Raw genomic sequence first — 56,173 nt, 5'->3', positions numbered from 1 at the left:
AGGACTGCAGCGAAACCCTGCTCAACGGCCGCTGAGCGTACAAAAAGCCCCTGCCGGCGGACCAGGACGGTCCGCCGGCAGGGGCTTTTGTACGGGGCCTGGCCGGTGCAAAACGTCAGCTGTGGCCGGTAAGTGACGCGGTGGCCAGCAACGCGGCAGCGGGACCGCCGGCCCAGGCGCCGGTGAGGGCTGCGCCGAGATGCGTGCCGTCGTCGTCCGCCAGGGACCGGACCACGGCGATGCTGAGGCCACCCGAGCGGATGGTGGTCACCCCGCCAACGGTATGCGCGGTGACGGACTGGACGGCCGGGACGGCTGTCCCCGGGGTTCCGGTGCTGGTGAGCGTGATGGTGGCCGGCAGCGGGATCCGTTCTTCGCCGCGGTGCTCCACCTGGTTGGCCTGCGGGTCCCCGGCCAGCACGGCGCCGGCAAGGGCTGCCGCATAGAGGGGATCCCCGGTGGCGTCGTACACCCAGCGCGTACCCAGCACCGAGTGCAGAGTGGTGCCCAGCAGGAAATCTTCCGCACCTGCCAGCGGTTCGTTCCGGTACGCCAGCGGCACCTGGTACGTGTGCGCACCGGAGCGGATCAGCAGCGTCTCCATCCCCACCTGCCCGGCAGGATCGTCAAAGCGGAAGGATGCCACCCGCTCCAGTGCCAGCGGCTCCGTGCCGGTGAACCAGTCCTGCTGCGGCAGCCACGCCGCCATCATGTCCAGCTTGGACGGGGTAATGGTCGCTTCGTAAATGATTGACATGGGCCAAGCCTAAAGGCGCCGCCTGCCCCTTATCCTGGCGCCGTGCCGGGACTAGACTCCTTGCTGTGGCGCGGAACCGCCGCGCTGGACACATGGAGGGCCAGGTCAGGCGATGGGCGCAGTGGTGCATTTCGAAATTCCGGCGGACGACGGCGAGCGCGCCAGGGCGTTCTACGAGCAGACGCTCGGCTGGAGGATCGATCCGGTTCCCGGGATGGACTACAGCGCAATGGTCACCACGCCCATGGACGAAAAAACGGGCCAGCCCACCGTCCCCGGTGCCATCAACGGCGGCATGATGACCCGGGCCCAGGACCTCCAGCACCCCGTCATCACCGTGGACGTCCCGGACATCGACGCCACCCTCCACAGCGTGGAAGCCGCGGGCGGCTCCGTGGTGCGGGTCAAGGAAACCATCCCCGGAATGGGTAGCTTCGCGTACTTCCGCGACACGGAGGGTAACGTCATGGGCCTCTGGGAGAACCTGCCGGCGGAAGAGTCCGGGCCCGCGGACGGATAGGGCCGTCACAAAGCGGTAGTTTGGTGGTTATGAAGTATGCCCCGTCCATCCTGGACCTCATCGGCAACACGCCGCTTATCAAACTCAACCACGTCACGGGTGACACCAAGGCCACCGTCCTGGTCAAACTCGAGTACCTGAACCCCGGCGGCTCCATCAAGGACCGCATCGCCGCCCAGATGATCGAGGACGCCGAGCGGGACGGCAAACTCCAGCCGGGGGCCACCATCGTGGAACCCACGTCCGGCAACACCGGGGTGGGACTGGCGCTGGTAGCCCAGCAAAAGGGCTACAAATGCGTTTTTGTAGTCCCGGACAAGGTGGGCGAGGACAAGCGCGCCGTGCTGCGCGCCTACGGGGCCGAGGTGGTGGTCACGCCCACCGCCGTGCCGCCCGACAGCCCGCAAAGCTACTACGGCGTCTCGGACCGGATCGTGCGCGAGACCCCCGGCGCCTACAAGCCGGACCAGTTCTCCAACCCCGCAGCCCCGGAGAGCCACTACCGCACCACCGGGCCCGAAATCTGGAACGATACGGACGGCCGCGTCACCCACTGCGTGATCGGCGCCGGCACCGGCGGTACCATCACGGGCACCGGCCGGTACCTCAAGGAAGTCTCGGCGGACCGGGCAGCGGCCGACGGCGGCCGGGTCAGGATCATCGGCGCTGACCCGGAAGGTTCGGTCTACTCGGGCGGTACCGGGCGGCCGTACTTCGTCGAAGGCGTGGGGGAGGACATGTGGCCCGGGAACTACGACAAGTCCATCCCGGACCAGGTGATCGCCGTCAGCGACGCCGACTCGTTCGACATGACCCGCCGGCTGGCACGGGAGGAAGGCCTGCTGGTGGGCGGCTCCTCGGGCATGGCTGTGGTGGCCGCGCTGAAAGCCGCGAAGAACCTGCCCGAGTCCGCCGTCGTCGTCGTGATCCTGCCTGACTCCGGCCGCGGCTACCTGGCGAAAATCTTCAACGACCAATGGATGCGCTCCTACGGCTTCCTCTCCGGCGGTGAGGAAACCTCCGTGGGCGAGGTCATCAAAACCAAAAACGGCGAACTGCCGGATCTGGTGCACATCCATCCCAACGAATCCGTGCGCGATGTCATCAACATCATGAACGAGTTCGGCGTCAGCCACATCCCGGTCCTCTCGCAGGAACCGCCGGTGGTGATGGGCGAGGTGCTCGGTGCCGTGGACGAACGGAGCCTCACCGCCAAGCTGTTCCGCGGCGAAGCGAAGCTCACGGACAAGATCTCCCAGCACATGGGCCCCAAGCTGCCGGTGATCGGGTCCTTGGAAACCATTTCCGCGGCCAGGGAGCTGCTCTCCGACGTGGATACGGTCATGGTCACGTTTGTGGGCGCGCCGGTAGGCATCCTCACCCGGCACGACCTCCTGGCCTACCTCAGCAACTGACCTGCACCCGAAAAGGAGCAACATGTCCCTCCCGGAAAACCAAGGCTTCAACACCCGCGCCGTGCACGCCGGCCAGGCTTTCGAGCCGCGCACCGGCGCCGTGGTCCCGCCCCTGCACTTCAGCTCGACCTATGCGCAGGACGGCATCGGCGGCCTCCGCGCCGGCTACGAATACGGCCGCGGCGGCAACCCCACCCGCGACGCCCTCCAGGAACAGCTCGCTGCCCTGGAACGCGGCACGCACGCGTACAGCTTCAGCTCAGGGCTCGCCGCTGAGGACTCCCTGATCCGTGCCCTCACCCGCCCCGGCGACCATATTGTGCTCGGAAACGACGCCTACGGGGGCACCTACCGGCTCATCAGCCGGGTGTTGGGCGACTGGGGAATCGGAAACACCCCGGTGGACATGGCCAACCTGGACGCCGTCCGGCAGGCCGTCGAAGCCAACAACACCCGGCTCCTCTGGGTGGAGACGCCGTCGAACCCCATGATGAAGATCACGGACATCGCCGCGCTCGCAGAGATCGCCCATGCCGCGGGGATCCTGCTGGTGGTGGACAACACGTTCGCGTCCCCCTACCTGCAGACCCCGCTGGACCTGGGGGCTGACGTGGTGGTCCACTCCACCACCAAGTACATCGGCGGCCACTCGGACGTGGTGGGCGGTGCGCTGGTGGTGAAGGATGCGGAGCTGGCGGAAAAGATCGGTTTTGTGCAGTTTGCCGTGGGCGCGGTGTCCGGACCTATGGATGCCTTCCTCACCACGCGAGGGCTCAAAACCCTGGGCGTCAGGATGGACCGGCACAGCGACAACGGCCAGGCCGTGGCCGAGTGGCTGCTGGGCCGGCCCGAGGTGGAGGCGGTCCTGTACCCGGGCCTGCCGGACCACCCAGGGCACGAGCTGGCCCGGAAACAGATGCGGAAGTTCGGCGGCATGGTCTCGGTGCAGTTCAAGGGCGGCGAGGCGGCGGCGCGGAAAGTGGCCGAGTCCACATCCGTCTTCACCCTCGCCGAGTCCCTGGGTGGCATCGAGTCGCTGATGAACTACCCGTCCGAAATGACGCACGCCTCCGTGAAGGGGACCGAACTTGCCGTCCCGGTCAACCTCCTGCGGCTTTCCTGCGGCATCGAGGACGCCGAGGACCTGATCGCGGACCTGGAACGGGCCTTCGCCACCCTGCGCTGACAACGGGGCCCGCCCGGACCGTCTTGTGATCGACTCTGGCTTTCTTCAAGAAAGTCAGCTACGGTGCCGTCATGGTACTTCGATCCGACCTTTCCGGGCGGGCCTGCAGCATGGCCCGGGGCCTGGACATCCTGGGTGATCCCTGGAGCGTTTTGGTCCTGCGTGAGGTGTTTTTTGGCAACGGCCGCTTCGGCGCCATCAAGGCCAAGGTCCAGGTGGCAGACTCGGTGCTCACCCGGCGCCTGACAGGCCTCGTGGCTGCCGGGCTGCTGGCCAGGCAGGAGTATTCCGACGGCGGCCGCACCAGGACAGAGTACGTCCTCACGCCCATGGGCGAGGACGCCCTCCCGGTGCTGAACGCCGTCGCGATCTGGTCGGAGAAGCACCTTCCGGCGCCGACAGCCGACGCGCACATGTACGTGGTCCATTCCGGTTGCAGGCAGCGCACCGGATCGGCAGACACCTGCACCGCGTGCGGGGAACCGCTCACGGCCGCCACCACCAGCTGGCACAGCCTGTCCCGGTCCGCTCAGCCCACCGGGCTGGCCACTGCGGCCTCCGGTGCACCCGCGTGAGCACGCCGCCGAAAGACAGGTCCCAACCCGGCGCCGCCGTGGGCAGGCGACAGCTCCATCCGGCCTGGATTGTGGCCGCCGTCGCGTTCCTGGCGCTGGTGGGGGCCGCAGGGTTCCGCGCCGCGCCCGGCGTGCTGATGGTTCCCCTGCAGCAGGAGTTCGGCTGGTCCCTGACCGTCCTGTCCGCAGCGGTCAGCATCAACCTCGTCCTGTTCGGGCTCACGGCCCCTTTTGCCGCTGCGCTGATGGAACGCTTTGGCATCCGGGGCGTCACGGCTACGGCCCTGGTGCTGATCGGCCTCGGCAGTGCCCTGACAGTGTTCGTCAACCAGTCCTGGCAGATCCTGCTGACCTGGGGCGTCCTGATCGGGTTGGGGACCGGCTCCATGGCGCTGGTGTTTGCGGCCACCATCGCCAACACGTGGTTCGTCAAAAGCCGGGGCCTGGTGATTGGCATCCTCACGGCCGGCAGCGCCGCGGGCCAGCTGGTGTTCCTGCCGTTCATTGCCATGCTGGCGCAGGATCCCGGCTGGCGGCAGGCCTCCCTGCTGATTGCCGCCGGAGCCCTGGCCGTGGTGCCCCTGGTGCTGAAGTTCCTGAAGAACTCCCCGGCGGACGCGGGGGTGCTGCCTTACGGCCAGGACCCGGCCGCCGTACAGGAGCCGGCGCCGCAGGACGGGCCACGGGTCAACGCCGCAGTCCGGGCACTGCAGGCACTGCGCCGGGCCAGCAGGGTCCGGACATTCTGGGCGCTGGTGGCGGGCTTCGCCATCTGCGGCGCCACCACCAACGGCCTGATCGGCACCCACTTCATCCCCTCAGCCCATGACCACGGCATGCCGGAAACCACCGCGGCGGGCCTGCTCGCCGTCGTCGGCATCTTTGACATTGTGGGGACCATCGCGTCCGGCTGGCTGACCGACCGGTTCAACCCGAGGGTGCTGCTGGCCGTCTACTACCAGTTCCGCGGAATTGGCCTGCTGGTGCTGCCGCTGCTCCTGAACGCGGAAATCCAGCCCAGCATGATCGTGTTTGTGGTGATCTATGGGCTGGACTGGGTGGCCACCGTGCCGCCCACGGCCGCCATCTGCCGCGAAACGTTCGGCGCGGACGGCAGTGTGGTGTTTGGCTGGGTCTTCGCGGCGCACCAGCTGGGTGCCGCGGCCGCGGCGCTCGGTGCCGGGGCCATCCGCGAAGCCACCGGGCAGTACACCTACGCGTGGCTGGGGGCGGCAGCGATGTGCACGGTGGCTGCGGTCATCAGCGCCACCATCAGGAAGCCTGCGCCCAGCCGGGAGCCCGAGCCCGCCCCCACCCCCTAGTTGCGCTATCACTTTTGGTCCCTAAACCGGGGGTTTAGGGACCAAAAGTGATAGCGCAACGGGAGGGGAGGGGGTTACTTGACGGAACCCTCCGTCAGCCCGCCGCGCCAGAACCGCTGCAGGACCACCATGGCGATGCCCAGCGGGATGATGGACAGCAGAACGCCGCCGGTGGTGAGTTCGTAGAACTCGGGCAACCTGTCAACCTGGCTGAGCCAGTTGTTCAGTCCCAGGGTGATGGGATAGAGGCCGGAATCGGAGAGCATCACCAGGGGCAGGAAGTAGTTGTTCCAGATGCCCACCAGCTGGAACAGGAACACGGTGACCAGCGCCGGGGTCAGCACCCGCAGGCCGATGGTGTGGAAGATCCGCAGCTCACTGGCCCCGTCCAGCCGGGCGGCTTCGATGAGGGACGTGTCCACAGTGGCCTGGGAGTAGATCCGGCACAGGAACAGTCCGAATGGCGAGACCAGGGAGGGCAGCAGCACGCTCCAGTAGGTATTGGCGATCCCCATCTGGCTGAACAGCAGGAACAACGGCAGTGCGGTGGCCGTTCCCGGGACGAGGACGCCGCCCAGGATGGTGCCGAACACCAGGTTCCGGCCGCGGAATTCGTACTTGGCCAGGGCGTACCCGCCGGCTGCGGCGAAGTAGGTGGCTACCAGGGCGCCGACGCCGGCATACAGTACCGAGTTCAGGAACCACTGGAGGAAGATGCCGTTGTCGTAGGCCAGGACGCGGGCGATGTTTTCCCACAGGGAGAACGTGGGGGCGAACCAGAAGCCGTTGGTGCCGAACAGGTCCTCAGTGGATTTTGTGGCGGCAACCACCACCCAGTACACCGGGACCAGGAAGTAGAGGGCCACCACCACCAGCAGGGAGGTGACGATGATGGTGGAGGATCGCCGCTTGCCGGCGGAGCGGTCCGGGGAACTGGCTGGCGCGGTCAGCTTGCGCGGGCGGCTGGCGGTGGTGGTCATGATGACTTCCTGTTCGAGAATTTGAGGAAGGCGAAGGAGAGCGTAAAGGCCGCAATGGCAATCAGGACGGCCTGGGCTGCGGCGACGTTGTAGTCGTTGTACGCGAAGGCAGTGGTGTAGGCGCTCAGGTTAGGCGTGTACTGGCTGTCAATGGCCGGTGCCACGGTCTTGAGCACCTGGGCTTCGGCGAAGAGCTGCAGGGTGCCGATGATGGAAAACACGGTGGTCAGGACCAGGGCCGGCCGGATCAGGGGCAGCTGGATGCTCAGCGCCACCCGGAGCGTGGAGGCTCCGTCCACCTTGGCGGCTTCGTAGAGTTCCACGGGGATGGACTTGAGCTGGGCCACGATGATGAGCATGTTGTAGCCCGTGTAGCTCCAGATCACGATGTTGGCGATGGACCACAGGACGGTGTCAGGGCCCAGGAAATCCGGTGTGAGCCCAAAGGTTCCGGCAAGGTCCACCAGCGGGCTCAGGCCCGGCACGTAGAGGAAGGACCACAGGATGGTGGCGATCACGCCTGGGACGCCGTACGGGAGGAAGTAGGCCGCCCGGAAGAATCCGGGCCACTTGGCGGAGGCGGATTCCAGCATGAGTGCCAGCACGGTGCAGAGGACAATCATCACCGGGACCTGCACCACGCCGAAGAGCAGCATGCGCCCGATCGAGGCGACGAAGCTTCCATCGGCCAGGGCCTGGGCGTAGTTGCCGAACCCGGCGAAGCTGGTGGTCACACCGGCCTCGCCGAAGAGTCCGCCGCGGGTCACCTTGGTGAAGCTGGACCCTATTGCCACAACGATGGGCAGCAGGAAGGTAAGGATGAACAGGGCGAGGAACGGTGCCAGGAGGAGCCAGGGTGCCCGCGCTGCTGCGCCATTCCGGCGGCCGCGGCTGGGCACGGGCGAGGGGGTGGCTGCCGGGGATGCCCGGCGCTTCTCGGTCTGCGGCGTCGCGGTCATGACGCCTCCTTTCGGATGCTGAGGCCCTTGTTCCGGAAAACGGTCATGATCTGCTGTTCAGCGCTCACCACGGAATCCACCAGGCTGATGCCTGAGGGTTTCCTGCGGAACCCGTCGCTGAGGATGTTGAAGGACTGTTCGGTGACCGGCCACCAGGACCAGTCCTGATTTTGCCGGGTAGCGGCGGGGAGGAAGACTTCCTCGTTGTAGCGCTGACCGCTGAAGAACGGCGACGGTTCAAGCCGCGGGCTGCCGATGAAGCCGGGGGAGGGGGACCAGCCGATGCCGCTGTTCTTGATCTCGGCGTCGATGCCTTCCTTGGAGGAGGTCATCCAGACGGCGAATTCCAGTGCCTCCCGGGGGTGCTTGCTGTTGGCGAAGACCGCCGCGGTGGAGCCACCCAGGAAGGTGGAGCCGAACCCTGTGGTGCCCCACGTGGGCATGGGCGCCACCCGCCATTTGCCTTCGCCGCCGCTGACGCCCTGGACCAGGGCATCTCCCCAACTGCCGGAGGTGGCCGCAGCGATGGTTCCTTTGGACGCCGCAGCGAACCAGCCGGGAGTGAAGGCGCCGAATCCGGTTTCCACGAGGTCATCCGTGATGGCTTTGTCGAAGAAGCGGGCAGTGTTGAGGGTGGCGTCGTCCGTCATGTTGATGACCCAGCCGTCCTCCTCCGCCCGGAGCCACCTCGCGCCGGCCTGGGTGGCGAATGCGGTGAACACTGACGCGTCGCCCAGCGGGAAGGTTTCCAGGTAGGCGCCGCGGCTGCGCAGTTCACGCGCGACGGCGGCCCACTCGTCCCAGGTGGTGGGCGGCGTGGCACCCACGGTTTCCAGGACGGCCGGCTGGTAAAACGTGGCCATCGGACCGGAGTCCTGCGGGATGCCGAAAACGCCGCCCGCGTAGCTGACCTGGCCCCAAAGGGTGGGGTCGTAGCGGGGAGCGAATTCCTGGGCGCCGTACCGGGAGATGTCCACCAAGCCGTTGACCAGCATGAATTCCGGCAGGGAGCGCAGCTCAACCTGCCCCAGGTCCGGTCCGCCGCCGGCTGCGAGTGCTGAGTACAGCTTCTGGTAGCCGCCCACGTTGCCGCCGGGGATCCATTCCACCTTGACCTGGACGCGGGGGTTGGCGGCATTCCAGATGTCCACAACGTTCTGGATGTCCTTCAACCAGGCCCAGTAGGTCAGGGTGATGGTTTCCCCGGCAGCGGCGGGAATCACCGGCTGGGTGTTCACGGATGCGGTACCCGGTGTTGCGCAGCCAGTGAGGAACGCCATGGTGGCGGTCCCCAGGCCAGCTCCCAGGAGTTGTCGTCGCGATAGTTGTTGCGCCATCTGCCTTCACCTCGTTGTGTCCGAAAAAGGGCCCTCGAGTGTGAAGTGCAGCACCCCCGGTGGCAAGTGGAAGACACGCTAGCACAAATTCGAGTAGCCGCTCGAATTTCGCGGGGCACCTTTTGCTGCGCGCCTGTACACTCGCTTTTTATGAGCACAAAGACGGGCAGCGACCCTGCCCGGCGCGGCCCTTACGCGAAATCCACCCAACGGCGGGAGGCCATCCTCGCCGCCGCCCACTCGGTGTTCGCTGCCCGGGGCTACCGCGGTGGGACCCTGCAGGACGTCGCGGACCGGGCCGGGATGAGCCAGACCAGCCTGCTGCACTACTTTCCGTCAAAGAGCAGCCTGCTGATGGCGGTGCTCACCTGGCGCGACTTCATCAGCGGGGACGGGACGCCGGTAGCCGGCCTCGAGGAGACCATCGTGGATGCGGTGCTCCGGCAGGTCCGGTTCAACGAAGGAGTGCCCGGCGTCCTGGAGCTCTACACGGTCCTGTGCGCGGAGTCCCTGACGGACGCCAACCCGGGCCGGCAGTTTTTTGTGGACCGGTTCGAGCGGCTCCGCAGCAGCTATGCCCGCCAGTTCAACGGACTCGCCGCGGACGGGCGCCTCCGTCCGGGGGTGGACCCGGAGGTTGCGGCAGCGTCCCTGATTGCCCTGTGGGACGGAATCCAGACCCAATGGCTGCTGGCCCCGGGCAGCGTAGATATGTCCGAGTGCCTCAGCGGGTACCTCCGGCTGGTGATGCTGCCGGACTGACGGCCGGGCACCGAACGGCCACGCGCGGTCCTACTAGGCTGGAACCATGGACTCTCCCGCAGAAGGCGCCCTCCGCAAGACTGCCCTGGTCACCGGCGCGGGAAGGCTGGCAGGCATCGGCGCCGGCATCGCCCGGCAGCTCGCGGCTGACGGCTGGGACCTGGTGGTGTCCTACTGGCAGGCGTACGACGCCCGGATGCCGTGGGGCAGCGAACCGGAGGATGTGGTCCGGCTGACGGCGGAGCTGGAGGCCATCGGAGCGCAGGTCCACCTGCTGCCCGTGGACCTGGAGGATCCGGCCGGTCCGGGGCAGCTGATGGCAGCGGCCGTGCAGGCTGCCGGGCCGCTGCAGGGGATGGTGCTCAGCCACACCGAATCGGTGGACTCCGGAATCCTGGACACCAGCATCGAGTCCTTCGACCGGCATTTCGCCGTCAACACCCGCGCCAGCTGGCAGCTCATCGCGGCGTTCGCCCGGCAGGCACCGGACGACGGCGGCGCCATCGTTGCCCTGACCAGCGACCACACAGCGTTCAACCTCCCCTACGGGGCATCGAAGGGTGCCCTGGACCGGATCGTCATCGCCGCCGCCCGCGAACTCGGTGCGCAGGGCATCTCAGCGAATGTCCTCAACCCCGGCCCCGTGGATACCGGCTGGATGGACGACACGGTGCGGGACGCCGTCGTGCGTCAGCAGCCCACCGGCAGGCTGGGCACCCCGGCCGACGTCGCCGGGACCGTGGCGTTCCTGCTGTCGCCGGCGGGCCGGTGGGTGTCGGGCCAGCTGATCAAGTCCGACGGCGGCTTCTCGGCGTAGCCACCCAACTGGCTCGCAGTTGTTGTCGTTTTGAGCCCCCAAAACGACAACAACTGCGAGTTACTTGGGGCGGGCGGACCCCGTGAAGTACCCCCGCGTCGACGGCAGGAACCGGCATACCACGGCCAGCACCACACCCAGGGCCAGCAGCACCACGCCGCTGATGAAGGCGCCGCCGACGCCGAAGATGCTGGTGTCGCCATACGCGGGGTCCCACATCTGCACCGCCGAGATGAAGAACGCGGCGGTCAGGACCAGTGCGCCCAGCAGCGGCAGGATGCCGCGGAACCACAGGTTCCGGGCCGAATCGCGCAGGGTGCCGCGGAAGTACCAGAAGCAGGCGAAGCCGGTGAGCGCGTAGTAGAAGGCGATGAACAGGCTGATGGCGCTGATGGAATCGGCCAGCAGGTTCTCGCTCAGGAAGCTCATGGCCACGTAGTACACCGCCGCCGCGCCGCCCATCACCTGAGTGGAGAACCCGGGCGTCTGGTTCTTCGAATGAACCTCGCCGAATTTCGCCGGCAGCGCCCCGTGCACCCCCATGGACAGGGTGCCGCGCGCGGTGGGCAGGATGGTGGTCTGCGTGGAGGACAGCACCGACGCCAGCACGGCCACCACCATCAGCCAGCCCCACGGCCCCAGCACCACGTCCTTCATGGCAAGGAAAACATCCGCCTGGTTGGCTTCGTTGCCCAGCCCGATGCCGTCCGGGCCCACCGTGGCGTACATCATCACCAGCAGCGCCACGGAGACATAGATGGCCACCAGTACGACGGCGGAAATCACCGCGCCGCGGCCCGGTGTGGTGGCGGGGTTCTCGGTTTCCTCGTTGACGGCCAGGCAGGTATCCCACCCCCAGTAGATGAACAGGGCCAGCAGGGCGCCATGCACCACGGCCCCTGGATCGGCAAAGGCGCCGGCCGGGTTGAACCACTCGAAGTCGAACGCCTGGCCCTCCGGCGGACCGGCCGTGATGCGGATGACGATGGCCAGGGCGAAGATGCCCAGCGCGATGTACTGGACGTAGGTCAGGACCCGCTGGACGTGTTCGCCCAGCCGGATGCCGCGGTAGTTCACCAGGGTCATCAGGACGATGAACAGCAGGCCGGTGCCCGTGACCACCACTTTGTTGCCCGCCAGGGAGCCGTCGCCGATCAGCAGCCACAGGTACTGCCCGGCCACCTGGGCCAGGTTGGCCAGGACCACAATCCCGGCGAGCGCCACACCCCAGCCGCCCAGCCAGCCTGCCCACGGCCCGAAGGCACGCCGGGACCAGGTGAAGGTGGTGCCGCAGTCCGGCATGGCGCTGTTCAGTTCCCGGAACGCGAAGGCGATGAACAGGACGGGGATGAACCCCAGCAGCAGGATCAGCGGCGTGTAGTTGCCGTTGATGGCCACGATGAGGCCCAGGGTTGCGGCCAGGGAGTAGACCGGGGCCGTGGACGCCAGCCCCAGCATGACGGAGTCGCCCAGGTCCAGGATGCCTGCCCGGAGGCCCTTGGCGGGGACGCCGGCGCCGGGCGCACCGCCCGGGCCTCCCGCCGTTGTGGTTTCCGTGCTCATAGTGCGATCCCTGCCTTGCTGGTGTTGGCCTGGGCCGAAAGCGGCGCGGGCGCGTCGATGGTGTTGGGCACAAAGCGGCAGAAGTAGTCGGTGATGGGGCCGTCCGATTCGCGGATGCCGCAGCCCACCGATTCGCCGTCCACCACCCACAGGCCAAGGACCGGGTGGTTGCCGTCAAAATCCGGGAGCTGGTGGTACTGCTGGTAGCACCAGCCCTCACGGCCGTAATCGCCGGGCTGGTCCAGGCTGATGCCGTTGGCCTGGATCCGGATGTTGTCCCCTTCGCGGCCGTGCAGCGGCTTGGCCACCCACTCCTTCAGCGGGCCGGGCCCGTCCAGGTAGGCCGGGAGCAGGTTGGGGTGGTCCGGGTAGAGATGCCAGAGGGCGGCCAGCAGGGCCTTGTTGGAGAGCAGCATCTTCCACGCGGGTTCCACCCAGCGCGGGTTGTGCGAGCGTTCCAGCAGACGGTGCCCGAACGGCTCCTTCATCATGAGCTCCCAGGGGTACAGCTTGAACATGGTGCTGATCATGAAGTTGTCCATGTCCACGAACCGGTTCAGGTTGGGGTCCCAGCCGATGTCCGACATGTTGATGCCGATGGTGGTCCACCCGGCCTGGCTGGCCACGTCCCGCATGTACGCGGCGGTCATCCAGTCCTCACCGGATTCCTCCACCTCGGAATGGGCAATGTGCAGGGTGCTCATGCCCGTGCGGTACTGCACCTTTTTCCACTGCCGGATGAGGGCCTCGTGGATGCCGTTCCACTGGTCCTTGGCAGGGAACACGTCCTGCAGCCAGAACCACTGCGCCACGGATGCCTCGATCAGGCCCGTGGGAGTGTCGGCGTTGTACTCGAGCATTTTGGCCGGTCCGCCGCGGCCGTCATAGATGAAGTCGAAACGGCCGTAGACGTCCACGTCCGCGGCCAGCAGCGATTCGCCGGCAAGCTCGAGGGCCTGTTGGCCGATGCCGATCCCGCCCATGGCACCAGTGGCCAGGTACTTGGCGGCTTCCAGGCACATCCGGTGCATTTCTTCGGCAGTGTTTTCGAGGGTTTCCACCTCGTCCGCGGTGAACTCGTAATACGCGGACTCGTTCCAGTATTCGATCTTCCGCCCGTCGTCCATGGTGGTGGTGGAGAAAACCAGGCCCTGCTCCTCGATCTTCTCTTTCCAGCCGGGTCGGGGCACGGAGGCAATCCGCCGCACGTTCAGCCGCCCACTTTGGTGCCGCCGCTTTTGGCGGAGGTGCCGAATCCGCCCCGGTCAACGGTCCCGCCGCTGGACTTGTAGCCCGTGGCGGCCTTGGCGCCGCTGGGAACGGTGCGCGTGTAGTTGGGGGCGGTGGACCGGTTCTGGCCCACCGACGGGACGGTGGCCCCCCGGGAGTAGAAGTACCAGGCGTAGATCCCGCCGCTGCGGCCGGCGGAGCTGTCGCAGCTCCTGTCCTCCACGCGCTCGCCGGTTTCGTCGTTGAAGCAGACCTGCGCGTATTCGGGATCGTCCTGGTTGCTGGCCACCACGGCGGTGATGGTGCCGGCCAGCAGCGCGGTCACGCCCAGGCCCACCACCACGGTGCGCCGCTGGGACCGCTTCTTGCGGGCGGCGCCCTCCTTGGCTTCCTTCTCCCGGTCCTGCGCAAACGGGTCCACCGTGGCCACGGGTTCGTTCAGCAGGTCGGGGCGAAGCTCAGGCTTGGGGACCTGCCACGGCGGTGGCTTGGGGGAGCTGCCCTTGCCGGCCTGGGCGTCGCCGCCACCAGCCTGGCCGGGTTCCGGATCTTTGTTCGGGTCCAATGGTCCCCCTCTGTAGTCCACGCGAAACGGGCACAGCGCTGCACCCCCAATAGCAATCCTGAAATCAGCGTAGTCCCTGGGGGTTCAGGCGGCGAGCAGGAAACAGGGGAGAACTGCCCATAGTTGCCGGGACCTACACTGGAGCCATGGAAACCCCGTCCCTCCTTGCCGTGTGCCGAGTCCATCAGCTCCTGCCCGACGCTTCAAGTGTGGGCGTGACTGCCATCGACAAGCGGGCGGCGGACGGCCCGGTCAAGGTCCACCGGCTGGGCCTGCAGGGCGACATCCAGGCCAACCGGGTCCACCACGGCGGCCCGGACCAGGCCCTTTACGCCTACTCCCAGGCGGACGCTGACTTCTGGGCAGACGAGCTGCAGCGGGACATGCCGCCCGGAGTTTTCGGCGAGAACCTGCGGGTGGCGGGCCTGGACGCCACCGGAGCCGTGATCGGCGAACGCTGGAAGATCGGCCTGGATGTTGAGGTGGAGGTTACCTCCCCCCGCACGCCCTGCGCCACGTTCCAGCGGCGCCTGGGCGAGGCCCGGCTCGTCAAGCGGTTCACCGAGGCGGGCCGGGTGGGCGCATACCTCCGGGTGCTTCGCACCGGCACCATCCAGGCGGGGGACCACATCCACCGCACTTTCATCCCCACCCACGGCATCACGGTGGGCCAGTGGTTCAGCGCGCCGGACGCCGAGGCCATGGAGGCCTTGAAGGATGCAGACGCCGACGGCGAGATCCGGCTCCAGCAGCCCGAGTTCAGGAAGAAGTTCGAGGCGCTGCAGCGGCAGCTTTCGTCCTGACTCCGCCCCCTCCACTGCGCGAGATGGCACTTAGCGGCAATGTCCGCGCCGGACATTGCCGCGAAGTGCCATCTCGCGGGCGTGAGGCGGGGCGGCGGACTGCACCGGGACCCTGCCGCAGCCGTGTGGCCAAGCTCACCGGCGCCGTCGTGCCCGCTGATTACCATACCTGCGGGTCCGTCCGGTACACTTGAAATATCCCCCACTCCGGAAATCCCTTATTCCTGCCCAATTTTTGAGGCAGGACTGGCAAGTGTTGGGGCCCGCGCAAGCGATGCGGGCATTTTCATAGGGAGAGCCGGCTAAAGAAAACGCTGTACAGACTGCTGGGATAGCAGCCAAGAGATGCAGCGGGAAGTCCTGCCACGGGATTGCGAAAGCGCCGGACTTCCAGTGACCGGCCGGTCAACGTTTGCCCGGCCGCATCGTGTCACACGCACTGCGGCTCCGCTCACCTCGGGTTGTGCCGCCTGGCCCCCTATGGATGAGGAACACTTCCCTATGCCCGAAAATCACAACGAACACGTCGACGCCGCTGCCACCTTCATCGAAGCCGGCGACGCCCCCGCGTTGAACACCCCCGCCGCTGAAGAAGCGCCGGCCGCAGAAGCGCCGGCCGCTGAAGAAGCACCCGCCGCCGAAGAGGCTCCGGCTGCCGAAGAGGCTCCGGCTGCACAGGCACCCGTCGAAGAAGCGCCGGCTGCTGAAGAAGCGCCGGCCGCTCAGGCTCCCGTCGCCGAAGAGGCCCCCGCCGCCGCCCCGGAAGCCGGCGACGACGAGGACGGCATCAAGTTCGCCGACCTCGGCATCGACGGCCGCGTCCTGGCCGCCCTGCAGGATGTTGGCTACGAGAAGCCCTCACCCATCCAGGCCGCCACCATCCCGCTGCTGCTTGAGGGCCGCGACGTTGTGGGCCTGGCGCAGACCGGTACCGGCAAGACTGCAGCATTCGCAGTGCCGGCCCTGTCCCGCCTTGCTGAACTGCACGACCTGAACGGCCCGTCCCGCAAGACCCAGGCCCTGGTCCTGGCACCCACCCGCGAGCTCGCGCTCCAGGTTGCCGAAGCCTTCACCTCCTACGCCAAGCACATCGATGACTTCACGGTCCTCCCCGTGTACGGCGGCTCGGCCTACGGCCCGCAGCTTGCCGGCCTCCGCCGCGGCGCCCAGGTTGTTGTGGGTACCCCCGGCCGCGTCATCGACCACATCTCCAAGGGTTCCCTGGACCTGTCCGAACTCCAGTACCTGGTGCTGGATGAAGCCGACGAAATGCTCCGCATGGGCTTCGCCGAGGACGTTGAGCAGATCTTCCAGCAGACCCCCTCGGACCGCCAGGTGGCTCTGTTCTCCGCCACCATGCCGAGCCAGATCCGCCGGATGTCCAAGCAGTACCTGAACAACCCGGCCGAGATCTCGGTGAAGTCCAAGACCACCACCGGCGCCAACACCCGCCAGCGGTACCTGCAGGTCATGGGCCCGCACAAGCTCGATGCCCTGACCCGCATCCTCGAGGTTGAAGAGTTCGACGGCGTCATCGCCTTCGTCCGCACCAAGATGGCCACCGAGGACCTCGCCGACAAGCTGAAGGCGCGGGGCTTCCAGGCCGCCGCCATCAACGGTGACATCCCGCAGCAGCAGCGCGAGCGCACCGTTGACGCACTCAAGGAAGGCCGCATCGACATCCTCGTGGCCACCGACGTCGCCGCCCGTGGCCTCGACGTGGAGCGCATCAGCCACGTGGTCAACTACGACATCCCGCACGACACCGAGTCCTACGTGCACCGCATCGGCCGCACGGGCCGTGCAGGCCGCTCCGGCGACGCCATCCTGTTCATGACCCCGCGCGAGAAGTACCTGCTGCGGTCCATTGAAAAGGCCACCCGCCAGCCGGTGGAGCAGATGCACCTGCCCACCGCCGAGACGGTCAACACCCTGCGCCTGGGCAAGTTCGCCGAAAAGATCACCGAAACCCTGGCGTCGCAGGACGTCTCGGCCTTCCGCGACCTGATCTCCTCCTACGAGGAAGAGCACAACGTGCCGGCAGCGGAGATCGCCGCTGCACTGGCCGTTATGGCACAGGGCGGCCAGCCGCTCCTGGTCAAGGAACTGCCCGCAGCTCCCGAGTTCCAGAAGCGCGAACGCGCCAAGGACGGCTTCGGCTCCCGCGGCCCCACCCGCACCCTCACCGAGGGCAACGCCACCTACCGGATCGCCGTGGGACGCCGCCAGCGCGTTATGCCCGGTTCGATCGTTGGCGCCATTGCCAACGAAGGCGGCATCTCCTCCGCACAGATCGGCGGCATCGACATCCGCTCGGACCACTCCCTGGTGGAGCTCCCCGCGGATCTCAGCGCCGACCAGCTGAAGGCACTGTCCCGCACCCGGATCGGCGGCGAGCTGATCCACCTCGAACTGGACAACGGACGTAAGCCGTCCGGCGGCGGCGAGCGTGGCGCGTACCAGGGCAACCGTGGCGGCGACCGCGGCGGTTACTCCGGCGGCGGCAGCGGCGGCGGAAACTTCAAGGGCAACGGCGGGTTCAAAAAGGACTTCCGCAAGAACGACGGCGAGCGGTCCTCCGCTGACCGTGGCGGCCGCACGTACAGCGAGCGTTCGCAGAGCTCCTTCGGTTCCGAGTCCGGCGCCAGCCGCGGCCAGGCCAGCGACTCCCGCTTCGGCGGCCACGGCGACGGCTCCCGCAAGCCGCGCGGCGAGGGCGGCCAGCGCGATTTCAACCGCAAGGGCAAGTGGTAAACGTCAGCTAGTCTGACGCTTCCAGGATGGGCCGGCTTTCGAGCCGGCCCATCCTTTTGCGTTAAACCAGGTGCTGGAGCGGCCGACGGCGCCCTGCCGCCCGGGTGCCGGGGCGCCGGCACCCCGCGGCTCGGTGTGTGGCTCGCCACATCCCGCGGCTGGATCGCCGCCTTCGGACGTCTTTTGACGGCGTGGCACGTCGGTGCGGGGCGCCGCCAGCGGTCCCGGATGCCTGTATTGGCGCGGAAAGCGGGCCCAAGGCAGGCCGCCGGCACGGCTGCAGCGGACCCGGGGGACGGGTCCCGGCGCCGATTTGTTGGGAGCTGAAACTTCCGGTAGAGTATTTCTTCGTTGCCCCCCTAGCTCAGTGGTAGAGCGCGTTCTTGGTAAGAACGAGGTCACCGGATCGATTCCGGTGGGGGGCTCTGAATGAGGGCCTGTGTCAAGGCGGTTTTGACCGGCTTGGCGCAGGTTTTTCTCATTCGTGGCGGTGTAGCTCAGTTGGTTAGAGCGCACGACTCATAATCGTGAGGTCGGGAGATCGAGCCTCCCCACCGCTACAGGACAAGACCCCCGGATCCGTCAAGGATGCCGGGGGTTTTTGCTGTCCGGCCGGAGCCGCAGCCGTGACAAGCGCCCGGATCCGCAGTAGCTTGGCAGGAACCGGCGGTTGGGGGACTGGGTGGACTTTGCTGATGCGGTGCTGGCGCCGTTCAGGTGGCTTGTATCCGGCGCGTTGCTGCTTTTTCACGACGGCCTGGCCGCCGTGGGGCTGCCGGCAGAAAGCGGCTGGACGTGGACCCTGGCCATCATCGGTGTGGTGCTGGCGCTCCGGGCGGTTCTGCTTCCCTTGTTCCTGGCCCAGGTCCGGGCGCAGGAGGGGATGCGAGAGCTGCAGCCCCGCCTGAAGGCCCTGCAGGACGGCTATGCCGGCCGCACGGATCCAGCCTCCCGGCAGTCGCTGGCAAAGGAGCAGATGGCGCTCTACAAGGAGCACGGCACCAATCCGTTTGCGGCGTGCCTGCCGTTGCTGCTCCAGGCGCCCTTCTTCCTGGCAGCATTCCAGGTGCTGTCCGGGATCCCCGTTGCAGCACGCAGCGGGGCAGGACTCGCAGCGCTGGACGCCGCGCAAGTGGTCCAGTTCGATGCCGCCGCCATTCTCGGTGCTCCGCTGTCCGCGTCCCTCCTTCATGGTGGCGGTGAGGCAGGCGCCGTTGCCCTGCTTGCTGTGGGCATGATCGTGGTGATGGCCGCCTGCCAGGTGTTGGCGCAGCGTGCTGTCCTCTCCAGGGCGCTGCCTGGCAGTGCCCTGGATCCGGCCGGGCGGCTGCAACGGCGCCTGCTGTTTGTCCTGCCTCTGGTGTTCGCCGTGGGCGGGGTGTACTTCCCTCTCGGAGTGCTGGTGTACTGGACGGCTTCGAACGCCTGGACCCTGGCCCAGCAGCTGGTGATGGCCCGCAGGGCCTGAGGCGGGCACAATTGGCGCATGGGCCAGCTGATCTACTCCACCATCGCCTCCCTGGACGGCTACACCGCGGACCGGCAGGGCAAGTTCGACTGGGGCGCCCCGGACGCCGAGGTTCACTCCTTCATCAACGACCTTGAGCGGGAGGTGGGGACCTACCTCTTTGGCCGCCGCATGTACGCGGTCATGTCGGTCTGGGAGGACATGGGCGGCCCGGCGGATGCACCCCAGATCCAGGACTACGCCCGGATCTGGCAGGCGGCGGACAAAACCGTGTACTCGGCCACGCTGGACGCCGTGACCACCGCCCGGACCCGCCTGGAGCGGGAGTTCCGCCCGGACGACATCCGCAGGCTCAAGGACGCCACGGAGGGGACCATCGGCATCGGCGGGCCCACCCTTGCCGGTGCGGCGCTCTCAGCCGGGCTGGTGGACGAATGCCGGTTCTTCATCGTCCCCGTGGCCGTGGGCGGCGGGCTGCCGTTCCTGCCCGCAGGCCTGGCGGCCTCGTTTGAGCTGCTGGAACAGCGGCGGTTCGCCAGCGGCGTACTTTATCTGCGCTACGCTGTCCGTCCCTGAGGGCAGAATGGGTCAATGACCCGAATCGCAATCATCGGCGGCCACGGCAAAGTGGCCCTCCACCTGTCCACCCTCCTGGCGGCCGAAGGCCACACCGTCACCTCGTTCATCCGCAACCCCGACCATGGCGCCGACGTCGAGGCGACGGGCGCAACGCCGTCGGTCCTTGACGTTGAAAACTCGACGACGGCGGACCTCGCCGCCGCGTTCCAGGGCCTTGACGCCGTGGTCTGGTCCGCCGGGGCCGGCGGGGGCAGCCCGGAACGGACCTATGCGGTGGACCGTGATGCCGCCATCCGGTCCATGGACGCGGCGGCGGAGGCCGGCGTCGACCGCTACGTCATGGTGTCCTACCTGGGCGCCGGCAAGGACCACGGCGTCCCCGAAAGCAACAGCTTCTTCGCTTACGCCGAGGCCAAGGCGGACGCTGACGAATACCTGCGCGGCACGGAGCTGGCCTGGACCATCCTGGGCCCCGGCACCCTGACTGAAGGCCCCGGCACCGGCCGGATCGAGGTGGATCCGGATCCCGAGGGCGGCGGCGACACGTCCCGCACCAACGTGGCCATCGTCGCGGCCGCCGTACTGGACCTGCCCGCAACGGCCAAGCGGACCATCAGCTTCCGTGACGGCTCACTGCCCGTGTCCTCGGCGCTGGAGTCGGTGGACTAACCACCGGCGCCCCGGCCCGGCGGATAGGGTGGACGGGGCGGCCGGAGGTTCCACCGCCTGCAGGCAGCCCCGGCTGCAGGAAGTGGGCACATGGGCCAGCTGGCACTTATCATCGGACTTCTGCTGGCCACGGTGCTCGCCGTGGGACTGGGCGACAGGCTGCGGCTTCCCTACCCGGTCCTGATGCTCCTGCTCGCCGTGGGGCTGACGTTCATCCCGGGGTTCCCGGACCTGGACATTGCGCCGGAACTGATCCTGCCGATCTTTTTGCCGCCCCTGCTGTTCGCCACCGCCCAGCGAAGTTCGTGGGCCGTTTTCCGGGTCCGCTGGCGGACACTCATCATGATGGCGGTGGCCCTGGTGGTCATCAGCACCGCCGTGGTGGCCGGCGCCGCGTGGCTGATGATCCCGGGCATCGGCATCCCCGCCGCGATCGCCCTGGGCGCCATGGTGGCCCCGCCCGACCCGGTCGCCGTTGAATCCGTGGCCGGCCGGGTCCATATGCCACGCCGGCTCATCACCGTCCTGCAGAGCGAAGGCCTCTTCAACGATGCCGCCGCCATCGTCATCTTCCAGGCAGCCGTGGCTGCTGCCGTGGGCGGCACCCGGATATCGCCCGACGTCGTCCTGCAGTTTGTGATCGGTGCGGCACTTGCGGTGGTGGTGGGCGTCGCCATGGGCTGGCTGATTGCCCTGGTCACCAGGCTGGTCACCTCCATGGTGGCCCGCACCGCCGTCACCCTGGTGGTGCCGTTTGCCGCCTACATCCTCGCGGAGGAGGTGCACGCCTCGGGTGTGATCGCCGTGGTGGTCACGGCGCTGGAGATGCAGCGGCATTCCCGGCCGCAGGACGCCGCTGAGCGGGTCACCCGGACCGCGTTCTGGGACGTGGTGGAACTGCTGGTCACGGGCCTGGCGTTCGGGCTGGTGGGGCTGGAGATCCGGCAGGTCATCCACGCCGAAGGGTCCGCCATCTACGGGATGCTGGGGGTGGCCGCCGTGGTCTGCGTCCTGGTGTTTGCTGCCCGTTTCCTGTGGCTGGCCATCCTGGCCATGGGGGCCCGGAAACGGCAGAACCTGCTGCAGCCCACTTCGGCCAAGGAAGTCCTGATCCTCACCTGGTGCGGCATGCGCGGCCTGGCCACCCTGGCACTCGCCCTGGCCCTGCCGCTGACCCTGGCGGACGGGACGCCGTTCCCGGCCCGGGACCACCTGCTGGTGATTGCCTGCGCCGTGCTGCTGGCCACCCTGGTCCTGCCCGGGCTGACGCTGCCGTGGCTGATGCGGGTGCTGAACGCCTCCCAGGACGGATCCGAGGAGCGGGACGCCGCCCGGGTGCTGGCCAAGCGGGCCCAGACGGCCGCCGTCGCTGCCCTGAAGCAGCACAACCTGATGAAGGACCTGCCGCCGGAGAAGGTGGCACTGGTCCGGGAACGGATGAAGCGGCTGCACGCCGAACTGCTGGACGGCAGTTTGCGCAACGAGCCGCTGGCGGACAAACGCGAACGTGGGCGGGAGCTGGCCATCGCCGTGCAGACCATCGCCCTGGACGCGGCCCGGCAGGAAGTGGTGCTGGCCCGGAACGAGCCGGACATGGATCCGGAAGTGGCGGACAGGGTGCTGCGGCAGCTCGACCTGCGCACCATGATCATGCCCGAATAGGACTTGATCGAATGAGGCCCGGGCGGGCTCAGGCCCCGATGTTTGCTGCCAGCTCCAAGTCCAGGGAGTGGCGCTCCACGTAGTCCAGGGCGCAGCGCACAGCACCCACGGTGACGATCGCGTCGCCCAGCGGCGAGACGGCCACCCGTGGGGGAGTGGCGGTGAATTCCGCCAGCCGCTCCGTGATGGGGGCCAGGAGTACACCGGCCGAGCCGGCCACGGCACCGCCGATGACCACCAGCTCGGGGTTCAGGAATGTGCCCACGGCGCCTACCACCCGGGCCATCCGGTCTGCGATCCGGTCCAGGATCCGTACCGCCACGGCGTCTCCAGCCGCAGCGGCGGCGAAAACCTGCTCCGCGCCGGCTTGCCGGCGCAGGCTGGTGCTGGCGCCGGCGGCCAATTCCGCCGCTGCCCAGTCCCTGGCGAGGGCGGCGATGCCGAACGTGTCGCCCACGCCTTCCACCATGTCCAGGAACGCCAGCTCGCCGGCGCCGCCGGACAGGCCGTGCAACAGCCGCCCGCCGTCCACAATGCCAGCGCCCAGCCGCTCGCTGCCCAGGATGACCACCACGTCCTCCACGCCCATGGCTGCCCCGCGCCACCGGTCGCCGAGCGCCGCGAGGTTGGCGTCATTTTCCAGCAGGACCTTCCAGCCGTGCCGGTCGCGCAGGGCGTCGCGGAGCCCGACGTCGAACAATCCCCAGAACCGCTGGCTGAGCAACACCTCACCGTGCCGGTCCACGGGGGCGGCGATGCCGGCGCACACGGCCAAGACCGAGTCCGGGGTGGCGCCCACGGACTCGAGAACCCGCAGGGCGGTGCTGTCAATGACGGTGATGCGTTCCCCGGCGGAGATTTCCGCCCCGGCAAAGGCCGAGGTGGCACGGCCCAGGACCTTACCGCGGAGATCGGCCACCACCACGGTGGCTTTGGAGATACCTACGTCCATCCCCAGTACGCAGCCGGCTTGTTCATCCAGCTCGAAGCGGCGGGCAGGCCGGCCTTTGCGGTAGTCCCCGTGGGCGCGCTGGTTCTCCAGTTCCCGGAGCCAGCCGCGCTGGACCAGCTCGTCGCACACGGAGATGGCCGTGGCCCGGGTCAGGCCGGTGGCGGCCATGATCTCGGTGACGGTCACGGCGGCCGAGGCGCGCATATAACCGAGGACTGCTCCGGAGCTGACGCGCCGCAGCAGCTGGGGCGTCGCCGCTGTGCTGTCCATCATCGTCTTGACCTTCCGATTGCCTGCCCGCCATAATACTTGAACAACTAAATTTAGAATCAAAATAAATCGTTGGCCGCGGGATGGTGCTGACTCTGGCCAGGGCCCGGCCCGCGTCCTTAAGCCGTTTCCCGATGGTTTACAGCCCGCCCGCGGATAGGTACTGTCCGAAGAGACGGCAAAACCACCACAAAACCCCCACTTAAGAAAAGGAACCTCCCTTGCCCACCACCGCCACGCTGGCAACCCTGACCGACTCCGATCGCCTGACTGACGCGAACTGGTGGCGCCAGGCGTCCGTCTACCAGATCTATCCGCGCAGCTTTTCGGATTCGAACGGTGACGGACTGGGCGACATCAAAGGCATCACGGCGAAGGTTCCCTACCTGAAGGAACTGGGCATCGACGCCGTCTGGCTGAGCCCGTTCTATCCCTCCGCCCTCGCTGACGGCGGCTACGATGTGGACGATTACCGCGATGTGGATCCGAAGCTGGGCACCCTGGCGGACTTCGCCGAAATGTCCGCTGCGCTCCACGGCGCCGGCATCAAGCTGATCGCAGACATCGTCCCCAACCACTCGTCCAACCGGCACGTATGGTTCCAGGAGGCGCTTGCCGCTCCCAAGGGTTCAGCCGCCCGCGACCGCTACATCTTCCGCGACGGGTTGGGCGAAAACGGCGACCTCCCGCCGTCGGACTGGGACTCCGTCTTCGGTGGCCCCGCCTGGGAACGCATCACGGAACCGGACGGCACCCCGGGCCAGTGGTACATGCACATCTTCGCCAAGGAGCAGCCCGACCTGAACTGGTCCAACCGCGAAATCCGGGACGACTTCCTGAAGACCCTCCGGTTCTGGTCTGACCGTGGCGTGGACGGCTTCCGCGTGGACGTGGCGCATGCCCTCACCAAGGACCTGACCGAACCGTTGATCGCCAAGGCGGACCTCTCCGAGGCAAACTCGGGCACGGACGGGTTCCCGGATGGCTCGCACCCGTTCTGGGACCGCGACGAAGTCCATGAGATCTACGCCGAATGGCGTGCGGTGTTCAACGAGTACAACCCGCCGCGCACCGCTGTGGCCGAGGCCTGGGTGCACGCCACCCGCAGGGCCCGCTACGCCAGCCCGGAAGGACTGGGGCAGGCCTTCAACTTCGACCTCCTGCAGGCCGACTTCGACGCCGACGAATACCAGGCGATCATCACGCGGAACCTGGCCGAGGCCGAGGCCACCGGCGCATCCTCCACCTGGGTCTTCTCCAACCACGACGTGGTCCGCCACGCCACCCGCTACGGCCTGCCGCAGGTCTCCAAGGGCAAAGACCACGCCAAGGGCCAGGACGGCAAGGGCTGGCTCCTGGCCGGCGGACCGGAAGCAGACCTGGACATGGCCCTCGGTGAGCGCCGGGCCCGTGCCGCGACCCTGCTGATGCTCGCGCTTCCCGGTTCCGCCTACCTGTACCAGGGGGAGGAACTCGGGCTGCAGGAAGTGGCAGGCATTCCGGACGCCGAGCGCCAGGACCCTACGTTCTTCCGCAACAAGGGTGTGGAGATTGGTCGCGACGGCTGCCGCGTCCCGCTGCCGTGGAAGGTGGAGGGGACCTCCTTCGGCTTCGGTGACGGCGGCGCCCACCTGCCGCAGCCGGACTGGTTCAGCTCCTACGCCGTGGAGGCCCAGGACGGCACCCCCGGCTCCACGCTGGAGCTCTACCGGACCGCCCTGAAGCTCCGCCGCGAACTCCAGGGTGCCGAGGAACTCACCTGGCACAAAACCGGCAACCCGGAGGTGCTGCACTTCAGCCGTCCCGGCGGCTGGCAGTCGGTCACCAACTTCGGGGATACCGCCGTGGACCTTCCCGCCGGTACCGTGCTGGTGGCCAGCGGACCGCTCGAGGACGGCAAGCTGCCCGCCAGCACCACCGCCTGGCTGCGCTGATGCCTGCTGTGCGCCGGCGGCGGGGAGCCTGATGCAGGAACTGATCTACGGCTGCATGGGCCTGGGCGGCAGCTGGTCCGATGACCCGTACGGCCCGGAGCAGGTAGCGGAGGCCTCCGCTGCCGTCCAGGCCGCGCTGGCTGCCGGCATCACGCTGTTCGACCATGCCGACATTTACCGCAACGGCAAGTCCGAGCAGGTGTTCGGCGAGGTCCTGGCCGCCACGCCGGGCCTGCGGGACCGGATCCGGCTGCAGACCAAGTGCGGCATCAGGCTGAACGAACGCGGCCTGGAAACGCACTACGACCTGAGCCGGGACGCCATCCTGGAACGGGTCAACGGCAGCCTGGCCCGGCTGCAGACGGACTACGTCGACGTCCTGCTGCTGCACCGCCCGGATCCGCTGGCGGACCCCGCGGAGGTGGCGGCCGCCGTCGGGCAGTTGATGGCAGAAGGGAAAGTCCGGCACCTGGGGGTGTCCAACATGTCCGGGGCGCAGATCGGTGCGCTGCAGGACCGGCTGGACACCCCGGTGGTGGCCAACCAGCTGGAGCTGAGCCTGCTGGCGCGGGGTTGGCTGGAAAGCCAGGTGCTGGTCAACCATCCGGAGGACCTGGCCTACAGCTTCCCGCGCGGCACGCTGGAATACTGTGCCGCCCACGGCGTGACCCTGCAGGCCTACGGTGCCTTGGCGCGTGGGCTGTACACGGGTGCCGCACCCGCGGATGCCAGCCCGGCGGACCTGGCCACGGCAGCACTCGTGGCGGACCTTGCCGCGGAACTGGACACCACGGGGGAGTCCGTCCTGCTGGGCTGGCTGATGAAGCACCCGGCCGGGATCGCACCCGTGATCGGTACGGTCAACCCGGCCCGGATCCAGGCCTGCGCCGATGCCCGCCGGGTGGCGGCGGCCATGACCCGGGCGCAGTGGTACGGCCTGTGGGTCACTGCGCGGGGCAGCAACATCCCCTGACCCTCCCCAACTGACTCGCACTTGTTGTCGTTTTGACCGCCCATAACGACAACAACTGCGAGTCAGTTGGGTGGCGCGCCGGTCACATTCGGTTTTGTTCGTATTGGTCGGTCCGCGGGCCCATAATGCTTCGCGCAGGGCGCCCCCCGCCAGATACGGTAGAGGCATGACGTCTACCATTTCCACCGAAACCGTAAGGTCCGAACGGAATATCCCCGCTGAAATCGCCCGCTCCTGGCTGCTTGTCAACGCCATGAAGACCGAGCTCTTCGACCAGTCCGCGGTGTCGCGGGCCGACTCGATCATCCTGGATATTGAAGATGCCGTTGACCCTTCGCAGAAGGACCAGGCGCGCGGCCATGTGATCGACTGGCTCACCGGGGGCGGCAAAGCCTGGGTCCGCATCAACGATGCCACCAGCCCGTTCTGGGCCGATGACCTCGCCGGCCTCCGCGGCACCCCCGGACTGCTGGGCGTTATGCTCGCCAAGACCGAATCTGCGGACCAGGTCACCGAAAGCTTCCACCGCATGGACGGCAAGACCCCCGTCATCCCGCTGGTGGAATCCGCCATCGGCATCGAGGAAGCCAACAACATCGCCAAGGCCCAGGGCGCCTTCCGCCTGGCCTTCGGCTCCGGCGACTTCCGCCGCGACACCGGCATGGCAGCCACTGCCGAAGCCATGGCCTACCCCCGCGCCAAGCTCGTTGTGGCCAGCCGCGTGGGCAACCTGCCGGGCCCCATCGACGGTCCCACCGTGGGCACCAACCACCCCATCCTGCGCGAGCAGACCGGGATCACCGTGATGATGGGCATGACCGGCAAGCTCTGCCTGGCCATCGACCAGACCCCCGTCATCAACGAAGTCATCAGCCCCACCCCGTCGGACGTCGCCTGGGCCACCGACTTCATGAACGACTTCGAGGCCAACGGCCGCGTCATCCGTGACGGCTCCGACCTGCCCCGCCTGGGCCGCGCCGAAAAGATCATGAAGCTCGCCGTGGCCTTCGGGGTGCAGCCGGCGCTGTAATGCCCTCCACCGCACCCTCCCAAGACCCCGTGGCCCCGTACCTGGTCCACGGGGTCTTTTGGGATGGGCCGCCGGCAACCGGAACAGCGGCCGACGGCGGCACTCCGGTCCTGCGCCTGCAGTCACCGGAGGGGGACTTCCGCAACGTGGGGCTGGCTCCGGGGAGCAGGCTCGGTTTCCGGGTCGCGGCTCCGGGCCGGTTCTGCCTGGGCCACCAGGTGGTCCACTCCGCCGGATCACGCACGCACGTCCGTTGCGCCAAGGCCAGCCCGGCCACCAAGGGCAAACAGTGCGGGCAGTGCTTTATGCTGGACGACTCCCGGCTGATCCACGACTTCCACCGCGGCGGCCGGGTCCCGCCCGGGCTGCGGAGCTACCTCATGCAGGAGCACTGGCTGTACGTGGCCACCTTCGCCGGCGGCGCCACCAAAGTGGGCACCGCCTCCGGCCCGCGGAAGTGGAACCGGTTGGCGGAGCAGGGCGCCGTCGCAGCCCGCTACGTAGCCCACACGGCCGATGGCCGGGCCGTCCGCGTCCTGGAGGACCAGGTCACCGCGGACCTGGCCCTCACCCAGCAGATCCGGTCCGCAGCCAAAACCGAAGCGCTGCTCCAGCCGCTGGCCGCGCCGGAGATCGACGCCATCAACGCCCGCCGCGCCGGTGAGGTGCGGACCCTGCTGGCGCGCGCCGCCGTCGAGCCCTATACCCCTGTGGCGGAGCAGTGGATCCGGCCGGCGCAGGCCGCGCCCCTCTACGCTGCGACGCCCCGGCATGCCTACCCGCACCCCCTGGACGGCGGCGGCCACGGCTTCCGGGTTACCGGGCTGAGCGGGACCAACGCCCTGGCGCACCTGACGGGTTCGGACGCCGCTTTTGTGGTGAACCTTGGCGGGCTCGCGGCCCGGACCGTGGTCCTGGGCAGCTTTGACTCAGAGGTCCCGGCCATCCAGGAACAGCTGTTCTGACAAGGCCCGGTAAACTGGGACGGTGCTGAACGAATTCTGGGCCACGGCGCCCACCTCCTACAAAGTCATGGTCTTCAGCGCGATGGGACTCATCGCCATCGGCATCGTCCTGAACCTGGTGGGCAACACCAGCGGCAACCAGGGCCTCGCCATCGCGTCCCTGCCGGTGATTGGCCTGGGCCTGGTCCTGCACATCGTGGCCATGGTGGTCCGCAGCCAGTCGATCCGCCGGAACCTGCGGCGCTGACGGGCCTGCCGCCGGGCTGGCGATAGGCTGGAGTCCATGACTATCAATCCGGACCTGCAGGGCCGCAGCTACCCTGCCGCCGAGGTGTACGACGTTGGCCGCGAGAAGATCCGCGAGTTCGCCCGCGCCGTCAAGGCCACCCACCCCGCCCACTTTGACGTTGACGCCGCCACCGCCCTGGGCCACCCGGACCTGGTGGCGCCGCCCACGTTCGCCATCATCATCGCCCAGCGCGCCGACGCCCAGCTCATCGAGGACCCGGAGGCCGGCATCGACTTTACCCGCGTGGTCCACGCCGACCAGCGCTTCACGCATCACCGGCCCATCTTCGCGGGTGACCGGCTCGTCGCGGAACTGCACGTGGACGGCGTCCGGTCCATGGGCGGCGGCGCGATGCTGACCACCCGCTCCGAGATTTTCGCCGTGGACGCAGCAGGCGGCCGCGAACAGGTCACCACCACCACATCCTCCATCCTGGTCCGCGGAGAGGGACAGTAACCATGAGCCCCACCTTCAGCGAACTCAGCGCCGGCCAGGAAATCGGCAGCCGCACCCTTGAGGTCAGCCGCACCGACCTGGTCAAATACGCGGGCGCGTCCGGCGACTTCAACCCCATCCACTGGAACGAAGCCTTCGCCACCGGCGTGGAACTGCCCGGCGTGATCGCACACGGCATGTTCACCATGGGCGCCGTGGTGCAGCTGGTCACCGACTGGGCCGGCGACCCCGCCGCCGTGATGGACTTCCAGACCCGCTTCACCAAGCCCGTGGTGGTCACCGACACCACCGGCACGGCCGACGCCGGCGCCACCATCGAGGTCACCGGCACCATCGGAAAGCTCGACGCCGAGGCCCGCACCGCGCGCGTGGACCTCACCGTCACCGCCGCCGGACAGAAAGTCCTGATGAAGGCCCAGGCCGTCGTCCGGGTTTCCTGAGCCGACGGCTTTGACCACCGCAGCCACCACCACCCAGGTCAGCTCCTGGCGCAACGCCGTTGTAGTGGCGTACGGCGCCAGCGGCCTGGCCTTCGCGTCCTGGGTGTCCCGGCTCCCTGCCATCCGCGACGGCCTGGACCTGACACCGGGCAACATCGGCCTGCTCCTGCTCTGCATGACCCTGGGCTCGTTTGTGTCAGTGTCCGCATCGGGACTGATTGTGCTGCGGCTGGGATCCAAACGCACCATCCGGACAGGCAGCGTCATGGTGGGCTGCGGCCTGCTGCTGGCCGGCTTCGGGACCTCCGTGCTGGCCAGCCCCGTGGCTACAGCCGCCGGCCTGGCAGTGATCGGGTTGGGAACAGCCAGCTGGAACACCGCCTCGAACGTGGAGGGGGCCGCCGTCGAACGTGCCCTCGGACGGCACATCATGCCCCGGCTGCACGGCGCGTTCAGCCTGGGCACCGTGGCGGGCGCCGGGTTGGGCGCGTGGGCGGCCGCAATCTCCGTTCCCGTGTTCTGGCACCTGGCCGCAGCCGGCGCGGTGGTGGCCGTTTCGGTGGCGACGGCGGCGTCCTGGTTCCGTGCCGACATTACCCCCGTAGCGGGGGAGCGGACCTATTCGGCGGACAGCTTCGGCGATCCCGCCACAGGGCCCATCCCGGTGCTCGCCCCGGCCGGCCAGCCGGAGCCGGTGGACGCACCGCTGGACAGCAAACGGCAGATCGCCCAGGCCTGGCGGGACCGGCGGACCCTGCTGCTCGGCGTGATGGTGCTGGGGCTGGCGCTGGCCGAAGGTGCCGCCGGCGACTGGGTGGCCCTGGCCCTCGCGGACGGCCACCACCAGTCAGACGCGGCCGGTGCAGCCGGGTACGGCCTGTTCGTCACCTTCATGACCATTGGCCGGTTCGCCGGGACGCTGGTCCTTGACCGGTACGGCCGGGTGCCGGTGATGCGCTTTTGCGCCGCGATGGCGGTTCTCGGCCTGGGCCTGTTCGTTTTCGCCCCGGTCCCGTGGGTGGCGTACGTGGCCTTGGCCATCTGGGGCCTCGGTGCGTCGCTGGGCTTCCCGGTGGGAATGTCCGCCGCTGCCGACGACCCCGCCAAGGCCGCCGCCAGGGTCTCCGTGGTGTCCACGATCGGTTACGGGGCTTTCCTGTGCGGCCCGCCGCTGCTTGGCCTGCTGGCCGAACATGTGGGCATCCTGCATTCCCTGCTCGCCGTGATGGTGATGCTGGTGGTCAGCTTTGTGCTCTCACCCGTGGCCCGGAAGGCCGCCTGACTTTCCCTAGTATTGTGGATGGGTGACTCCCACCCTGCTTTCCCAGCTCACCACGGCCGCTGTCGGCGGCCCGGCCGGCACCTTCATTGAAGCCCGCACCGAGGCGGAGATCATCGACGCCGTCCGCACCGCAGATGCCGCCGGCGTCCCGCTGCTGATCATCAGCGGCGGCTCCAACCTCCTCGTGTCCGACGACGGGTTCCCCGGAACCGTCCTCCGGATCGCCTCGGAGGGGTTTACCGTCAACGCCGAGGACTCCTGCGGCGGCGTGGCAGTGGTGGTGCAGGCGGGCCACAACTGGGACGCCCTGGTCCGGCACGCGGTGCTGCACGCCTGGTCCGGGATCGAGGCGCTGGCCGGGATTCCAGGCTCAACGGGCGCGACGCCGGTCCAGAACGTGGGTGCCTACGGCTCGGACGTGTCCCAGACCATCGCCGCCGTGCGCACCTGGGACCGGCAGCGCAACGCCGTGCAGACCTTCACCAGCTCCGAACTCAAGTTCGGTTACCGGGACTCCATCCTCAAGCAGACCACCGTTAACGGCTCGCCCCGCTACGTGGTGCTGACAGTGGAGTTCCAGCTGCCCCTGGGCCGGATGAGCGCCCCCATCCGGTACGCGGAACTGGCCCGTGCGCTGGGCGTGGAACCGGGCAAGCGCGCCTACGCCAACGACGTCCGCCGTGAGGTCCTGCGGCTGCGCGCGTCCAAGGGCATGGTCCTGGACCCGGCCGACCCCGACACCTCCTCCACAGGTTCCTTCTTCACCAACCCCATCGTGTCTGCGGACCTCGCAGCGGCACTGCCGGCCGATGCTCCCCGGTACCCTGCGGGCGAGGGCGGGCTGGTCAAGCTCTCCGCTGCCTGGCTGATCGACCAGGCAGGCTTCGGCAAGGGCTTCGGCCTGGACCCTTCAGGTGTCTCCGGCGGGCGGGCGTCGCTGTCCACCAAGCACACGCTGGCCATCACCAACCGCGGCGCAGCCAGCGCCGCGGACATGGTGGCCGTGGCACGCGAGGTGCGGGCCGGCGTCGAACGCCGTTTTGGTATTGCCCTGCACCCCGAGCCACTGCTTATCGGCCTGGAACTCTAGCTCCGGCACGCAGTGGTTCCGGCTGGTCCTGCCGGGCGGCGGCCGAGGCGCCGATGATGGCCGTGGCCCAGCCGGCCAGGGCCAGGTAGACGCCCATAAACATCCACACCAGGACGCCGGGGGCCAGGGGATTCACTGTCCCGGCAGCGATGCAGGTGCCCAGGCCGGCCACGGCAACGGCCAGCGAGAGGGTCCACAGGAACCTGCCCGTCCGCGGATGCCCGCGCCAGTTGCGGTGGATCCGGACGTTGCAGCGGCTGGCACTGATGCCGGGGAAAAGCACCGCGTAGCCGCCGCCAAGGCTCAGGGCCATGGAGGGGAGCAGCGCCAGCGGTTCGGACCTGCCGCTGTCCACAAATGCGGTCAGCGAAAGCAGCCCCAGCGCCGTCCCCGCCAGGACGGCCAGCGTCCCGCCGACCATCCACAGCCGGGTCCGGCGCGCAAGCAAAAGCCACAAACTCCCCAAAGTCATACGTCCAGCCTAACGGTCCAGGTCAGGTGCCCCTCGCCGCGTGGTCCGGCGCATGCCTAGGATGGGGCCATGGCAGCAGCGGCGGGGTACCGGCTGGACGGCAGGAAAATGGGCAGGCTGCGGCTCGCCGCCCAGGGCCTGGCCGGGGCTCCCGGCCCGGTGCCCGGCGCGGGCGGGACCGGTTTTGCCTCGGTCCCGGACGCGGTCCGCTGGATGACGGCCATGCAGGCGCAGGACCTGCCGGCGGCCATGTGGGCCGTGGGGGTCCGGGTACCCGGCGCAGGGCTGAATGATGTGCGGGCAGCGCTCAACGCCGGCACCGTGGTCCGGTCCTGGCCCATGCGCGGCACCCTGCACCTGGTGCCGCCCGAGGACCTGGGCTGGATGCTGGACCTCACCGCCGACAAACTGACGCGCAGCATCGCAGCCCGGTTCCGGGAGCTGGACATCACCTGGCCGGATATTGAAAAGTCCCGCGACGCTGCCCTGGCGCGGATCAGCGCGGGTGGGCCGGTCAGCCGCACGGACCTGTTCAAGGAGTTCGAGGCCGCAGGGCAGCCCACGCAGGGCCAGCGGGGGATCCACCTCCTGGGGACGCTGTGCCGGCACGGCTGGCTGGTCCAGGGCCCGCTGGCCGGAAACCAGCAGCTGCTGGTGGCCTTTGACGACTGGATCCCGGTCTCGCGCCGGCTCTCCCGGCCGGAGGCCGTGGCGGAGTTCCTGCTCCGGTACCTGCGCAGCCACGGGCCTGCAACGGTCCGCGACTTTGCCTGGTGGACGCAGATCCCGCTGACGGAAGTCCGGGCAGCGCTGGCAGGAATCCGGAGCCAACTGGTTCCGCTGGAGTTCGGCGGGACGGAGTATTGGCTGTCGCCGGAAACTGCGTCACTGTTGGACAGCGGCATCCCGGGCGGGCGTTCCCTGCTGCTGCTGCCGGGTTTTGACGAGTTCCTGCTGGGGTACCAGGACCGCAGCCTGGTCCTCCCCCCGGAGTACGCGGACCGGATCGTGCCCGGCGGCAACGGGGTGTTCAAAAAGACAGTGGTGGCCGGGGGAGAGGTGATCGGTACGTGGGCGCTGGCAGGTACTGGGCCGGGTGCCGCCGTCGTTCCTGAACTTTTTGACCCCGCCAGGTCCCTCGGTCCGGCAGCGAAGGCGGCCTTGGTGAAGGCTGCCAATCGCTACCGGGACTTCCTGGCAGGCTGACCACTACAGGCGGCTCAAACCCGTTTGAGCGGCCCTGCCCAAGGCCGTCCACACGGGACAGGGCCGCAGAAACCGGGGCTACAGGTTGCCGGTGGCGATGTTGAGCATGCGGCGCAGCGGCTCGGCGGCGCCCCAGAGGAGCTGGTCGCCCACGGTGAAGGCGCTGATGTACTGCGGCCCCATCTCCATCTTGCGGATCCGGCCCACCGGGATGTCCAGGGTGCCGGACGCGGCCACCGGAGTCAGGTCCGCCATGGACGCCTCCTTGGTGTTGGGCACCACCTTGGCCCACTCGTTGTCGGCGGCCAGGAGCGACTCGATCTCAGCTACTGACAGGTCCTCGCGGAGCTTCAGGGTCAGCGCCTGGGAGTGGGAACGCATGGCGCCGATCCGGATGCAGAGGCCGTCCATGATGATCCGGTTTTCCTCGGCGGTACCCAGGATCTTGTTGGTCTCCACCCCGGCCTTCCACTCTTCCTTGGACTGCCCGTTACCCAGATCGGCGTCGATCCAGGGGATCAGGGAGCCCGCCAGCGGCACGCCGAACTGGGTGGCGTCGATGTCGGTGCGCTGGTGCGCCAGGACCTTGCGGTCGATCTCGAGGATCGCCGATGCCGGATCGTCCAGTTCGGTGCTGACCTCGGCGTTGAGCGTGCCGAACTGGCTGAGCAGTTCGCGCATGTGCCGCGCACCGCCGCCGGACGCCGCCTGGTAGGTCATGGACGTGCCCCATTCCACCAGGCCGTTTTTGAACAGCCCGCCCAGGCCCATCAGCATGCAGGACACGGTGCAGTTGCCGCCGATGAAGTCGCGGGTGCCGTTGACCAGGCCCTTGTCGATCACATCGCGGTTGATTGGGTCCAGGACGATGATCGAATCATCGTTCATCCGGAGCGTGGAGGCGGCATCGATCCAGAGGCCGTCCCAGCCGCGGCCGCGCAGCTCGCTGTGGACCCGCTTGGTGTAGTCCCCGCCCTGGGCGGTCACGATAATGGGCAGCTTGGCCAGCGTGTCGACGTCGAACGCGTCCTCAAGCTTGCCGGCACCATCCGCAAAGGACGGGGCGGCACCGCCTGCGTTCGACGTGGAGAAAAACACCGGGTTGATGTTGGCGAAGTCGCCCTCGTCCTGCATGCGCTGCATGAGGACGGAGCCCACCATGCCGCGCCATCCGACCAGGCCGACAGAAGGGGTAGCTGCTGTAGTCATTCGTCCAGTTTAGACTTCACGGCCGGGAGTCGACAGTCGGTTACGTCACTGCCGGGGTTTCGTGAAACGCGGACGACGGCGGCACCCGGCGGAGTGCGCCCGGGACCTGGCAGCGGCGCGGTTCAGTCGAACTGCCTGGCACTCGGCTCGGGGACCCCGCGTTCGGTGCGGAGGCGCTTCGCTTTGGCCGCAATCCCGGCCAGCCGGCCCGTGTAGGCCACACCACCCAGGCCTGCCGCGGTGAGAACCAGGGCGCCCCACATCGGGTCGCCGCCGCGGGTGGCGGGACCGGTCACCAACAGGATGGAAAAGGCTGCCACCGCAGCGAAGAAGACGGTCATCACCAGCAGGCCACCGGCTGAGCGCACTGTGGGGTGGGAACTGGCGGTCACCACGCCGAGCTCGTCCCGGGCATAGCTGTGCAGCCGGCCTCCAATGGTGCGCATCAGGACCCGGTTTTCGCCGTGTGCCACTGCCTGCTCGTGGTCCGCCCGGACCTGCTGGTCGGCGGCGGTTGGGCTGTTGCTGTTGTCCATCTCAGTCCTGCCGGATCGAACGGATGCGGTCAAGGACCTGGGTGTCTGTGAGTCCGGGCTCTTCGCGGATGGCTTCCGCCGGGCCGTCCAGCACGCCGTAGCCCACTGTCCAGCCGGTCCCGGTGCGCTTGATCAGCAACTGGTTGGCGGCGGGATCCTCGAGCAGCCGCACCGTGGCCCCGCCCGAGGGGTTGTCCTCAAGGTGTTTGCGGATGATAAAGAAGGTGGCCTCGGCCGGGGTGATGTCCGGCCGCTGGGCCATGGCGAACCAGCTGAGGTAGGCCCTGGGCTGCAGCAACATCCGGTAGTCGGCGGACTCGATGGCCAGGACGTTGTCCACGGCATCGGCGGTCAGGAGGTTGACCTGCACCCTTTTGGTGGCTGCCGTCAGCACAGCGGCCAGGGCAGCCACCGGGCCTTCCACGGAAAGCCCGCCGCCGGCCTCCACCCTGGCAGCGCCGCGGGCCACCAGGGATGAAGCCCCGGCGGAGAGCAGCGAGCTGTCCGCCAGCTCTGCTTCGAGCCGGAGGGCGCGGGCCGAGTCCGTGGCGGCCGGGCCGCGGCGGAGGTTCAGCAGCACTAGCAGCTCGGCGAACCCAAAGCCCGCTGCGTCCGGGAACACCTGGTCCGCGGTGGGCGGGACGGTGGTTGTCGATTCAGTCACTGGTGTTTCTCCTCAGGCCTAGAAACCAAAAAAGTCGCCGACGGCGCCGACGCCGTCGCTGACGGCATCGCCCACAGCTCCCGCACCGTCGGCGATCTTGCCGCCCACGTAGTTCACGGAGTCATGGATGACGGGGACGTTGTCATAGAGCGCCAAGGCACCGCTGGCCACCATACACGCCGTGCCGGCGGGCGGCGGAAGGAATGAGCCGGCACCCAGCAGGGCCTTCGTGGTGGAGTACGCGGCGTCGCCGTACTCACCGTCCTGGAAGGAATTGAACGCGTCGAGGCCATCGAGGCCCACACCCACTACGCCGAGTCCCTTGCTGAACCCGTCCAGGTACTTGAACGCTTTGGTGTCCTCGGCCAGGCCCAGGACGTCCTGGAACTTCCCTTCGAAAAGGCTGTTGGACATGTTGAAGAATTTGCTGAACTCGTTCGAGTTCTGGAAGGCGCGCCAAGCGGCCGGGTCCAGGTAGTCGCCGATCCGGGACTTGTGCAGCATGGCGGCCATGTCGAACACTCCGGCACGCAGGTTGGGGAAGGCCTTCGCCAGGTTGTAGATGTCCCAGCCGTTGCGGAAGGGCGAATCCGGATCGGCCAGCCAGTCCGGCCCGGACGGGTTTCCGGGGTTTCCGGGGTTGCCGGGATCGGAGCCCCCAGGTCCGTTTCCGCCAGGTCCATTGCCGCCGGGTCCATTGCCCCCGGGTCCGCCCACCGAACTGGCCCGTTCCTGCTGGTCGGCATTGGACAGCAGCACCTTGGACACCCGCTGCAGCTGCAGGGCGGTCTTCTGCAGGAGGTTCTTGTGGCCGCCGTTCCATTCGGAGCGGAACCGGGCAGCGTCCTGGCCCTTCCACGCGGGATTGTTGTTGATCTGGCTGGTCAGCTGGGTGGACTGCTGCAGCAACATGTCGGCGGACGTGCTGAACTGCTTCGCGAGCGTCCGCAGCTGCGCCACATCCGCGCCCCACATGTTTCCTGCCACCGGCCAACCCCCATTTTCGTTTCACTGCAACCGCCCCGGACGGTTCCGGCCCAGCCTAGGCGGGGCAGGCCTCCGGCCGCGATGGGGCGGACTCCCCATCCAACAAGCTGTGGCTAGCCGCGGTCCGATTCCGCCAGCACCGCAGCCTTGCGCGCCCGGATGGTGTAGAAAGCGCCAAACGCAAACACCTGGGTCACCACCACCAGGATGATGGCTCCCGCGATCTTGTTGCCGCCCAGGATCATGGTCAGGCCCACAATGGCGGACAACAGCGCCAGCAGGGGGAGCAGCATGTAGCCCAGGACAAAGAGGGTTTCGGGTTTTTTCAGCATGTTCAGCCTTCAGTTCTTGACCACTTGGTGAAGCGGTACCGGGTGCCGTTGACGGCGGTCAGCCAGCCGTCCGGAGGGACTGAGGCGGCCGCCTCCCAACTGGTGCCAAGCTCGGGAGCGAAAGTATCGCCGTCGGTGGTTACATCGATGGTGGTGACCACCGCGACGTTGGCCAGGGCAGTGGCCTGCCGGAAAACCTCGCCGCCGCCCAGGATCCAGACCGTTGCACCGCCGTCGACGAACTGCGACTCCAGCAGCGCATCATCGAGCGAGGGAACCACCACGGCGCCGGCCGCCTCGGGCGTATCGGCCCAGGCCGGCTGCCGGGTGATCACGATGTTGGTCCGGCCGGGCAGGGGCCGGTACTTGTCCGGGAAGGAGAGCCAGGTTTTGCGGCCCATGATCACGGGGTGCCCCACGGTGAGGCGGTTGAAGTGCTTGAGGTCCTCGGGCAGGTGCCAGGGCATGTCCCCGTCCTTACCGATCACTCCGTCCGGCGTCTGCGCCCAGACCAGGCCCACGCCCGTGACGGAGCCGGCCAGCTGGGCCGTAAAGTCCTGCGGATCGGCGCTCATACGGCGATCGGGGCCTTGATGGTGGGGTGGTGCCGGTAGCCCACCACCTCGAAGTCAGCCAGGGTGTAGTCGAAGATCGAGGCGGGCTTCCGGGTGATCCGCAGCTGCGGGTACTCGTACGGCTCCCGCTCCAGCTGCTTGAGGACCTGGTCCATATGGTTCTCGTAGATGTGCACATCACCGCCGGTCCAGACGAACTCGCCGGGTTCCAGGCCAACCTGCTGCGCCACCATGCAGGTGAGCAGGGCGTAGGAGGCGATGTTGAAGGGGACGCCCAGGAACATGTCGGCCGAGCGCTGGTACAGCTGGCAGGAGAGCTTCCCGTCCGCCACGTAGAACTGGAAAAACGCGTGGCACGGCGGCAGTGCCATGTCGCTGAGCTCGGCCACGTTCCAGGCAGAGACGATGTGCCGGCGCGAGTCCGGGTTGGCCTTCAGGTTGTCCACGAGCTCGGCGATCTGGTCGATGTGGCCGCCGTCCGGAGTGGGCCAGCTGCGCCACTGCACACCGTAGACGGGGCCCAGGTCGCCGTCCGCATCCGCCCATTCATTCCAGATGGTGACGCCCTGGTCCTGCATCCACTGCACGTTGGTTTCGCCGCGGAGGAACCACAGGAGCTCCACCGCCACGGACTTGAAGTGGACCCGCTTGGTGGTGATCAGCGGGAAGCTGGTGGAAAGGTCAAACCGCAGCTGGCGGCCGAAAACACTGGTGGTTCCGGTCCCGGTCCGGTCCGATTTGTGCGTGCCGGAGGCCATCACATCGCGCAGGAGGTCTTCATATGGGGTAGGAATGCTCACGCCATCAAGTCTACTGGGCAATCCCGGCCGCACCGGAGAGCCGACGCATGCCTCAGGCCATCCGGAGCCGGCCACGGAGCAGGTCCAGCAGCACCTCATCGGCCAGCCCCGCGCTCCGGCCCAGTTCGATGTAACGGTCGACGGCGGCCAGCACCTCCGCGGGCACCCGGCCACCCGCCGGGGTTGCGGGAGCCAGGGCGGGGTCGGCCGCACCGTGCGTTGGCAGCAACTGCGCCCTTCCGGTGACCACGGTGCCGCCGCGCCGGCGCGATTCCACGATGCCGGCGGCGTCGAGTTCCCTGTACGCCCGGGCCACCGTGCCGGCGGCGATCCCCAGGTCGGCGGCCAGGCTGCGCACAGTGGGCAGCCTGCTGCCGGCTGCCAGCTCGCCCATGGCCACCAGCGAGCTGATCTGGGAGCGGATCTGTTCGTAGGGCGGCGTGGCGGAGCCCAGGTCCACGGTGATCCCGGCGCTCATGCCACCGGGGCAGGGCTGCGCCGGCCCGCCTTCTGGCCGGCCAGGGCGCGGACAGGGACCACAGCGATGACCACTCCTGCCGTTGCCAGCAGCACCCCTGCCAGGGGTGCGGCCTGCCAGGCACCTGCCCAAGGACCGGGGTCCAGCGGCCACGCCGGCAGGAGCGAAGGCGCTGCGAAGGAGAGCAGCGTGCCGGCCTGCACGGCCAAGAACGCCGCGAGCGTACGGAGCACCCGGTGCACGGTGATGGCGCGGAGCGCGGCGGCCAGGCCCTCGACTGGACCCGGGATGCCGCGGCGCCGCCGTACCAGCACCAGCGGCAGCGCGGAGAACGCCAGGACGCAGGCGCTGGCGACGGCGGCTGCCGGCCAGGACGCGGATACCCCCAGCTGGGACTGCCTGCCGGCCACCACGGCGATGACCGCCACCAGGGCCGCGGCTGCGGTGGCGGCGGTGGACAGAATGGCGGGCGATGCCGGCTGCGGCGGCCACTGGGCAGGCTGCCCTGCGGCGCCGTGGTTCCGGGCCAGCAGGGTTTCGCCGCCGGCCACCACCGCGAGGATGGCTCCGGCCGCCACGGCCACAAAGACCGCCGGCTGCGTCCCTGCGCCGGGAACCAGCACCGCAAAAACCAGGGGGGCCAAGGCGGCCAGTGCCATGGCGGGTCCCAGGGACACCACCAGCCGGGTAGCCGGCTGGGAAATATCCGGTGTGGCTCCCTGCCCCCGCCCGGCCGGCCGCAGCACGGCCGAAAGCTTTGGCGGCGCCCACCACCACATGGCCAGCAGCACCACAAGGTTAAGCAGGCCGGCAACGTTAGTCCACGACCCGATGCCCAGCGCCGGGTCCGGCCGGGCGGCATGGTTGCCCGCGATGGCGGCCAGACCGGACGCAACAGTCGCCGCCGTCCTCAGGAGCCGGTTCATGGCAATCGTCCGGAGCGTGTTGTTGTCCGCCAGGGACAGGGCTTCCACCTGCCGGCGCCTGCTGATCAGCACCAGGACCAGCCAGGTCCCGGCCACCAGCAGCGCCAGCGCCGACCCCAGCATGGCCGCCAGCTCGATACCGGGAATCCTGCCGTCCCCGCCAGCGGTCACAAAGCCGCCAGCTCCGTCCGGCAGGACCTCGTAATGCAGGGGAGCGTAGCCCGGCAGGGTGGCGAGCCAGCCGATCTGGATGGCGGACACAGCAACGATGGCCAGGGCCGTCCACGCCAGCGGACGGGGAAGGAAATCGCGGACCTGGCGCACGCCCAGGGTGGCCTGCCGCCGCGGCAGCCTGGGACCCGGGTAACTGTACTGGCCCAGGGCATGGACGGCCAGGACCCCCAGCACGGGCCAGGCCAGCAAGGGAAGGATGGCTCCGGGGGTGGACAGCGCGGCTTCGCCGCCGCGGGGCACGATGCCCGCCTGGCCGGCAGGCTGCAGGGAGCTGGCCAGCCAGCCAATGACACCCACCCATAAGGCATGCTGCGTCACTGAAACAGGTGACGTGCCGCCACCCGGAAGCCTGACCACCCAGCGCAGCACCAGGTAGATGCCCGCGGCCAGCAGGACCGGCCCCAGGAAAATTCCGGGCGGCACGTTGTCCCCTGAAAAAATCAGCTGTTCATCCACCGGCACTTCGTCCCCAACATCGTGAATCAATGTACTAAGTATTTGATACACAACTTGGGTTGGTCAACCGGCCGGGCCCGATCAGTCGTCGAAGGGCTTGAACTGCTCCACTGCAACGATGCGGTTCCTGCCGCCGGGCGCCACGTGGCACACCACCACCTCGCCGGGTGTCAGGAACGGCTCGGCATCCGGCAGCAGCCTGCCCAGCGGCGCGGACATATGCCGGGCCAGTTGCGCGAAAACCGTGGGCAGCGCCGGCCGGTGGGTGCAGACCGCCACCGCGCGGTTCTTGCCCAGAAGGCCGTCAATGACGGCGGCCGTCTTTCGCGGGCTGCGGTGGTGCCGGTGCTCGGTGAGGGCTTCGGCGATCTTGACCTTGGCCCCGCTGGCCTTGGCGTACGGCGCCACGGTGGCCACGCACCGCAGCCACGGGCTGGTCACCACGCGGTTGGGCTGCCAGGCCTGCAGCAGCCGGCCCACCGCCTGCGCCTGCCGGACCCCGGTCGCGGCCAGCGGACGGTCACCCTCGGCCCGGGTCCAGGAGGACCGCGGTTTGGCTTTGGCATGGCGGACCACCACCAGCGGCCAGGTGTTCAGTTGGCCGCGGCTGTGCGCCTCGCGGAGGTAGTCGAGGGGCACGACGTCGGATGGGTTGGTCAGCAGGGCGGCCGCCTTTTCGGGGGTGCACCACATCACGCTGTCGACTTCCTTGCCGTCCGGCACGAGTTTGGCGCCGTTGACCTTGACCGCCCAGTAGTACACCACCTTCAGGCCGGAGGCCACGTGGTAGTGGATCGGCGGCAACGGGATGCCCAACGGCGCGGACAGCCCGATTTCCTCCTGAACCTCGCGGACGGCGCATTCGGGGACGGTTTCGCCGTCGTCCAGCTTTCCCTTGGGCCATGACCAGTCGTCGTAGCGGGGCCGGTGGATCAGGAGGACTTCCAGCTGATCGCGCGTGATACGCCACGGCAGGGCGCCGGCCGCCGTGACGGCGATCGGTTCCCCCGGATGGTCCGTCTGGTCGGCTGTGAGTGCATCGCTTGGCAACTCAGGGGCCCTTACCGCCGGCTCAGGGTGCGCTGCCGGGGACGGGAGGCCAGCAGCCAGGACTGGACGTCCTCCAGCGGCTTGTCGTCCGGGTCCAGGTGGTGGCGGGTCCACACGCCCTGGTTGTCCAGGTGCCAGCTCGCGGTCTCCGGTGCCATGTAGCGCCGCAGCAGGTCCAGGACGTAGGCCACGTCGTCGGGACTGGCCAGCTGGACCAGGGCTTCGACCCGGCGGTCAAGGTTGCGGTGCATCATGTCGGCCGAGCCGATGTACACCACGGGGTCCCCGCCATTGGCGAAGGCAAACACGCGGGAGTGCTCCAGGAACCGGCCCAGGATGGAGCGGACGGTGATGTTCTCGCTGAGGCCTTCGACGCCGGGGCGCAGCGAACAGATGCCGCGGACCACCACATCCACCTTCACCCCGGCCTGTGAGGCGCGGTACAGCGAGTCGATGATGGCTTCGTCCACCATCGAGTTGACCTTGATCTGCACGCGGGCCGGCACGCCGGCCCGGGCATTGCGGATTTCGGTTTCGATCCGGTCGATCAGTCCTGAGCGGACCGAGCGCGGCGCCACCAGCAGGCGCTTGAACGTGGACTTCGGGGCGTAGCCGGAGAGCTGGTTGAAGAGCTTGGACAAGTCCTCACCCACCTGCTCATTGGCGGTGAGCAGGCCCAGGTCCTCGTAGTACCGGGCGGTGCGGGGGTGGTAGTTGCCGGTGCCGATGTGGCAGTACCGGCGCAGGCCGTCCACTTCCTGGCGGACCACCAGGGACAGTTTGCAGTGGGTCTTCAGGCCCACGATGCCGTACACCACGTGCACGCCGGCCTGCTCCAGCTTGCGGGCCCAGGAGATGTTGGCCTGCTCATCGAACCGGGCCTTGATCTCCACAAGCGCCAGGACCTGCTTGCCGGCCTCCGCAGCGTCGATCAGGGCATCGACAATCGGGGAGTCACCCGAGGTGCGGTACAGGGTCTGCTTGATGGCCTGGACCTTGGGGTCGGCGGCGGCCTGCTCCAGGAATGCCTGGACCGACGTGGAGAACGAATCGTACGGGTGGTGCAGCAGGATGTCGCGGCGGCGCATGGCGGCAAAGACGTTGGCTGCCTTGGACGTCTCGGACTCGTTGAGGTAGCGCGAAGTGTGCGGGACGTGCTTGGGGTAATGCAGGTCCGCCCGGTCGATCCCGGCCATCACGGACAGGCCGCGCAGGTCCAGGGGAGCGGGGACCGAGTACACCTCGGACTCCTCCACGCCCAGCTCTCGGATCAGCAGCGCCCGGATGTTGGGGTTGATGTCGTTGGCCACTTCGAGGCGGACGGGCGGGCCGAACCGGCGCCGCAGCAGTTCCTTTTCCAGCGCCTGGAGGAGGTTTTCGGCGTCGTCCTCCTCCACCTCCAGGTCCTCGTTGCGGGTGACCCGGAACGTGTGGTGCTCCAGGACCTCCATGCCGGGGAACAGCTTGTCCAGGTGGACGGCGATGACTTCCTCGAGGGCGATGAAGCGGGCCACCCGGCCCGCCACTGCACCGGCCCGGGGGCCGTCGATGGAGATCAGGCGCGGCAGCTGGTCCGGCACCTTGAGGCGGGCGAAAAGTTCCTTATCGCTGACCGGGTTCCGGACCACCACGGCAAGGTTCAGCGAGAGGCCCGAAATGTAGGGGAACGGGTGCGCCGGGTCCACCGCGAGCGGCGTGAGGATGGGGAACACCTTTTCGGCGAACATGATGCTCAGCTGGTGCTGGGCGGCGTCGTCGAGTTCCTCCCAGTGCATCAGGTGGATGTGCTCATAGGCCAGGGCCGGGCGGATCTGCTCGGCGAAAACCTGCGCGTGGCGCTGCTGCAGCCGGTGCGCCTCCTCGCTGATGCGCTCCAGGACGTCCATGGGGCTCAGCCCGGCGGGGGAGGGCAGTGCCAGGCCGGCGGCGATGCGGCGTTTCAGGCCGGCCACGCGGACCATAAAGAACTCGTCCAGGTTGGAGGCGAAGATGGACAGGAAGCTGACGCGTTCCAGCAGGTGCAGGGTGGGATCCTCGGCAAGTTCCAGGACCCGTGAATTGAAGCTGAGCCAGCTCAGCTCGCGGTCCAGGAAACGGTCCGGCCGGATGTCACCTTCAGGCTGCGGGTTCGGCGCAAACTCGGGAATGTCGATCCGGTCCTGTGTGGCCCGGGACGCCGGAACCTCGGACGAGCCGAAGCGTGCGCGGACAGGGACTGCAACGTTTTTCGACGTCGCTGTTCCGGACGGTTCCGGGGTCATGGTTTCTCCTTCTACCTGGCGCAAAAAAGCTGCCTTGCGGCCTGCGCAGTTCTCCATCAACCTTACAAGCATTCACTTCCCGGACCGGCCCGGATTTCGCCCCTGCCGGGGCATGTGTCAGACGTTTGGATTAACTTTTGGCCAACGGACCGTACATCACGTCCATATCCCAACGGGTGAACCCCAGGGAACGGTACAGCGACACCGCCGGGGCGTTTCCCGCGTCGGTGTAAAGCATCACGGCGTGCAGTCCACGCTCCTGCAGGTGCCGGATGCCGGCCACCGTCAGGGCCTTGCCCAGTCCCATGCCCTGCGCTGCCGGGGTCACGCCCACCACATACACCTCACCGATGGCGGGGTGCTGCCCATGCCGGGGGTGCACCTTGGTCCAGTGGTAGCCCAGAAGCAGGCCGTCCGCATCCTCGGCCAGCAGGAAACCGGCCGGGTCGAACCATTCCTCAGCCATCCGGGCGTCGAGATCGGCCCGCGTCAGGTTGCCCTGCTCCGGGTGGTGGGCAAACGCGGCTTTGTTGGCGGCCAGCCAGGCGTCCTCGTCCCGGCCCGGTTCGAAGGCGCGGATGGCCACACCTTCCGGCAATGCAGTACCGGGCAGGTCGGCGTCCGCCGTGGCCAGACGCATCTTCCACAGTTCACGCACCGGGCCGAAGCCGTAGCGGGCCGCGAGTTCGGCGGCGGCCTCATGGTTTCCGTGGGACCAGGCCTTCAACCGGTCCAGTCCGCGGTTTTCCTGCAGTGCGCCCACCAGCCGGTCCGCCACGCCCTGGTTGCGGTAGGCGGGGTGTACAGCGATCTCCAGGACCGATTCGCCGTCCGTTTCGGCCACCACCACGGCGAATCCGGCCAGGTCCTGGCCGGTGGCAGGATCGGAGTCCTCGTCCGGGGCGTACAGGGCCAGGGTCAGCAGGGAGTGCGCGGCCGAATCCCCGGCCCGCAGGAACACCCACGTCTGTTCGGAGATGGACGGGTTGCCGTCGGATTCCTCCGCCGCGGCCAGGAGGCTGCGGCAATCGTCAAGGAGTTGCCGGTCAACCCCGCCTCGGACAAGGTGGACCGGCCATTTCTCGGGGTGCGCAGGAGTCATGATGCAAGGCTATACGCCGAACCCGGCCAAGGCTCAGGCTTCGGTGAGCTCGTCTTCCTGCTGCCGCACCAGGGTGAGCCGGTACCCCACGTTGCGGACAGTGCTGATGAGGTTCTCATGGTCCGCGCCGAGCTTGGCGCGGAGCCGCCGGACGTGGACGTCCACAGTCCGGGTGCCGCCGTAGTAGTCGTAGCCCCAGACTTCGGTGAGCAGCTGCTGGCGGGTGAAAACCCGGCCAGGGTGCTGGGCCAGGTATTTGAGGAGCTCAAATTCCTTGAACGTCAGGTTCAGCGGGGCGCCGTTGACGCGGGCGGTGTAGCTGGCCTCGTCGATCACCACGCCGGCGGCGCGGATCTCGCTGGGCGCGTCGTCCTTCTCCGGGACCGCCCGGGCCACGGAAAGCCGGATGCGTGCTTCCACTTCGGCCGGGCCGGCGGATTCAAGCACAATGTCGTCCACGGCCCAGGCGGAGGAAACGGCAGCCATGCCGCCCTCGGTCAGGATCAGGACCAGGGGCGCGCTGAGCCCGGTGGCCTTCAGGAGCTGGGTCAGGGAGCGGGCGCCCACCAGGTCCTTGCGGGCATCCAGCAGCACAATGTCGCAGGGGTCCGTTTCCAGCAGGGCCGTGGGCTCGGCGGGCAGGATGTGGACCCGGTGGTTCAGCAGCTCCAGGGCAGGCAGGATGTCCACCGAAGAACCGGTGCTGTTCGTCAATAACAGGATGTGCGACATTGTTCCTCCAAGGGGCCGTCCGCGCATCGTTGGGCGACTGAGCCGGGTTTTCACCGGCCGGTACTGGCTTCCCGCAGCGGATTCGGGCCGGTCAAGTACGGGCCGGCCGGCCACCTCAGCGGGGAGCTTAGCTGATTCTTGAGTATACCCGGCAGGACCTCCGCAGCTACGGATCCGGAGCCGTGGGGGTCCCGTTTTGCGACATAACCAGTTCATATAAGGCAGGATTGGCTGGAGGGCGGACTCCGTCCTGCCACGACGGGGCGCACCGCCCCGGACAACCGACGCCAGGATGGGATTGCAGCGCAGTGAGTGCAGAAACCAAGCACAGGCCCGGGTCCCCATGACGGCGGACCTGCAGGCCCCCGTGCGTTCCCTGGGCTCCTGGAGCATCGGCGTGGTGGGCCTCGCCGGGCTCGCGGCCATCATCGCCGGCGTCTATTCCTCCCGCGAGGCACTGGTGGTGGTCGCCGTCCTCATTGCGGCCGCCGTCGGCATCGGCTGGCCGCATTTCCTCCGGATCCCGGCCAAAAAGACACTTGCCGCCGTGATCGGGCTGTCCGGCGCAGGGGCCGCCCTCGCCGCCGCCGCGACGCCGGCCCCTGGGTTCCTGGACTGGACCCCGGCGTTCATCGCGGTGGGGATGATGGCCGTGTTCCTGGTCCAGCTGATCCGGGGGACGGGGCAGGCGCAACGCCTCGAATCCACCCTTGGCTGCTGCGTCGGTGTCCTGTTGTCCTGCCTCGGCGCGGGCTGGATTGCCGGCGCCCGGTTCAACGGTGTCCGGGAGATGCTGCTGGTCGCCGCGGCCAGCGCCGCCGTCGCCCTCCTCACGGGCCTGATCCGCTGGCCGGACAGCATCGTTGCGCCCCTGGGTGTGGTGCTGGCCGGACTGGCGGGTCCGCTGGCAGGGCTGGTCATCTCGGACATCGCCGTCCTGCCGGCCGCCATCTTCGGCGTGGTGGTGGGTGCCGTCCTGGCCAGTTTCCGGCGCCTGGTGACACTTCGCGGCGCTCCATTGAACTTTGCCGCCGCCCTGGGGATGGGCCTCGCGCCGGTCTCCGCCGTCGGCTCCCTCGCCTACTTCATAGACAAACTCCTCATCTACTGACGCGTTAGGATTGCACCATGTCCATTCTTGCCTTTGAAATCTTCTTCCTTGTCCTGCTCGGCATCGCGAGCCTGTCCATGGCCTGGTTCGCCGGTTTTGTGGTCTACCGCCTCTTCAAAGGCCAGAAGTAGACCCGTCCCGAACCAGCTGTCTCCCGAGGTATTTGCTGTGCCTATTGAAATTCCCACAGACCTGACCCCCGAACTCGTTCCCCTCTCCTGGCTCATCGGTGAGTGGGAAGGCCGCGGCCGGTTGGGCAGCGGCGACGAGGAATCCGAGCATTTCCTGCAGCGGGTTTCGTTCACCCACAACGGGTTGCCCTACCTCCAGTACCGCGCCGAAAGCTGGTTGACTGACGACGAAGGCACGCAGCTTCGGCCGCTCACCGTTGAGACCGGTTTCTGGGCGCTGGAGCGCAAGCAGCTGGACGCCGACGGCGGCCCGGGGCTGATTCCCGCTGACATCGTCCCGGCCCTGAAGAGCGCCGACGAAGTCGAAGCCCTTCGCAACAGTGAGGGCGGATTCGACATTTCGGTGTCGATTTCTCACCCCGGCGGCATCTCCGAGCTGTACTACGGCCAGATCAAGGGCCCGCAGATCCAGCTCAGCACCGACATGGTGATGCGCGGCAGCCATTCGAAGGACTACAGTGCTGCCACCCGCATCTTCGGCCTGGTGGACGGCAACCTCCTGTGGCGCTGGGACGTCGCATCCGGAGGAGTTGCCGGCAAAGGACTCGAAGCCCACGCGTCGGCGTTCCTGACGAAAGTATCCTGACGCAAGGAGCAGCACAGTGGAACAGACCGGCAGTGCGGGCGGCTTCAACGGGCTTAAGGCAGTGTTCTTCAACGGCACGCTGAAGAAGTCACCCCAGACCAGCAACACTGACGGACTGATTGAGATCAGCCGCCGGATCATGGAAAAGCAGGGTGTGGGCACCACCGTGATCAGGACGGTTGACCACAACATCGCCAGCGGCGTGTACCCCGACATGACCGAGCACGGCTGGGCCACCGACGAATGGCCGGACCTGTACCCGCTGGTCCAGGACGCGGACATCGTGGTGGTGGCAGGGCCCATCTGGCTGGGCGACAACTCCTCCGAGACCCGCAAGCTCATCGAGCGGCTGTACGCGCATTCCGGCCAACTCAACAGCAAGGGCCAGTGGGCGTTCTACCCCAAAGTGGGCGGCTGCCTGATCACCGGCAACGAAGACGGCATCAAACACTGCGCCATGAACGTCCTGTACAGCCTGCAGCACGTCGGCTTCAGCATTCCGCCGCAGGCCGACGCCGGCTGGATCGGCGCCGTGGGCCCCGGCCCCAGCTACCTCGATCCGGGCTCGGGCGGACCGGAGACCGACTTCACCAACCGCAACGCCACCTTCATGACCTGGAACCTGCTGCACCTGGCCAAGCTCCTCAAGGACGCCGGCGGGTATCCCGCCTACGGCAACCTCCCGGAGGAATGGCAGGCCGGCACCCGGTTCGATTTCGAAAATCCGGAATACCGCTAGCCTCCAAGGACTTCTACTTCATATGACTACACCCAGCCCTCTGCTGTCGCGCCCCGGCGCCGTCGAAGCGACCGGTCCGGACGCCGGCGTCGCATCCCACTACGGCGAGCCGCTGCGGGAACAACGGGCACTGGCCGCCGGCACCGCCGTTGTGGACCTTTCGCACCGCGGCGTGGTCACCGTCAGCGGGCCGGACCGGCTGAGCTGGCTGAACACCCTTTCCTCCCAGCAGGTCACCGCCCTCGCGCCGGGGGAGTCCACCGAACTGCTGCTGCTCAGCGTCCAGGGCCGGATCGAATTCGACGCCAGGGTCATTGACGACGGCGGGACCACCTGGCTGATTGTCGAGGCGGCGGAGGCTGCACCGCTGGCGGAGTTCCTGAACAGGATGAAGTTCATGCTCCGCGTTGAGGTGTTGGACGCCTCCGCCGACTGGGCCGTGGTGGGCACCGTCAAGGCGGTACCCGGCTGGGCGGACCTGCTGGCCTGGCAGGATCCCTGGCCCCACGTCGGCGCCGGCGGCTACTCGTACGCTGTGGTCCCCGCCGAGGGGCACCCCGGCCTGGACCGGCCCTGGTTCGAGTACCTGGTGCCTGCAACCCGGCTGGAAGCTATCGTGGCGGACCGCCCCCTGGCAGGCGTCCTTGCCGCGGAGGCCCTGCGTGTGGCCGCCTGGCGACCCCGGATCGGCGCGGAAACCGACGACAAAACCATTCCCCACGAACTGGACCTCCTCCGCACCGCCGTGCACCTGGCCAAAGGCTGCTACAAAGGCCAGGAAACCGTTGCGCGGGTCCACAACCTGGGGCACCCCCCGCGCCGCCTGGTGTTCCTCCAGCTGGACGGTTCCCAGCACACCATGCCGGCTGCCGGCAGCCCCGTGCTGCTGGGCGAACGGAAGGTGGGCGCCGTCACTACAGTGGCCCAGCATTACGAGATGGGCCCCGTGGCCCTGGCGGTCATAAAGCGTTCCGTGGCACCGGATGAAATACTGACGGTCCTGGACGGCGATGAGCCGTACCCTGCCGTCCAGGAAGCCATCGTTGCCCCGGATGCCGGCCAGGTTGTGGGGCGCCAGACCGGATTCCTCAGGGGGCCCCGACCATGACCGATCCTTCCAGCACCACACCCGAGCCTGCTGCAGGCCAGGCCCAGGCTCCCGACCAGGACGCCGTGGAGCTCGCGCACACCCTGTTCCAGGCCGCCCGGGAGGGCAACACGGAACTGCTCCGCGCGTTCCTGTCCGCCGGTGCCCCGGTGGCCCTGACCAATGCCGCCGGTGACTCGCTGCTGATGCTGGCGGCGTACCATGGACAGGTGGACGCGGTCCGGCTCATCCTTGAGCATGGCGCCTCCGCCGACGCAGCCAACGACCGCGGCCAGACGCCGCTGGCCGGAGCTGCCTTCAAGGGCTACACCGACGTGGCCCGCGCGCTGCTTGAAGCAGGCGCGGACCCTGACGCCGGCCAGCCCTCCGCCCGGGCCGCCGCGCAAATGTTTGCCCGCACGGAGATCCTGGATCTCCTGGGCTAGGTCTCCCGGATCCGCCGGGCAATCTGCAATCTCTTAAGGATGACCGAGTGGAAATCGTAGCCAAGCCGTGGCCGGCATTGTGGTCCCTGGTGATCGGGTTCTTTATGATCCTCATCGACACCACCATTGTTTCCGTAGCCAACCCGCGGATCATGGAGGGCCTGAACGCCGACATCAACTCCGTGATCTGGGTGACCAGCGCCTATCTCCTGGCTTATGCGGTTCCCCTGCTGATCACGGGCCGGCTGGGTGACCGGTTCGGGCCCAAGAAGCTCTACCTCACTGGTCTGGTGGTGTTTACCCTCGCCTCGCTGTGGTGCGGGCTCTCCGGCAACGTCGAAACACTCATCATGGCCCGCATCCTGCAGGGCCTGGGCGCCGCGCTGATGACGCCGCAGACCATGGCGGTCATCACGCGGATCTTCCCGCCGGGCGGCCGCGGCCCTGCCATGGCCGTGTGGGGTGCCACCGCCGGCATCGCCACCCTGGTGGGCCCCATCCTGGGCGGTGTCCTGGTGGACGGCCTGGGCTGGGAATGGATCTTCTTCATCAACGTCCCCGTCGGGATCGTGGGCTTCATCCTGGCCCTGCGGAATGTCCCGTCGCTCAAGACCCACCCGCACCGGTTCGATATCCCCGGCGTGGTGCTCAGCGCCGTCGGCCTCTTCCTGCTCGTTTTTGGCATCCAGGAGGGTGAGACCTACAACTGGGGCACTATCACCGGGCCCATCAGCGTCTGGGGGCTGATCATTGCCGGCATCCTGGTGCTGGTGGCCTTTGTGGTCTGGCAGCGCTTCAACAAGGGCGAGCCGCTGCTGCCGCTGGAGCTGTTCCGGGACCGGAACTTCTCGCTGGCCAACATCGGCATCACCACCGTGGGCTTCACCGTCACGGCGTTCAGCCTGCCGCTGATCTTCTACTACCAGCTGGTCCGGGGCCTGACGCCCACCCAGTCGGCGCTCATGATGGTGCCCATGGCCCTGATTTCCGGCGGCCTGGCCCCGGTGGTGGGCAAGCTCGTGGACCGCGTTAACCCCAAGTACATTACGGCCACCGGCCTGGCCCTGATGGCCGTGGCGCTGCTGTGGAACTCCGCCCTGATGCAGCCGGACACCCCCATCCTGATGTTCCTGCTGCCCAGCGCCGTCCTGGGCTTCGCCAACGCCGGCATCTGGGCGCCGCTGAGCACCACCGCCACCCGCAACCTGCCGCCCCGTCAGGCCGGAGCCGGTTCAGGGGTCTACAACACCACCCGCCAGATCGGTGCGGTCCTGGGCAGCGCGGCCATCGCCGTGCTCATCCAGTCCCGCCTCGCTGCCGAACTGCCCGGCGGCGGTTCCGGTGCGGCAGCCGGCGGCGGGCTGGGCATGACCGGGACCCTTCCGGATGCCCTGCAGGGCGGATTCTCGACGGCGATGGGCCAGTCGATGCTGCTGCCCGCCGCCGTCATCGTGGTGGGGGCAGTCGTGGCCCTGTTCTTCGCCAAGCCCCAGCCGGTTCAGGCGTGGGGCGGCGCCGACGCGGCGCCCGCCTCAGCCAAGGTGGACGCTGGTCTGGATTCCGCCGGCTGACAGTCCCAGATGGCGGGCCAGCGCCAGCGCTCCTGTGTTGCTGACGTCCGCCCGCCACTGGATGGTCAGTCCCGCAGCCAGTGCCTCGTGCGCCGCGATGGAGGCCGCCACGGTACCCAGGCCGCGCCGCCGCCACTCCGGGTCCACCAGGACGCCGAGGTGCGCCAGCAGGCCTTCCCGCTCCGTGTACGCGCCGCAGGCCAGCGGCAGCCGCCGGCCAGCCACCTCATGGATGATCGTGTAGCGGTTCTCGAGATCTGACAGGCCCACCTCGTTGACGTCGTCCGGCGGGCACCTGCTTTCCAGCTCGATCGCCTCGGGGCTGCCGTGCGAGACGGTCATTTCCCCGGCCACCTGCTTCAGCGGCAGGTCGTCGGCGAAGAACAGCGCGGCGGCCCCGAGCCCGTGCCCGCCGTGGGACCGGGTCAGGGTCAACAGTGTCACATGCTGGGCCAGGTCGGCGTCCGGGACGGCGGCGGCGGCGTCGATCAGACACTGCGGACCCACCAGCGCCGAACTTCCGAACAGCCGGACGAACTCCACGGTCCGGGCCGATTCGTCGGCCCGGACCACACGGTCCCCGGTTGCCAGGGCGTCGCCGAAGGCGTGGTCGTCAAGGCCCAGCCGGCGGGCCCAGGCGAGCTGGATGATGGCGGCGGAACCGGCGTCGAGAGTCATGGTCCCAGCCTAGGGCGGCGCGCGGGCTCAGCCGAACAGGACCGCTGCCTCGTCGTAGCGCTTCTGCGGGACGGTCTTGAGCTGCCCCAGCGCCTCTTCGAAGCCCACGTGCTCGATGTCCGTGCCCTTGAGTGCCACCATGGTGCCCCAGTAGCCCTCCACCACGGAGTCGATCGCGGCCATACCCAGCCGGGTGGCGAGGACCCGGTCGAACGCGGACGGTACGCCGCCGCGCTGGATGTGGCCCAGGATGGTGGCGCGGGTTTCGATGCCGGTCCGGGCCTCCAGCTCGGGGGCCAGCTGGTCGGCGATGCCGCCAAGGCGGGGCCGGCCGAAGGTGTCCAGGCCGCGCTCCGAGTGCGGGGACTCCATGTGGTCCGGCACGAAGCCTTCAGCCACCACCACCAAGGGTGCGCGGCCGCGGGCGTGGGCCTCCTGGACCCATTCGGTGATCTGCTCGATGCTGGTTTTCTGCTCCGGGATGAGGATGGCATGCGCGCCGGCGGCCATGCCGGCGTGCAGCGCGATCCAGCCCACGTGCCGGCCCATGACTTCGGCGATCATGCAGCGGTGGTGGGACTCGCCGGTGGTGCGGAGCCTGTCGATGGCTTCGGTGGCGATCTGCACGGCGGTGTCGAACCCGAAGGTGTAGTCGGTGGCGTCGAGGTCGTTGTCCACGGTCTTGGGGACGCCGACGATCTTGAGCCCGGCGTCCGTCAGGCGCTTGGCTGCCGCGAGGGTGCCCTCACCGCCGATCGCGATGATGGCGTCGATGCCCAGCCGGTCCATGTGGGCTTTGATGACCTCGGGGCCGCCGCCGTTTTCGAACGGGTTGGTGCGGGAGGTGCCCAGGATGGTGCCGCCCTGCTTGGCGATGCCACGGACCATGGTGCGGGGGATGTCGATGATGTCACCCTCCACCACACCGCGCCAGCCGTCGAGGAATCCGACGAATTCGTGGCCGTGGATGGCGATGCCCTTAAGGACGGCCCCGCGGATGACAGCATTCAGCCCGGGGCAGTCGCCACCGCTGGTGAGGATTCCTATTTTCATGTTTCGGCTCAAATCCTGGAGAGAGGGTTTACAGGCAGAGCGCCACGCTGAGCTCACATAGATTGTAGTGGGCTGTGTGGGGTACGACACAAACCGGTCACAATAGGCCCCGCTCCAGGGCGACCACCACGGCACGGGTCCGGTCGTCCACATCGAGCTTGTTGAAGACGCGCAGGAGGTGCGTTTTGACGGTCGCTTCCGCGATATGGAGCCGGGCGGCGACGTCCGGGTTGCTCAGTCCCTGCGAGACGCAGCGGAGCACTTCCACCTCGCGGGCGGTCAGTTGCGGCCTCCCGGGTTCCCGCAGGCGGGACACCAGGCGTGCCGCCACCGGCGGGGCGAGGACCGTCTCTCCGCGGGCTGCGGCAAACACCGCGTCGATGATGACGCCGCCGGGGGAGTCCTTCAGGAGGTAGCCCACCGCCCCGGACTCCACGGCACGCACTATGTCCGCGTCGCCGTCGTACGTGGTCAGGATCAGGACCTTGGTCAGCGGATGCCGGTCGCGGATCAGTGCCGTGGCCCCGGCCCCGTCCAGGACGGGCATCCGCAGGTCCATCAGCACCACGTCCGGGGCGTGGGTGGCCACGGCTGCCACCGCTTCCTGCCCGTCGGCGGCCTCGGCCAGCACCTCGATGCCCGCTGCGGTCCCCAGGAGTGCCGCGAGGCCGCCTCGGACCACCGGGTGGTCGTCCGCCAGGACCACGCGGACGGTTGCCGTTGGACTCATAGTGATGCCTCCTTGCCGGCATCCACTGCGATGGTATCCACTGCAGGCGCGGCGACGGGCACCACCGCTGTCAGGATGGTTCCGCCGGCGTCGGAGGCCAGCTCCAGCCGGCCGTGGATCTCGGCCAGCCGGGCGGCCATGGAGGTCAGGCCGAACCCCGTGTGGGGGCCCTGCGGGTCGAAACCATGACCGTCGTCGCTGACCACCAGCCGCAGCCCGGCGCCGCCGGCCGGGCCGGTCACGCGGACGGCCAGGCGCGCCTGCGACGCGCCGGAGTGGCGCCTGACGTTGTTCAATGCCTCTTGCGCCGTCCGCAGCAGCGCTACCTGCTCCGAGGAGGTCAGCGGCGGCAGCACGGCGGGAATGTCCACCTCCAGCCGGATCCCGTCCAGGTGGAGGGTGTGGGGAAGCCGGGCCAAAGCAGCCAGCAGGTCCCCGCCCGTGACATCCGTGGGCACCCCGGACGCCACCAGGGACCGGGCCTCGGCGAGGTTTTCCCGGGCCGTCCGGGCGATGGCCGCCAGTGTTCCCGCCAGCGCGGGGGCGCCTGCCTGGTCCTGCCGGCGAAGCTGCGCCTGGCCGGCTTCGGACAGCATGGCAATCGAGGTGAAGCCCTGGGCCAGGGTGTCGTGGATTTCCCGGGCCATCCGTTCGCGTTCGGCCAGGGCGCCCTGGGCCTGCTGGGCGGCGTTGAGGTCGCTCCTGGTGGCCTCGAGCTCGGCCAGGAGCTCGGCCCGCTGCTCACTTTGTTCGATCACGCGGGAGATCCACAGCCCGATCATGCAGCTTGCCACCAGCGAGAGCACCAGCTGCGCGGAAATTTCATAAACCACCGTGCCGCCGACGCCCCACCTGCTGAACTGGCCCGCGGCAACCCCCACGCACAGGACCACCGTGGCCGCGATGCCCTGGCGCTGGGAGGCGGTGAACATCCACACCTGGGGGAAGGCCACAAACAGCAGGGCGCCTGCTCCGTTGTGCACAAACGACAAGAACACCACCACCAGCACCAGGACCACCACATAGATGCCGGACCTGCCGGTGCGAAGGTCAACCGGCCTGGTCAGGAACGGATACGCCGCGGCCAGCACCCCCATGGCCCCCACCATCCACGGAGTGCCGGGGGTGACGGGCTGGCCGAAGACGGCCAGGTACATCAGGCTTGCCAGCGCCGCATAGAACCCGAGATGCCACCAGAGCATCGAGGTGCTCCACACGGAGCGGGCAGGCAGCAGCCGCTCGGTCCGGCCGCCGTAATTGTTCATTGATGCACCCTACCGGTCATTTCTGTGGCGGCCACTTGAAGGCGAGCCGGGCCAGGACGGCTCCGGCCACCACCCACACAGCCAGGACCACAAAGGCTGTGCCCACACCGTAGCTGCCGCCCGGTTCCGCCGCCGCGAACTGCGGGGGAAGGAACACGGACCGGAAGGCGCCGGCGGTCCACCGCAGGGGGAAGAAGTTCGTCACCGACTGGAGCCAGTCCGGCAGTTGGGAGAACGGGAAGTAGACCCCGGAGGTGAAGGAGAGCAGCAGTACCGGCAGGACAGCCAGGGTGGAGGCGCTCTGCGCCGACTTGGGCAGGGCGGTAAAGGCGATGGCCACCGTGGCCCATGCAGCGGTGGACAGCACCATCAGCCCTGCCACCAGGGCCCACTGTCCGGGTTCGTCCGGCATTGGGACGTTGAAGAGGAAGCGGGCTGCCAGCAGCAGCAGCGCTGTCTGGGCCACGATGAGGTACAGCGTCTGCCCGGTCTTGCCCAGGAAGTAGGATGCGGCGGGAAGCGGGGTGCCGGCCAGGCGTTTGACGGTGCCGTTGAAGCGTTCCGTGGCCACGTAGCTGCTCAGGTTCTGGAAGCCGCTGAGGATGGTGCTCAGGGCCAGCATGCCGGGCAGGTAGTAGTGGGCGGGGGTGATGCCGCCCTGCCCGGAGGGGTCGGCGCCGAACACCGGCTCATCACCAAAAACCGTGCCGAACAGCGACAGCATCAGGATGGGGAAAAAGAGCACCAGGACCAGTGAAAGCACATCCCGGTTAAATAGCTTGATCTCCAGTGCGGCGCGGTGGAGCCCCAGCCGGAGGACCGAGGGTTTCCATGGTGTGGCGGGGGAACTGAGGGCAGTCATGGCCGTGCTCCTGTCAGTGCCGGCTCCTGCCGGTTGGAATCGATGAGCTGCAGGTAGATGTCCTCGAGGCTGGGGCGCACCACAGCGAGGTCCAGCGGTTCCCGCCTGCCGCCGTCGGAAATGTCCCGGACCAGTGCCGCAGGACTTGCTGTCGTTTCCTCGTGGTGTCCCGCGGCGTCACGCCAGCGGACGCGGGGGATCCGGAGCTCCGGACCGCCGATATCGGCGGG

57 protein-coding genes, 2 tRNA genes and 1 pseudogene (1 of these 60 cut by a window edge) are annotated in these 56,173 nt (G+C 68.2%); 32 read left to right on the top strand and 28 right to left on the bottom strand.

Annotated elements, in window-relative coordinates; translation table 11 throughout:
• A protein-coding gene (locus ACU18_RS09750; protein ID WP_157407663.1) for a hypothetical protein crosses the window boundary here: on the top strand, positions 1-35 show its end. The gene continues 616 nt to the left of window position 1, outside the view; only the last 35 of its 651 coding nucleotides appear in the window; the start codon falls outside the window, past its left edge; its stop codon occupies positions 33-35.
• Positions 36-115: 80 nt separating this feature from the next.
• Here ACU18_RS09750 and ACU18_RS09745 read toward each other — a convergent pair whose 3' ends face one another.
• Positions 116-757: a CG0192-related protein gene (locus ACU18_RS09745; RefSeq protein WP_050685354.1), complete on the bottom strand. Its 642-nt coding sequence runs from the start codon at positions 755-757 to the stop codon at positions 116-118.
• Between the two features lie 112 nt (positions 758-869).
• On the opposite strand from ACU18_RS09745, the gene ACU18_RS09740 reads away from it, so the two are divergent.
• The 5 genes from ACU18_RS09740 (at position 870) to ACU18_RS09720 (ending at position 5,775) form a co-directional block, all read left to right on the top strand.
• Positions 870-1,277, top strand: a complete 408-nt coding sequence (locus ACU18_RS09740) for a VOC family protein (protein ID WP_050685353.1) — start codon at positions 870-872, stop codon at positions 1,275-1,277.
• 29 nt (positions 1,278-1,306) lie between these two features.
• Positions 1,307-2,692: a cystathionine beta-synthase gene (locus ACU18_RS09735; RefSeq protein WP_050685352.1), complete on the top strand. Its 1,386-nt coding sequence runs from the start codon at positions 1,307-1,309 to the stop codon at positions 2,690-2,692.
• Between the two features lie 22 nt (positions 2,693-2,714).
• Positions 2,715-3,878, top strand: a complete 1,164-nt coding sequence (locus tag ACU18_RS09730; protein ID WP_050685351.1) for a cystathionine gamma-synthase — start codon at positions 2,715-2,717, stop codon at positions 3,876-3,878.
• A 71-nt stretch (positions 3,879-3,949) separates the two neighbouring features.
• Entirely contained in the window at positions 3,950-4,453 is a 504-nt protein-coding gene (locus ACU18_RS09725; protein ID WP_050685350.1) for a winged helix-turn-helix transcriptional regulator, read from the top strand.
• Positions 4,450-5,775: an MFS transporter gene (locus ACU18_RS09720; RefSeq protein WP_050685349.1), complete on the top strand. Its 1,326-nt coding sequence runs from the start codon at positions 4,450-4,452 to the stop codon at positions 5,773-5,775. Before ACU18_RS09725 ends, ACU18_RS09720 begins: the two co-directional genes overlap by 4 nt.
• 74 nt (positions 5,776-5,849) lie before the next feature.
• On the opposite strand, the gene ACU18_RS09715 is transcribed toward ACU18_RS09720, so the two are convergent.
• From ACU18_RS09715 to ACU18_RS09705, 3 genes are read right to left on the bottom strand one after another with little or no spacing between them, the layout of a single operon-like run.
• A complete protein-coding gene (locus tag ACU18_RS09715; protein WP_050685348.1) occupies positions 5,850-6,755 on the bottom strand; it encodes a carbohydrate ABC transporter permease in 906 nt (301 codons plus the stop codon).
• Positions 6,752-7,714: a carbohydrate ABC transporter permease gene (locus tag ACU18_RS09710; protein WP_050685347.1), complete on the bottom strand. Its 963-nt coding sequence runs from the start codon at positions 7,712-7,714 to the stop codon at positions 6,752-6,754. The genes ACU18_RS09715 and ACU18_RS09710 overlap by 4 nt, the downstream gene beginning before the upstream one ends.
• The gene (locus tag ACU18_RS09705) at positions 7,711-9,051 is read right to left on the bottom strand and encodes an ABC transporter substrate-binding protein (protein WP_050685346.1); all 1,341 of its coding nucleotides are present in this window, start codon (positions 9,049-9,051) and stop codon (positions 7,711-7,713) included. Before ACU18_RS09705 ends, ACU18_RS09710 begins: the two co-directional genes overlap by 4 nt.
• Before the next feature lie 150 nt (positions 9,052-9,201).
• On the opposite strand from ACU18_RS09705, the gene ACU18_RS09700 reads away from it, so the two are divergent.
• Together ACU18_RS09700 and ACU18_RS09695 are read left to right on the top strand one after the other, a co-directional pair.
• The gene (locus tag ACU18_RS09700) at positions 9,202-9,813 is read left to right on the top strand and encodes a TetR/AcrR family transcriptional regulator (protein WP_050685345.1); all 612 of its coding nucleotides are present in this window, start codon (positions 9,202-9,204) and stop codon (positions 9,811-9,813) included.
• Positions 9,814-9,859: 46 nt separating this feature from the next.
• Positions 9,860-10,630 carry an SDR family oxidoreductase gene (locus ACU18_RS09695; RefSeq protein ID WP_050685344.1) on the top strand — a complete coding sequence of 257 codons (771 nt, stop codon included), beginning with the start codon at positions 9,860-9,862 and terminating at the stop codon, positions 10,628-10,630.
• Between the two features lie 60 nt (positions 10,631-10,690).
• Here ACU18_RS09695 and ACU18_RS09690 read toward each other — a convergent pair whose 3' ends face one another.
• The 3 genes from ACU18_RS09690 to ACU18_RS09680 are packed head-to-tail and all read right to left on the bottom strand — an operon-like array spanning position 10,691 to position 13,988.
• A complete protein-coding gene (locus ACU18_RS09690; RefSeq protein WP_050685343.1) occupies positions 10,691-12,193 on the bottom strand; it encodes an APC family permease in 1,503 nt (500 codons plus the stop codon).
• Positions 12,190-13,401, bottom strand: coding sequence for a glutathionylspermidine synthase family protein (locus tag ACU18_RS09685; protein ID WP_050685342.1), 1,212 nt, complete (start codon positions 13,399-13,401; stop codon positions 12,190-12,192). The genes ACU18_RS09690 and ACU18_RS09685 overlap by 4 nt, the downstream gene beginning before the upstream one ends.
• A 2-nt stretch (positions 13,402-13,403) precedes the next feature.
• Complete coding sequence (locus ACU18_RS09680; RefSeq protein WP_050685341.1) at positions 13,404-13,988, bottom strand: hypothetical protein; 585 nt, start codon at positions 13,986-13,988, stop codon at positions 13,404-13,406.
• Positions 13,989-14,134: 146 nt separating this feature from the next.
• Between ACU18_RS09680 and ACU18_RS09675 the strand changes: the two genes are divergently transcribed.
• From ACU18_RS09675 to ACU18_RS09640, 8 genes are all read left to right on the top strand, one after another.
• Complete coding sequence (locus ACU18_RS09675; RefSeq protein WP_050685340.1) at positions 14,135-14,791, top strand: MOSC domain-containing protein; 657 nt, start codon at positions 14,135-14,137, stop codon at positions 14,789-14,791.
• 501 nt (positions 14,792-15,292) lie between these two features.
• The gene (locus ACU18_RS09670; RefSeq protein WP_157407661.1) at positions 15,293-17,545 is read left to right on the top strand and encodes a DEAD/DEAH box helicase; all 2,253 of its coding nucleotides are present in this window, start codon (positions 15,293-15,295) and stop codon (positions 17,543-17,545) included.
• Between the two features lie 353 nt (positions 17,546-17,898).
• A tRNA-Thr gene (locus ACU18_RS09665) sits at positions 17,899-17,970 on the top strand.
• Positions 17,971-18,031: 61 nt separating this feature from the next.
• Positions 18,032-18,105: transfer RNA gene (locus ACU18_RS09660), tRNA-Met, on the top strand.
• Positions 18,106-18,227: 122 nt separating this feature from the next.
• Positions 18,228-19,013, top strand: a complete 786-nt coding sequence (gene yidC, locus ACU18_RS09655; RefSeq protein WP_231686042.1) for a membrane protein insertase YidC — start codon at positions 18,228-18,230, stop codon at positions 19,011-19,013.
• A gap of 18 nt (positions 19,014-19,031) precedes the next feature.
• A complete protein-coding gene (locus tag ACU18_RS09650) occupies positions 19,032-19,589 on the top strand; it encodes a dihydrofolate reductase family protein (protein WP_050685338.1) in 558 nt (185 codons plus the stop codon).
• A 15-nt stretch (positions 19,590-19,604) separates the two neighbouring features.
• Positions 19,605-20,261 carry an SDR family oxidoreductase gene (locus tag ACU18_RS09645; RefSeq protein WP_050685337.1) on the top strand — a complete coding sequence of 219 codons (657 nt, stop codon included), beginning with the start codon at positions 19,605-19,607 and terminating at the stop codon, positions 20,259-20,261.
• Between the two features lie 90 nt (positions 20,262-20,351).
• On the top strand, positions 20,352-21,923 hold the full coding sequence (locus ACU18_RS09640; protein ID WP_050685336.1) for a Na+/H+ antiporter: 1,572 nt from the start codon (positions 20,352-20,354) through the stop codon (positions 21,921-21,923).
• Positions 21,924-21,951: 28 nt separating this feature from the next.
• On the opposite strand, the gene ACU18_RS09635 is transcribed toward ACU18_RS09640, so the two are convergent.
• On the bottom strand, positions 21,952-23,148 hold the full coding sequence (locus ACU18_RS09635) for an ROK family transcriptional regulator (protein WP_050685335.1): 1,197 nt from the start codon (positions 23,146-23,148) through the stop codon (positions 21,952-21,954).
• Between the two features lie 218 nt (positions 23,149-23,366).
• Here ACU18_RS09635 and ACU18_RS09630 point away from each other — a divergent pair, with 218 nt between their 5' ends.
• The 9 genes from ACU18_RS09630 (at position 23,367) to ACU18_RS09590 (ending at position 31,604) form a co-directional block, all read left to right on the top strand.
• Positions 23,367-25,079, top strand: a complete 1,713-nt coding sequence (locus ACU18_RS09630; protein ID WP_050685334.1) for a glycoside hydrolase family 13 protein — start codon at positions 23,367-23,369, stop codon at positions 25,077-25,079.
• 31 nt (positions 25,080-25,110) lie between these two features.
• On the top strand, positions 25,111-26,052 hold the full coding sequence (locus ACU18_RS09625) for an aldo/keto reductase (RefSeq protein ID WP_050685333.1): 942 nt from the start codon (positions 25,111-25,113) through the stop codon (positions 26,050-26,052).
• Between the two features lie 166 nt (positions 26,053-26,218).
• A complete protein-coding gene (locus ACU18_RS09620) occupies positions 26,219-27,082 on the top strand; it encodes an HpcH/HpaI aldolase/citrate lyase family protein (RefSeq protein WP_050685332.1) in 864 nt (287 codons plus the stop codon).
• Positions 27,082-28,047, top strand: a complete 966-nt coding sequence (locus tag ACU18_RS09615; RefSeq protein WP_082178264.1) for a DUF2797 domain-containing protein — start codon at positions 27,082-27,084, stop codon at positions 28,045-28,047. The genes ACU18_RS09620 and ACU18_RS09615 overlap by 1 nt, the downstream gene beginning before the upstream one ends.
• A gap of 22 nt (positions 28,048-28,069) precedes the next feature.
• Positions 28,070-28,294 (top strand): DUF3188 domain-containing protein, encoded by a 225-nt coding sequence (locus ACU18_RS09610; RefSeq protein WP_050685331.1) that lies wholly within the window; start codon positions 28,070-28,072, stop codon positions 28,292-28,294.
• Between the two features lie 36 nt (positions 28,295-28,330).
• Entirely contained in the window at positions 28,331-28,792 is a 462-nt protein-coding gene (locus ACU18_RS09605; protein WP_050685330.1) for an FAS1-like dehydratase domain-containing protein, read from the top strand.
• Positions 28,793-28,794: 2 nt separating this feature from the next.
• Entirely contained in the window at positions 28,795-29,232 is a 438-nt protein-coding gene (locus ACU18_RS09600) for a MaoC family dehydratase (RefSeq protein WP_050685329.1), read from the top strand.
• Positions 29,233-29,242: 10 nt separating this feature from the next.
• Positions 29,243-30,514, top strand: coding sequence for an MFS transporter (locus ACU18_RS09595; RefSeq protein WP_050685328.1), 1,272 nt, complete (start codon positions 29,243-29,245; stop codon positions 30,512-30,514).
• A 22-nt stretch (positions 30,515-30,536) separates the two neighbouring features.
• The gene (locus tag ACU18_RS09590) at positions 30,537-31,604 is read left to right on the top strand and encodes a UDP-N-acetylmuramate dehydrogenase (RefSeq protein ID WP_050685327.1); all 1,068 of its coding nucleotides are present in this window, start codon (positions 30,537-30,539) and stop codon (positions 31,602-31,604) included.
• On the opposite strand, the gene ACU18_RS09585 is transcribed toward ACU18_RS09590, so the two are convergent.
• Positions 31,585-32,076: a hypothetical protein gene (locus ACU18_RS09585; RefSeq protein ID WP_157407659.1), complete on the bottom strand. Its 492-nt coding sequence runs from the start codon at positions 32,074-32,076 to the stop codon at positions 31,585-31,587. The genes ACU18_RS09590 and ACU18_RS09585 overlap by 20 nt on opposite strands.
• 69 nt (positions 32,077-32,145) lie before the next feature.
• Between ACU18_RS09585 and ACU18_RS09580 the strand changes: the two genes are divergently transcribed.
• Complete coding sequence (locus tag ACU18_RS09580) at positions 32,146-33,282, top strand: winged helix DNA-binding domain-containing protein (RefSeq protein ID WP_050685325.1); 1,137 nt, start codon at positions 32,146-32,148, stop codon at positions 33,280-33,282.
• A 78-nt stretch (positions 33,283-33,360) separates the two neighbouring features.
• Here ACU18_RS09580 and asd read toward each other — a convergent pair whose 3' ends face one another.
• The 13 genes from asd to ACU18_RS09515 all read right to left on the bottom strand — a co-directional run bounded on the left by asd (position 33,361) and on the right by ACU18_RS09515 (position 45,624).
• The gene (asd, locus tag ACU18_RS09575) at positions 33,361-34,491 is read right to left on the bottom strand and encodes an aspartate-semialdehyde dehydrogenase (protein WP_050685324.1); all 1,131 of its coding nucleotides are present in this window, start codon (positions 34,489-34,491) and stop codon (positions 33,361-33,363) included.
• A gap of 122 nt (positions 34,492-34,613) precedes the next feature.
• Positions 34,614-35,027 carry a hypothetical protein gene (locus tag ACU18_RS09570; protein WP_050685323.1) on the bottom strand — a complete coding sequence of 138 codons (414 nt, stop codon included), beginning with the start codon at positions 35,025-35,027 and terminating at the stop codon, positions 34,614-34,616.
• Between the two features lies 1 nt (position 35,028).
• Positions 35,029-35,691 (bottom strand): hypothetical protein, encoded by a 663-nt coding sequence (locus tag ACU18_RS09565; RefSeq protein ID WP_050685322.1) that lies wholly within the window; start codon positions 35,689-35,691, stop codon positions 35,029-35,031.
• Between the two features lie 18 nt (positions 35,692-35,709).
• Complete coding sequence (locus ACU18_RS19625) at positions 35,710-36,666, bottom strand: WXG100 family type VII secretion target (protein WP_050685321.1); 957 nt, start codon at positions 36,664-36,666, stop codon at positions 35,710-35,712.
• A gap of 125 nt (positions 36,667-36,791) precedes the next feature.
• Positions 36,792-37,010: an NF038396 family protein gene (locus ACU18_RS09555; protein WP_050685320.1), complete on the bottom strand. Its 219-nt coding sequence runs from the start codon at positions 37,008-37,010 to the stop codon at positions 36,792-36,794.
• Between the two features lie 2 nt (positions 37,011-37,012).
• A complete protein-coding gene (locus tag ACU18_RS09550; RefSeq protein WP_050685319.1) occupies positions 37,013-37,585 on the bottom strand; it encodes a dihydrofolate reductase in 573 nt (190 codons plus the stop codon).
• Complete coding sequence (locus ACU18_RS09545; RefSeq protein ID WP_050685318.1) at positions 37,582-38,385, bottom strand: thymidylate synthase; 804 nt, start codon at positions 38,383-38,385, stop codon at positions 37,582-37,584. Before ACU18_RS09545 ends, ACU18_RS09550 begins: the two co-directional genes overlap by 4 nt.
• Before the next feature lie 52 nt (positions 38,386-38,437).
• Positions 38,438-38,863, bottom strand: coding sequence for a GntR family transcriptional regulator (locus ACU18_RS09540; RefSeq protein ID WP_050685317.1), 426 nt, complete (start codon positions 38,861-38,863; stop codon positions 38,438-38,440).
• Positions 38,860-40,509, bottom strand: coding sequence for a hypothetical protein (locus ACU18_RS09535; protein ID WP_231686041.1), 1,650 nt, complete (start codon positions 40,507-40,509; stop codon positions 38,860-38,862). Before ACU18_RS09535 ends, ACU18_RS09540 begins: the two co-directional genes overlap by 4 nt.
• A 51-nt stretch (positions 40,510-40,560) precedes the next feature.
• Positions 40,561-41,529 (bottom strand): NUDIX hydrolase, encoded by a 969-nt coding sequence (locus tag ACU18_RS09530; RefSeq protein ID WP_050685316.1) that lies wholly within the window; start codon positions 41,527-41,529, stop codon positions 40,561-40,563.
• Between the two features lie 11 nt (positions 41,530-41,540).
• A complete protein-coding gene (locus ACU18_RS09525; protein ID WP_050685315.1) occupies positions 41,541-43,790 on the bottom strand; it encodes an RNA degradosome polyphosphate kinase in 2,250 nt (749 codons plus the stop codon).
• A 130-nt stretch (positions 43,791-43,920) separates the two neighbouring features.
• Positions 43,921-44,892, bottom strand: a complete 972-nt coding sequence (mshD, locus tag ACU18_RS09520) for a mycothiol synthase (protein WP_050685314.1) — start codon at positions 44,890-44,892, stop codon at positions 43,921-43,923.
• A 33-nt stretch (positions 44,893-44,925) separates the two neighbouring features.
• Positions 44,926-45,624: a winged helix-turn-helix transcriptional regulator gene (locus ACU18_RS09515; RefSeq protein ID WP_050685313.1), complete on the bottom strand. Its 699-nt coding sequence runs from the start codon at positions 45,622-45,624 to the stop codon at positions 44,926-44,928.
• 343 nt (positions 45,625-45,967) lie between these two features.
• Between ACU18_RS09515 and ACU18_RS09510 the strand changes: the two genes are divergently transcribed.
• From ACU18_RS09510 to ACU18_RS09485, 6 genes are all read left to right on the top strand, one after another.
• Entirely contained in the window at positions 45,968-46,735 is a 768-nt protein-coding gene (locus tag ACU18_RS09510; protein ID WP_050685312.1) for a hypothetical protein, read from the top strand.
• Between the two features lie 168 nt (positions 46,736-46,903).
• The gene (locus tag ACU18_RS09505; RefSeq protein ID WP_050685311.1) at positions 46,904-47,512 is read left to right on the top strand and encodes an FABP family protein; all 609 of its coding nucleotides are present in this window, start codon (positions 46,904-46,906) and stop codon (positions 47,510-47,512) included.
• A 16-nt stretch (positions 47,513-47,528) separates the two neighbouring features.
• On the top strand, positions 47,529-48,251 hold the full coding sequence (locus ACU18_RS09500) for a flavodoxin family protein (protein WP_050685310.1): 723 nt from the start codon (positions 47,529-47,531) through the stop codon (positions 48,249-48,251).
• Positions 48,252-48,273: 22 nt separating this feature from the next.
• Complete coding sequence (ygfZ, locus tag ACU18_RS09495) at positions 48,274-49,359, top strand: CAF17-like 4Fe-4S cluster assembly/insertion protein YgfZ (RefSeq protein WP_050685309.1); 1,086 nt, start codon at positions 48,274-48,276, stop codon at positions 49,357-49,359.
• On the top strand, positions 49,356-49,784 hold the full coding sequence (locus tag ACU18_RS09490; RefSeq protein WP_050685308.1) for an ankyrin repeat domain-containing protein: 429 nt from the start codon (positions 49,356-49,358) through the stop codon (positions 49,782-49,784). The genes ygfZ and ACU18_RS09490 overlap by 4 nt, the downstream gene beginning before the upstream one ends.
• A 47-nt stretch (positions 49,785-49,831) precedes the next feature.
• Positions 49,832-51,355: a DHA2 family efflux MFS transporter permease subunit gene (locus ACU18_RS09485; protein WP_050685307.1), complete on the top strand. Its 1,524-nt coding sequence runs from the start codon at positions 49,832-49,834 to the stop codon at positions 51,353-51,355.
• On the opposite strand, the gene ACU18_RS09480 is transcribed toward ACU18_RS09485, so the two are convergent.
• The 6 genes and pseudogenes from ACU18_RS09480 to ACU18_RS19910 form a co-directional block, all read right to left on the bottom strand.
• A complete protein-coding gene (locus ACU18_RS09480; protein ID WP_050685306.1) occupies positions 51,317-52,033 on the bottom strand; it encodes a GNAT family N-acetyltransferase in 717 nt (238 codons plus the stop codon). The two genes, ACU18_RS09485 and ACU18_RS09480, sit on opposite strands and share 39 nt — an antisense overlap.
• Positions 52,034-52,060: 27 nt before the next feature.
• Entirely contained in the window at positions 52,061-53,086 is a 1,026-nt protein-coding gene (locus ACU18_RS09475) for an ATP-dependent 6-phosphofructokinase (protein ID WP_050685305.1), read from the bottom strand.
• 97 nt (positions 53,087-53,183) lie between these two features.
• A complete protein-coding gene (locus ACU18_RS09470; protein ID WP_050685304.1) occupies positions 53,184-53,816 on the bottom strand; it encodes a response regulator in 633 nt (210 codons plus the stop codon).
• On the bottom strand, positions 53,813-55,081 hold the full coding sequence (locus tag ACU18_RS09465) for a sensor histidine kinase (protein ID WP_050685303.1): 1,269 nt from the start codon (positions 55,079-55,081) through the stop codon (positions 53,813-53,815). The genes ACU18_RS09470 and ACU18_RS09465 overlap by 4 nt, the downstream gene beginning before the upstream one ends.
• 16 nt (positions 55,082-55,097) lie before the next feature.
• Positions 55,098-55,943, bottom strand: a complete 846-nt coding sequence (locus tag ACU18_RS09460) for an ABC transporter permease (RefSeq protein ID WP_050685302.1) — start codon at positions 55,941-55,943, stop codon at positions 55,098-55,100.
• Positions 55,940-56,173 (bottom strand): annotated as a pseudogene (locus ACU18_RS19910) (ABC transporter ATP-binding protein); the annotation flags it as partial. The gene ACU18_RS09460 and the pseudogene ACU18_RS19910, both read right to left, overlap by 4 nt.

Source organism: Arthrobacter sp. ZBG10 (assembly GCF_001238605.1).
GTDB lineage: Bacteria > Actinomycetota > Actinomycetes > Actinomycetales > Micrococcaceae > Arthrobacter.
This window is presented reverse-complemented; position numbering and strand designations above follow the sequence as displayed.

Coding starts and splice junctions, on each gene's coding strand:
- ACU18_RS09745 (WP_050685354.1), bottom strand. CDS start 757: ATGTCAATCATTTACGAAGCGACCATTACCCCGTCCAAGCTGGACATG.
- ACU18_RS09740 (WP_050685353.1), top strand. CDS start 870: ATGGGCGCAGTGGTGCATTTCGAAATTCCGGCGGACGACGGCGAGCGC.
- ACU18_RS09735 (WP_050685352.1), top strand. CDS start 1,307: ATGAAGTATGCCCCGTCCATCCTGGACCTCATCGGCAACACGCCGCTT.
- ACU18_RS09730 (WP_050685351.1), top strand. CDS start 2,715: ATGTCCCTCCCGGAAAACCAAGGCTTCAACACCCGCGCCGTGCACGCC.
- ACU18_RS09725 (WP_050685350.1), top strand. CDS start 3,950: ATGGTACTTCGATCCGACCTTTCCGGGCGGGCCTGCAGCATGGCCCGG.
- ACU18_RS09715 (WP_050685348.1), bottom strand. CDS start 6,755: ATGACCACCACCGCCAGCCGCCCGCGCAAGCTGACCGCGCCAGCCAGT.
- ACU18_RS09710 (WP_050685347.1), bottom strand. CDS start 7,714: ATGACCGCGACGCCGCAGACCGAGAAGCGCCGGGCATCCCCGGCAGCC.
- ACU18_RS09705 (WP_050685346.1), bottom strand. CDS start 9,051: ATGGCGCAACAACTATCGCGACGACAACTCCTGGGAGCTGGCCTGGGG.
- ACU18_RS09700 (WP_050685345.1), top strand. CDS start 9,202: ATGAGCACAAAGACGGGCAGCGACCCTGCCCGGCGCGGCCCTTACGCG.
- ACU18_RS09695 (WP_050685344.1), top strand. CDS start 9,860: ATGGACTCTCCCGCAGAAGGCGCCCTCCGCAAGACTGCCCTGGTCACC.
- ACU18_RS09690 (WP_050685343.1), bottom strand. CDS start 12,193: ATGAGCACGGAAACCACAACGGCGGGAGGCCCGGGCGGTGCGCCCGGC.
- ACU18_RS09675 (WP_050685340.1), top strand. CDS start 14,135: ATGGAAACCCCGTCCCTCCTTGCCGTGTGCCGAGTCCATCAGCTCCTG.
- ACU18_RS09670 (WP_157407661.1), top strand. CDS start 15,293: ATGCCCGAAAATCACAACGAACACGTCGACGCCGCTGCCACCTTCATC.
- ACU18_RS09650 (WP_050685338.1), top strand. CDS start 19,032: ATGGGCCAGCTGATCTACTCCACCATCGCCTCCCTGGACGGCTACACC.
- ACU18_RS09645 (WP_050685337.1), top strand. CDS start 19,605: ATGACCCGAATCGCAATCATCGGCGGCCACGGCAAAGTGGCCCTCCAC.
- ACU18_RS09640 (WP_050685336.1), top strand. CDS start 20,352: ATGGGCCAGCTGGCACTTATCATCGGACTTCTGCTGGCCACGGTGCTC.
- ACU18_RS09635 (WP_050685335.1), bottom strand. CDS start 23,148: ATGATGGACAGCACAGCGGCGACGCCCCAGCTGCTGCGGCGCGTCAGC.
- ACU18_RS09625 (WP_050685333.1), top strand. CDS start 25,111: ATGCAGGAACTGATCTACGGCTGCATGGGCCTGGGCGGCAGCTGGTCC.
- ACU18_RS09620 (WP_050685332.1), top strand. CDS start 26,219: ATGACGTCTACCATTTCCACCGAAACCGTAAGGTCCGAACGGAATATC.
- ACU18_RS09615 (WP_082178264.1), top strand. CDS start 27,082: ATGCCCTCCACCGCACCCTCCCAAGACCCCGTGGCCCCGTACCTGGTC.
- ACU18_RS09605 (WP_050685330.1), top strand. CDS start 28,331: ATGACTATCAATCCGGACCTGCAGGGCCGCAGCTACCCTGCCGCCGAG.
- ACU18_RS09600 (WP_050685329.1), top strand. CDS start 28,795: ATGAGCCCCACCTTCAGCGAACTCAGCGCCGGCCAGGAAATCGGCAGC.
- ACU18_RS09585 (WP_157407659.1), bottom strand. CDS start 32,076: ATGACTTTGGGGAGTTTGTGGCTTTTGCTTGCGCGCCGGACCCGGCTG.
- ACU18_RS09580 (WP_050685325.1), top strand. CDS start 32,146: ATGGCAGCAGCGGCGGGGTACCGGCTGGACGGCAGGAAAATGGGCAGG.
- asd (WP_050685324.1), bottom strand. CDS start 34,491: ATGACTACAGCAGCTACCCCTTCTGTCGGCCTGGTCGGATGGCGCGGC.
- ACU18_RS09570 (WP_050685323.1), bottom strand. CDS start 35,027: ATGGACAACAGCAACAGCCCAACCGCCGCCGACCAGCAGGTCCGGGCG.
- ACU18_RS19625 (WP_050685321.1), bottom strand. CDS start 36,666: ATGTGGGGCGCGGATGTGGCGCAGCTGCGGACGCTCGCGAAGCAGTTC.
- ACU18_RS09555 (WP_050685320.1), bottom strand. CDS start 37,010: ATGCTGAAAAAACCCGAAACCCTCTTTGTCCTGGGCTACATGCTGCTC.
- ACU18_RS09550 (WP_050685319.1), bottom strand. CDS start 37,585: ATGAGCGCCGATCCGCAGGACTTTACGGCCCAGCTGGCCGGCTCCGTC.
- ACU18_RS09540 (WP_050685317.1), bottom strand. CDS start 38,863: ATGAGCGCCGGGATCACCGTGGACCTGGGCTCCGCCACGCCGCCCTAC.
- ACU18_RS09525 (WP_050685315.1), bottom strand. CDS start 43,790: ATGACCCCGGAACCGTCCGGAACAGCGACGTCGAAAAACGTTGCAGTC.
- mshD (WP_050685314.1), bottom strand. CDS start 44,892: ATGACTCCTGCGCACCCCGAGAAATGGCCGGTCCACCTTGTCCGAGGC.
- ACU18_RS09515 (WP_050685313.1), bottom strand. CDS start 45,624: ATGTCGCACATCCTGTTATTGACGAACAGCACCGGTTCTTCGGTGGAC.
- ACU18_RS09510 (WP_050685312.1), top strand. CDS start 45,968: ATGACGGCGGACCTGCAGGCCCCCGTGCGTTCCCTGGGCTCCTGGAGC.
- ygfZ (WP_050685309.1), top strand. CDS start 48,274: ATGACTACACCCAGCCCTCTGCTGTCGCGCCCCGGCGCCGTCGAAGCG.
- ACU18_RS09490 (WP_050685308.1), top strand. CDS start 49,356: ATGACCGATCCTTCCAGCACCACACCCGAGCCTGCTGCAGGCCAGGCC.
- ACU18_RS09480 (WP_050685306.1), bottom strand. CDS start 52,033: ATGACTCTCGACGCCGGTTCCGCCGCCATCATCCAGCTCGCCTGGGCC.
- ACU18_RS09475 (WP_050685305.1), bottom strand. CDS start 53,086: ATGAAAATAGGAATCCTCACCAGCGGTGGCGACTGCCCCGGGCTGAAT.
- ACU18_RS09470 (WP_050685304.1), bottom strand. CDS start 53,816: ATGAGTCCAACGGCAACCGTCCGCGTGGTCCTGGCGGACGACCACCCG.
- ACU18_RS09465 (WP_050685303.1), bottom strand. CDS start 55,081: ATGAACAATTACGGCGGCCGGACCGAGCGGCTGCTGCCTGCCCGCTCC.
- ACU18_RS09460 (WP_050685302.1), bottom strand. CDS start 55,943: ATGACTGCCCTCAGTTCCCCCGCCACACCATGGAAACCCTCGGTCCTC.